Source organism: Bacillus sp. 37MA (assembly GCF_000372765.1).
Lineage (GTDB): Bacteria > Bacillota > Bacilli > Bacillales > Domibacillaceae > Domibacillus > Domibacillus aminovorans.
In genome coordinates this window covers 471,313-528,983 of sequence record NZ_KB889752.1, presented here as the reverse complement: position 1 = coordinate 528,983, position 57,671 = coordinate 471,313, and the positions used below count along the sequence as shown (strand labels likewise).

The following is a 57,671-nucleotide window of genomic DNA, read 5'->3' as shown; positions in this document are numbered from 1 at the left end:
AGAACAGCTTGTCTTTTTGTCAATGGCTCACTAACGCTGAAATCTTTTCTCCACTTCACAGTCATTAAGAAAAAGAGAACGGTTAAAAACAGAAGCACTACAATAAATAAAGGACTCCATAGAGCCTGAAAGCCAAATATTCCTATAGGCATCATTCTTATCACCTCAATGTTTTTTTGATGCTCTGTCCATTATAACTCGCTAAAAAGCTTCATACAACGCTATGTATTGACAAGTTCATGACAGAAAAAAAGTGTTTCCCTGAAAAGGGAAACACTTTCCTTTCTTACCACCAGATAATTGTCAAAAAGGTAAGGATCGTCAAGAATGCGACGAGTATACCAGAATACATAAAGAATTGTGGTACTGCATGACCTTTATGACTCATATGCATAAAGTAATAAAGCTGGAATACAACCTGTACAATAGCAAGAAGTAAAACAAATGGAAGGATAAACCATTTAGAGAATCCTGCTCCGACAGCTGCAAACGCGATAACCGTAAAGAAAATCATCATCGTGAATGTCACGACCTGCATTCTCATGTCTTCTGCACTTTTCTTACGACGGTATTCATAGTTAACTTTAGGCTCACCTGAATTCGATTGTAAATTCGCCATCCGTTATCCCACCATTCCCATTAAATATACGACCGTAAAGATAAACACCCATACGACATCAATGAAATGCCAGTAAAGACTTGCCAGGTAAAACTTCGGTGCATTATAAAGGTTCAATCCGCGCTTCGCATTGCGGACCATAAGAGTAATAATCCAGAAAAGACCGAACGTAACGTGCCCTCCGTGGAAACCGACTAACGTGTAAAACGCTGAACCGAATGCACTGCTTGTAAATGTATGTTCATACTCGTGAACATAATGATTGAATTCATAAATTTCGCATCCAAGGAACCCAAAACCAAGTACGACGGTAATGAACAGCCATGTCTGCATTTTTTTGAAGTTATAGTTCTTCATATGGTACATCGCAAAAACAGATGTTAATGAACTTGTCAAAAGAAGCATCGTCATCATGAACACGAGCGGAAGTTCAAATAAATCTTTCGCAAGTGCATGATCTGGACTTGGTACACTATCTTTTAATGCCAGATACGTGGCAAACAGAGAGGCAAATAACACCGTCTCACCGCCAAGGAAAAGCCAGAAACCTATAAACTTATTTTTCCCTTCCAGAGTTGCCTGTTCAGGCGATTCAGGCCACGTCTGCGGCGTGAATTTTTCTTCAGCTGCCATTATCGTGTCCCCCCCTTATCAGCATCATCAAGAAGTTCTTCTTTATGAATATGATAACCATGATCATCTTTAATTGAACGGTAAAGCATTGAAGCAAATGCTACAGCCAAACCGATAATTAATACTGGAAGTGCCCATCCTTTGTCATCCACGTGATACATCGCACCAAAAGCTGCAATAAATAAACCTAACGCAATCACGAATGGTGTAAATGAATTGTTCGGCATATGAATGTCACCAATTGGTTCTGCCGGCGTCATTTCTGTTTTGCCTTCCATTTTTTCAATCCAGAATGCATCCAGACCACGTACAAGTGGAAGCTGTTTAAAGTTGTAGAATGGTGTTGGTGATGGAAGTGCCCACTCAAGTGTGCGTCCATCTTTCCATGGATCTATTCCAACTTTTACATTTTTCACTTGTGTCACAACGACATTAATTAACAGTACAATGACACCGACAAACATAAACGCAGCACCTATCGAACTAATTAAGTTTCCAGTTTCTAATCCTTGCCCCGGTAAGAATGTCCAAACGCGGCGCGGCATCCCCATAAGTCCAAGGAAATGCTGGATAAAGAATGTTAAATGGAAACCTATCAGGAAGAATGCAAAGGTTACTTTTCCTAATTTTTCACTCAACATTGTGCCAAACATAAGCGGCCAGTAGAAATGAACACCTGCTAATAGTCCAAACACAACGCCACCAACGATAACGTAGTGGAAGTGAGCAACAATAAAGTAACTGTCATGGAACTGGTAATCAGCAGGAGCAGCAGCCTGCATAACCCCTGTTACACCACCCATAACGAATGATGGAATAAACGCAATGGCCCAAAGCATCGGCACGGTAAACTGAATGCTTCCGCCCCACATCGTTAAAATCCAGTTAAAGATTTTAATCCCTGTTGGAACAGCGATCGCCATTGTTGCTACTGCAAAAATCGCATTAGCGACCGGGCCTAGACCCGTTGTAAACATATGGTGAGCCCATACCATGAAGCCAAGGAACCCGATTAACACAGTCGCGAATACCATCGAAGAATAACCAAACAAACGTTTTCTTGAGAATGTCGGAATCACTTCAGAGAAAATACCGAACGCCGGCAAAATAAGAATGTATACTTCCGGGTGACCGAAAATCCAGAATAAATGCTCCCAGATAACTGTGTTACCGCCCATTGCTGCATCAAAGAAGCCAGATCCGAACATACGATCAAATAACATCATGAACAAACCTACAGTAAGTGGCGGGAATGCAAAAAGAATAAGCGCTGATGCGACAAATACTGTCCATGTGAAAAGCGGCATTCTCATGTATGTCATGCCCGGTGCGCGCATATTGATAATTGTAACGAGGAAGTTAATTCCCCCCATCAATGTACCGAAACCGGAAATTTGCAGCCCTAGCACGTAAAAGTCAATTCCGTGCCCTTCTGATGCTAGTGAAAGTGATGCGTAAGATGTCCATCCTGCATCCGGTGCACCGCCCATGAACCATGAAAGGTTCAAGAATACGCCGCCGAAAAAGAACAGCCAGAATCCTAAAGCATTAACAAATGGGAACGCAACGTCGCGCGCACCGATTTGAAGCGGCATAACCGCATTCATAAAACCTATTAAAAGTGGCATTGCTGCCAGGAATATCATTGTCGTACCGTGCATCGTAATAATTTCATTAAAAAGACCGGCACTGACAAAATCATTGTTTGGTACAGCCAGCTGAATACGAATCATCATCGCTTCAATACCACCGACTAGGAAGAAGAAACCTCCGGCCAGAAAATAAAGAATGGCGATTTTTTTATGGTCAACTGTTGTTAAGTAATCCCAAACTGTACCGGCAAATCCCCGTTTTTGCGTGTGTGCAATGGTACTCAACGGTTTTACCTCCTTTATGATGTTTTATTAATTATTGTTCTACTTTCAGACCCATCAAATACGTTGCCAGTTGATCAAGTTCTTGATCGGACAATTCGCCATATGTGCCTGTCATTTTGTTTCCTGGTTTGTAAGCCTCTGGATTGGAAATCCAGTTTTTCAATTCTTCTTCGTTGTGCTCTAAAATACCTGCAACGAGTTCACGATCACCAAAGCTTCCAAGGTTCGGTGCCATACGTGCTGCTTCCGGACGCTCATCTGCTGGTGATACAGCATGACAGCTTAAGCATTTTTGGTTGAATATTTCTTGCCCTGCAGCAGCTTGTGGATCTTCTGGTACAGCTTTTGCATCAACTGCTTGCATCGCTGTTGTCCACTGGTCAAACTCATCTTGTGGAATGGCACGCACTTTAAAGTCCATCAATGCATGAGACGGTCCGCAAAGTTCGGCACATTTTCCATAGAAAAGATTATCCGCTTCTATTGCTTTTTGATTATCAAATTCAAGCCACATTTTATTGACATTTTCTGTGTTCGCATCAATTTTCCCGCCCGCAGCCGGAATCCAGAATGAATGTTTAACATCTGATGCTTTTATATTAAAATACACTCTTTGATCCGTTGGAACGACAAGTTCCTGACTCGTAATGATTTTTTGATTCGGATACTCAAATTCCCACCAGTAAAGACTCGCGCGAACATTTACAACAAGAGCATCGGTTGTACCATCTTCTTTCTTTTTATCCATCGCTTTCGTATCCGCAAGTTCAAACGTAGTGATAACGGTTGGAACCGTAAGAATGATGAGTAAGAGAATCGGAATAACCGTCCAGACAATCTCTAAAACATGGCTTCCTTCCACTTGTTTCGGGATGGATTCATCGCCTTTTTTACGACGGAATTTAATGATGGCGACAGTAAACATAATCGTTACAACGATGACGACACCGACCATGATCACAGTACTCAAGATCATGAGATCATATGCAATTTGACCCGCTTCTCCGGCTGGAATCAACGTTGAAAGAAATGGTTCACCACAGCCAGACAGAACGAGCGTCAGCAAGCCAAAAATCGTCAAAAGACGCCATTTTGTTAACTTCTGTTTCATAGCTTATTACTACCCCTCTTTCCTATAAATTTCTAAAAACAGTGCGTATATATGGATTTCTTATAAAGAAAGAATTCCCTCATTTAAATAACGGTCACAATGACCATTGCAACAAACATAATAGTTAAATATTGAAGCGAATAAACAAACATACGTTTCGCCCATTTTAAATCGTCTTTTACTTTAAAACCGGTAATCGCAAGCGCTACCCAGCCGATATTTAATATCGTAGCCAGAGTGAAAAACGCAAGGCCAAGATCCATCATGAAGAACGGAAGCGGCAACAGTAATAACGTCCAGACGAACATATGGCGTTTTGTGACAGCAAACCCTTTCACTGTCGGCAGCATTGGAATGCCGGCTTTTCCGTATTCCTCGCTCCGTTTCATCGCCAGCGCATAAAAATGCGGCGGCTGCCAGATAAACATGATTAAAAACAGCATCCATGCAAGTACATCAAGTGTCGGGTCGACAGCTGCCCAGCCAATTAATGGTGGCACGGCACCTGATAGACTTCCGACAACTGTATTGCTGACATGGCGGCGTTTCGACCACATCGAATAGATTACGACATAGCTTAAAATACCGATAATGCCGATGACACCTGCTGTGAACGTTGTCAAAAATAAAAACGCTGATCCTATGATGACAAGCGCAAGTCCTAAGATCAATACTTTTGAATAACTGATTTTGCCTGTCACAGTCGGTCGTGATTTCGTCCGCTCCATAAGCGGATCAATGTCCCTGTCTATGTAATTGTTTAAACTAGCCGAGCCGGCGATAATGAATGCCGAGCCGAGCAATGTAAAGAACATGGTATCAAGGTTAGCCAGGAATGGGACATCATTCATAACAAATGCCAGCCACATACCAGTAAAAACCGTAATTAAATTGGAATTAACAATGCCAATTTTTATGAGTGCCATAAAATCTTTCATCGCTGTCGTTTCAGGCACATTTGTTTTATCCATCGTTGTTGCGGCACGCGACACATTTTTCTCCTCCTCTCTCGTACATCAGCTTCTCCCCCCTACTATAAAGGATACAGCCGCACTTTTCTACACTATTTAAAAACATTTCAAAACAATGGATCCTATATTCCATATTAAATCATATTCATTACTTTTTATGTGAACAGATGATGAACTAATTTTGTCGAATTTGTGACTCGTCAATGCGTTCTGTTTTCATTGTTTCATTTTTATAAGATAATATTAATTATGTGCAGAGTCTAGTTGCAGAATTGCGTCTTTCTCTGTATGATCATGTACGGATACGTTCATATACAGAAGAAGGTGAATCTATTGCAGAGTTGGCTTAAATGGCTCGGAGTGCTGACAACATTAGTCATGTTAGTCGTGTTGATCGGCGGCGCACTTGTGACAAAAACAGATTCCGGACTTGGCTGCGGAAATGAATGGCCGCTTTGCCACGGACAGATTATTCCGGAAGATATTACGATGGAAACATTTATTGAACTTTCTCATCGAGCTGCCTCAGGAGCAGCTGGATTGCTTGTTCTGAGTCTTTCAATCGGCTCATGGCGTGTAATTGGACATAAACGGGAAACGAAATTTTTAGCGTTACTTTCCTTTTTCTTTTTAATGGCACAGGCATTAATCGGTGCGGCCGCTGTATTGTGGGGACAAAACGACTTCGTTCTGGCGCTTCATTTTGGCATCTCACTCATTTCTTTTGCGTCTGTTCTTTTATTAACATTGCTTATTTTCGAAGTAGACAAGCGGTTTGATGCATCGAATATCGTGATTGATAAACGAATGAAATGGCATACAATCGGGGTAACCCTTTATAGCTATATGGTCGTTTATACAGGTGCACTCGTACGCCACACAGAAGCAAGCATGGTGTGCGGTTCCTGGCCAATTTGTGGAAATAATTCTTTTCTTCCATCAAATATGTATCAATGGATTCAAATGGGCCACCGAGCTGCGGCAGGGCTGATTTTTATTTGGATCGCTTACATTACCTACATTGCCGTTAAGCATTATAAACAGCAGCGCGTGCTATATTGGGGCTGGCTCATTGCATTCGGTCTGGTGTTATTACAGGTAATTGCTGGCGCGTTTATTATTTGGACAAATTTAAATTTATATGTAGCGCTTGCGCATGCGTTATTTATTTCTTGTTTATTCGGCCTTCTCTGCTACTTCATATTACTCATTTCAAGAAGCAATATAAACGGGCAGTAATGAAAAAAGAATACGCAAACGCAAAACGAGCCTTGATAGCGATTCTGAAGGCTCGTTTTATTTGAATTTTGAATGATTTAAAATTCAAAAAGATATGTTTTCAACTAAAATGAACATCACTCTATTAACATACTTTTTTCCTTTTACGCCATAGGATGACCTATTCAAACTCAATCGTATCTCCCCGCTGAATATGACCACCTTGAATGACTTTAGCGTAGACACCAATCCCACCGTTATTTTGCTTTATAGCCGTTCTCAGAACACTTGTATCTTTAGGCAGATCACCTTGAGGCAATGTTGTCATTACACAACGTACTGTTGGCTGTTCAATTTGCAGACGTACCTCTTTCCCAATACGAAGAGTCTTGCCAACCCACTCATTTTCGATAAAGCCTTCGCCATCAGGTACATCGACGACAAGATTCGGACGGAAGCGTCGTGCTTCAATCCTGCTCTCTGGATTCAACTTTCGCATGTGATCAATGGTAGATGTAGTAAGCAAGTGAACCATCGCCGCATCAAAAAAAGTACCTTGTGGAGATGCGCAGCTAATGACTGAATTACGGTTGTTCAGTTCCTCCATGTCTGGAATATATTCCTCAAACTGTACTTCATTAGATGTTGGTGTGACAAGGTGAACAGGGCGATTCAAATTCTCTGAAAGTCGATCATTTAGATTTTCTTCGGTGCTGATTCCCATAGAACCATCAGGAAAGGTAATCCGGATGTCTGAAATAGAGTTAGAATCAGTAGGTGGTTCAACAAATGAAGCACGGTAATCAAATATATTTGGCCACTTCCGTGGGTTTTTCGCGTTAGCAAGCTTTCCTGTTGACATATCCATCAAAGCATATGCACGGTCTCCTAGCAACCCATTTAATGTCACATTGCATGCATTCATCTCTTCTCCCATCATTGACTTTACAGGATACCGCCAGACTGAGACTACTTTTGGATTTTGCATGAAATTTCGCTCCTTTATAAAAGTTTACATTTTATTCTTTCACTTCAATTATAACTCTCCTACCACAGATCCGTTACCATTAATCCCAATATTCAAAAAATTATATACCTTTTGAATGGATTATTAGCTCTGGAGGCGACAAATTCATTATAAATGAGTTTTTGCATAAAAAACAAAAAGCCCCAAATAGAGGATTTTTAAGATTCCACTATTCGGGGTCATATTCATTCATTTATTTTTCAAGCTCAACAAGTAAATCGCCGGTAGCAATCGCTTCACCACTTTGAACGTAAACCGCTTTTACTATTCCATCAAATGGCGACTGCACTGTCGTTTCCATTTTCATTGCTTCTGTGATCATCAAGTGATCCCCGCGTTTTACTTTGTCGCCTTTTTCAAGGATGACTTTAATAACCGTACCTGGCATTGTCGCACCGATATGGCCTTCATTTTTGGGGTCTGCTTTTACTTTTGCATTTACAACCGATTTAATGCTTTCATCTTTAATGACTACATCACGAGGCTGACCGTTTAGTTCAAAGTTAACGATACGTGTTCCATCTGCCTGTGGATGGCCAATTGAAATCAATTTCACAATCAGCGTTTTACCTGTTTCGATTTCGATTTCTTTTTCTTCACCTAAACGCATACCATACAGGAATGTCGGCGTATCCAAAACCGAAATATCACCGAATTGAGCGACAACTTTTGTGTAATCCGTAAATACTTTAGGATACAATGCATACGCAATGACATCATGGTCTGTCGGATCTTCGTCGATTTCTTTCTTTAACTCTTCGCGTAATGCTTCAAAATCAACGTCTGCAAGCAGTTCGCCAGGACGCACTGTAATCGGTGCTTTTCCTTTCAAAATAACGTTTTGAAGCGCCTCAGGGAATCCACCGACCGGCTGGCCAAGATAACCTTCAAACAGTTCAATCACCGAATCCGGGAAGTCAATTTTATCGCCTCGGAGCAAGACTTCTTCTTCTGTCAAATCGTTCTGTACCATGAATAATGCCATATCACCAACGACCTTAGAAGATGGCGTTACTTTAACAATGTCACCGAACATTAAGTTCACGCGGCGGTACATATCTTTCACTTCATCCCAACGTTCGCCAAGACCGACTCCTTTTGCTTGCTGTTGAAGATTACTATACTGCCCCCCTGGCATTTCGTGCTCATAAATTTCTGTATGAGGTGCGAGCATGCCACTTTCAAATGGCGCATAGTATTTACGTATATCTTCCCAATAAGAAGACAATTTTTCAAGCGAATCGATGCTAACAGACGGTGCACGATCTGTTCCTTCAAGCGCATAGCGAAGTGTATTTGCACTTGGCTGCGACGTTAAACCAGCCATTGAGCTCAATGCTGTATCCACGATATCAACACCTGCTTCAATCGCTTTCGTATACATGTAAATGCCATTTCCGCTCGTATCATGTGTATGAAGATGGATCGGAATATCAATTGTCGCTTTTAATTCAGAAATAAGACGATAAGCGGCTTGTGGTTTTAATAAGCCTGCCATATCTTTAATGCCGAGAATATGAGCACCCTGCGCTTCGAGTTCTTTCGCCATTTGTTTATAATATTCGACGTTATATTTCGCGCGGGACGGATCATCAATGTCACCCGTATAGCAAATGGCTGCTTCGGCAATTTTGCCCGACTGGCGAACGGAATCAATCGTGACTTCCATTCCTTTTACCCAGTTTAAACTGTCAAAAATACGGAATACATCGACGCCAGATTCCGCTGACTGCTGAACGAATTCACGAATGACGTTATCTGAATAGTTTTTGTAACCGACCGCGTTCGCTGAACGAAGAAGCATCTGGAACAATACATTCGGTACTTGCTTGCGAAGTGTCTCAAGGCGTTTCCATGGATCTTCTTTCAAGAAACGATAAGCCACATCAAATGTCGCACCGCCCCACATTTCCATTGAGAATAATTCGGGAAGTAAACGCGCCGTTGCCGGTGCAATATTCATTAAATCATTTGTCCGCACACGTGTAGCGAGAAGCGATTGATGGGCATCACGGAATGTCGTATCGGTAAGCAATACTTCATTCTTTTCTTTTACCCAATTGACAAGACCTTCTGCCCCTTGCTCATCCAAAATTTGTTTCGTGCCGCGTGCTGGTTTTTCAGACAGTTTCACTTTTGGAATGCGCGGTGTGTCAAAGACTGGTTTTTTCTTCTGTTCTACACCAGGGACACCGTTGATTGTGACTGTCCCAATGTAGTTAAGCATTTTTGTTGCACGGTCTTTCTTTTTAGGAAAAATAAAAAGTTCCGGGGTTGTATCAATAAATGACGTATTGTAATTGCCCGCAATGAAATCTTCATGGCGCATGACGTTTTCAAGAAACGGAATATTTGTTTTAATGCCTCGAATACGAAATTCCTGCAAATTGCGCATCATTTTTGAGGCTGCTTGTTCAAATGTCATCGCAAATGTGGACACTTTCACAAGTAAAGAATCATAGTACGGTGTAATAACGGCACCTTGGAAGCTATTCCCTGCATCTAGACGTACACCGAATCCGCCGCCTGAACGATACGCCATAATGCGGCCTGTATCTGGCATAAAGTCATTTTCCGGATCTTCCGTCGTTACACGTGACTGAATGGCATAACCCATCGTACGAATGTTTTCCTGCACTGGAATGGCCACTTTCGTGCTATGCATAGAATGACCTTCCGCAACTAAAATTTGCGTTTGAACGATATCAATACCCGTAATCAATTCGGTAATTGTATGCTCTACCTGAATACGCGGATTCACTTCAATAAAGTAGAAGTCTTCACCCGCTGTTAAAAACTCAACCGTTCCGGCATTTAAATAGTTTACTTTTTTCATTAGCTTAACGGCTGCCTCACAAACACGGTCACGCAATTCTTCTGAAATGGATACAGCTGGTGCAACTTCGACAACTTTTTGATGACGGCGCTGTACAGAGCAGTCTCGTTCATACAAATGAACAACATTGCCTTCATGGTCACCGATAATCTGTACTTCAATATGCTTCGGATTTTGAACGAATTTCTCCACGTATACTTCGTCGTTTCCGAACGCCGCTTTCGCTTCGGATTTCGCACGATCATATGATTCACGTACTTCTCCAACGTTTTGTACAATCCGCATACCGCGGCCGCCGCCGCCGAGTGATGCTTTAATAATAATTGGGAATCCGTGCTGTTTACCAAACTCCACAACTTCTTCAAGGCTGTTAACAGGACCGTCTGTACCTGGGATTACTGGAATATCCGCATTGATTGCCTGTGTACGCGCTTTTACTTTATCTCCAAACATGTCGAGATGGCTTGATTTCGGCCCGATAAAGATAAGCCCTTCTTCTTCGCAACGTTTTGCAAAATCAATATTTTCAGATAAAAAGCCGTAGCCTGGGTGAATAGCATCAACATCTGCCTTCTTGGCAATTTCTATAATGCCTTCAATGTCAAGGTATGCATCAATCGGTTTTTTCCCTTCTCCGACAATGTATGCTTCGTCTGCTTTATAACGATGATATGATCCTGAATCTTCCTTTGAATAAATAGCAACCGTTCGGATATGTAATTCAGTGCAGGCCCGGAAAACACGAATTGCGATTTCTCCCCTGTTCGCCACCAGCACTTTGCTGATTTTTTTCATTTTCATCTCTCCCCTGGTATGTTGATAAAGTCTATATAAAAAAGTTCAGCAAATTGAACCTTTTTATTTTAGCGTTATGATTTGTAATTTTTTTCGTATTTCGTATGCATGGAAATATTCACTAAAATGCCCATTGATATCGAAAGCAAAACGAGTGATGAACCACCATAACTAATAAATGGAAGCGGTACACCTGTAATCGGAATCACGCCCGATACACCACCCAAATTAATAAACGACTGAATCCCAATCATGGATGAGATGCCAACTGCAAGCATAGCACCGAAAGGATCACTGCACTTAATGGATGTGAAAATCCCCCTTAATATGATAAAGGCTAGTCCGCCTATTGCAATGATTACACCAATTACGCCAAGTTCTTCAGCAATGACTGACATGATGAAATCTGTATGTGGTTCTGGTAAATAGCCCAGTTTTTGAACACTCTGGCCCAGTCCCCGACCAGTTAGTCCGCCGGAGCCGATAGCAATGTACGAATTGACGAGATGATAACCCGCGTCTTCTTCGAATCTAAATGGATCAAGGTAGCTTGTCACACGGCTCATTCTTTCTTCTGAAAAAATATTGTCTTTTTGCCATATAAAGAGCGGTGATATGGTAACTCCAAGTATGGCTAGAAGCAATGCAAATTTTGCAAGCTTTTTCATTTTTATACCGGATGATAGCAAGATTGTCAACCCAATTAACAGAATAATGAACGCTGTTCCGAAATCCGGTTCAATTGCGACTAAGAAGACGACACCCAGCAGTATAATAACCGGCGGCGCGATGCTGTCGTTCAATGAATTAATATTTTTTTGTTTTTTAGAAAATGCAGCTGCCATGTAAATGATAATGACAAGCTTTGAAAATTCGGAGGGTTGAATAGAACGCGCACCGATCTGAAACCAGCTTTGCGCATTATTCGAGACACTTCCGAATAAAAAAAGAAGAAAGAGAGTTAGAAACATGCCGCCCGTAATACAGAGCAAAAACCGCTTCGCTTTCAGCTTTTTATACGGAAAAATCGCCATCACACTAAAAGCTAAAAATGCGATAATAACATGAAACTTTTGCTTATCATAAAAAAAGCCACTTGATACTTCATATTTTTGAACAGCAATAACAGAGCTCGCACTGTAGATCATCATTAGTCCAAATAAGCAAAGAATCAGAAATGCGGCAATAAGCGAGTAATCATACGATTTTAACATTCTTTTCCACATATAAACCTTCCATTCGTGCGCTTACCGAAAAGCGGTACTCATTTTAAGTGTAAAAAAACTCAAACTGCCGTTTGAGTTTTCTGTCTGTTTACCGGTTGATGGACGCTTCATGTAGAACGGACAGTTCCTGTTCAAGCGAATCGATAAGCTTTTTACCGTCCGCTTCATCCACTAGACCAAGACGTATAGCGAAATCTATTTCACGGGATAAACCAAACATTCGAGTGTCAAGCACTTCTTCATAAAGAGGACACTGCGGCATCGTCAAGTTGTCCATTTGAACTTTGATGAGACGTAAAATCTTTTCCGCATCCTCCTGCAACAGAGAGTAGGCTTTTTCCCGATGATCTATTTGTAAATTAGATGCCATATTAAACTCCCCCCCTGTCCCAAGAATGAAATCACTTATATAATTAAAGATTTTATCGTTAATACTGGCAATTTGCAAGGAATTTTAATACGTACACTGACATTCGGAAAAATTCACTGTATACTTACATTTGTACATAGCAAAATTAAAGGAGACTTACTCATGGAGAAAATTATTCCATTTAAAGGGAAAGTCGCGTTTCCCATTACACTTGATCCGAGCGTATGGATTTTTGATGACCGTCGGATCGACCTTGATTCTTATTTCGCTGAACCTAATCAACCAGAAATAGATCCGAATGAAGAGTATACGAAAAGCGTGTCAAAGTTCTGGGAAAAAGAAATCCGTGAAGGTGCTACTTTTCCTCCGACGATTAAATCAGAAAAAAAATATGAAAAAGAAAAAGTGCTTACTGGCTCATTTGGCGTACCGCTGGCGCCGTTTTTAAAAAATGCAGAGCCTGCTGATGATGCATCTCAACTTGTAATCGAAACGAAAAATGGAGATCATTCTTTTTCTATTGAGAATGCAGATTCACTTATTATGGCTTTTTCAAATAAAGGAAAACCATTTCTCATAGATGGGCCTGTCCATATTTTATTAAAAGATGGCTCAAACCTCGATCACCCGATTACGCACGTGACGGCCATCCGTCTAGATTGAAAAAACCTTTCTAACGTGCGGAAGGTTTTTTCAATTGCCGGATAATGTTGTATCTGTTTCAGTAATAAACAGTGTTCGATCAACAGTCATATCGACTTCATATGGATCTCGAACACTGATTCCATTTTCTTCTAAAATCAGCAACGAAGGACGATCACTTATATGCTCATTTTGCCTGGAGACAACCCCTTTTCGCCCGTCGTTCAACCAGACCGTCAATCCTGTTGGGTACATAACGTAATATCGCGGACGACAGAATAAAATCGTTTTTCTATTTTGTGGAATGAAAATCGGGTAGATTCTGTTGTAAGATCCTGTTTCACCTGGTCAAAAGCTTCCGTCATAACCTGTATCGCTTCACGACGCGTTTCTTCTGTTAAAACAGGCTGGATCAAAATATCATCCGTACGCCCATCTTCAATATATACATACGTAATACCTAACGTCTGCAGCCGGTTATTAATAGACGTCGTCAAAGTGGCTCCCGTTTTCAACAAAACGTTCCCTTTATTGTTAAACACATTTTCTGCTAGTTTCACGTCTTCCTTTATAGATGATACAGCGACTAATCTCAACTTGCTCCCGTCTCCTTACATAGTCAACACGCATTCTTGTTAACTGGAAATTTCTCTTTTCAACGCACTCATGACTTGACGGTCTAGCTTAAGAGCGGCTTGCCTATCATACGTCTTCTCATAAACGGGCTCTTTTATAATTTTCGAACCGTAAAACATGACATCACGTACTTCTGTAACCGTAATTTCAATCATTGATGCTTTAAGGGGAACATCTTCTAAACGTTCTACTGCAATACGAGCTTTTCCACTGATCGTATAAGTCGATTCTGCTACAAAAATCGCAACGGAAACAAATGAGTTTTTATTAATATTTTCAATCATCTTTGACCGGCTGTCGATGGCAATTCGAATCGTTTTTTCGTCTGGTGCAAAGATCCAGGAAACTGTATTCATAAATGGTGCACCTGTATCCGCATTTACCGTTGAAAACAGTGCAAAACATTCCTTCTGCAACGCTCCAAATAAATCCGGGAGTAAGTACTCCTCATTTCGGTTAGCCAAAAATACCGCTCCTTTAGCTTTTTATTCCATTATACCGGCAAAGATATTCCTTTTCTATATAAAAAGTAATCTGCCAGCATTCATGTTATACTATAGAAAAATAGTATGGGGGTGTGTCATGCGAGTAAAATGCATTATTTGCGATAAAATTGAAACGATTGAAGATAGTCTTCCCGCTGCAAAGAAACTGAGAAACCGTCCTATTCATACATACATGTGTGATGAATGTCGGACGCGTATCACTGAGAATACGACAAAACGGGTCAACACTGGGCAGTTTTTCGTCTACCGATCAGGCAAACAAAAAGAATGGCTTCCATAAAATATACTTCATAAACGGTCACCTCGTCCCGGCTTCATTTGTATTTCTCTCTATCCATTAATGCTGTAAAGCTTGCTGCCAGCATTAATGATGCGTCTACTGATCTCTACCCGATACTAAGACACATCTTAACATCTTATATGCGCTCATATTGAGCTTTTATAACTCAAAAAAAATATAAGCGGAAGGCTTAAAAGCCTTCCGCTCTATTCATTGTATTGTATTTTCTTCTTTTTGATGCTTTTTAAGCCTAAATTTATACGTACCGAGGATGAGTGCCGCAACAATAAGACTTTCGACAACCGGCAATTGATAAGACAAAATTAAAAGAAGCAACGAACCAATGGCAAGTGAAATATAAATAATGACGTTCTGCCACATTTTTAATTTTTTCGCAAACCCGAGATTGTAAACGAGAATGGAAAGGGCAATTAATATACCCCAGTAAATGTAGACAGCTGCTTTAACACCGAACGCTTCAATAATTGCTCCCAGAAGCGGACTGATATGTTCAAGTCCTTCCACACCTATCCCTCCTGCTTATTTACTTATTATACTTTCTTTTTCGCTGCACGCTCGCGTTCACTCTTATCAAGTATTTTTTTGCGAAGACGAATGGATTCAGGTGTTAGTTCACAATACTCGTCATCATTTAAATACTCAAGTGCTTCTTCAAGCGACATAATACGAGGTTTTTTCATCGTGGCTGTTTGGTCTTTATTTGCTGAACGGACATTTGTCGCTTGCTTTGTTTTCGCAATGTTAACTGTTAAGTCATTATCACGTGTATGTTCGCCGACAATCATACCTGCATAAATCTCCGTTCCTGCTTCAACGAATATAATTCCACGGTCTTCAACACCCATGATACCATAAGTTGATGCTTTTCCCGTTTCCTGCGAAACAAGAACACCTTGGCGTCGTCCGCCGATCCGGCCTTTTTGCATGGGCTGATAAGAATCAAATGTATGGTTAATAATACCATACCCACGTGTCATTGTTAAGAATTCAGTTGTATACCCAATCAAACCGCGTGCCGGTACCATGAAAATTAAACGAACTTGACCATTTCCATTGTTCACCATATCTAACATTTCGCCTTTACGTGTACCAAATGATTCGATAATTGAACCCGTATATTCTTCCGGCACGTCAATTTGAACACGTTCTACCGGTTCGCATTTTACACCGTCTATTTCACGAACGATTACTTGAGGTTTTGATACTTGAAGTTCAAATCCTTCACGGCGCATGTTCTCGATTAAGATCGACAAATGAAGTTCGCCGCGGCCTGATACGATCCATTCATCAGGTGAAGTTGTATTTTCAACGCGCAGACTGACATCCGTTTCTAATTGCGCATGCAAACGCTCTTCAATTTTTCTAGACGTAACAAATTTTCCTTCGCGGCCTGCAAATGGACTATTGTTTACTAAGAAATTCATTTGAAGTGTTGGCTCGTCAATACGGAGAACTGGAAGTGCTTCCTGGTGTTCTGTTGGTGTTACCGTCTCACCCACATTAATATCTTCCATTCCAGATACCGCAACTAAGTCGCCTGCTTTTGCTTTTTCAATTTCAATTCGTTTCAACCCGAGGAAACCGAACATTTTTGTAACGCGGAATTGTTTTACCTTCCCGTCCAGTTTCATAAGTGCAACAGATTGACCCACTTCCATTTCACCACGGAAAATACGGCCAATTCCAATACGGCCTAAATAATCGCTGTAATCAAGAAGAGCAACCTGGAATTGAAGCGGCTCATCGCTGTTATCAATCGGTGCTGGAATGTGTTCAATAATTGCCTCGTAGAGAGCTTCCATGTTTTCATCTTGCTCATCCGGTGTTTTGCTTGCTGTACCATTAATACCGGAAGCATAAATAACAGGAAATTCAAGCTGCTCGTCATTTGCATCAAGCTCAATGAACAATTCGATTACTTCATCGACTACTTCCTCTGGACGGGCAAAATCACGGTCAATTTTATTGACAACGACGATTGGACGCAAATTTTGCTCCAACGCTTTTTTCAACACGAAACGGGTCTGCGGCATACAGCCTTCATACGCATCAACAACTAAGAGAACGCCGTCGACCATTTTCATGATCCGTTCTACTTCACCGCCGAAATCCGCATGTCCCGGTGTATCGAGAATATTGATTTTTGTGTCTTTATATTGAATCGCAGTATTTTTCGCCAAAATCGTAATGCCGCGCTCCCGTTCAATGTCATTTGAATCCATCGCGCGCTCTTCCACATGTTCGTTTGAACGAAAAATACCTGACTGCTTTAATAGCTGATCGACGAGTGTCGTTTTTCCGTGGTCAACATGGGCGATAATCGCGATGTTACGTAAATCGTTTCTTGTTTTCAAACTATTTCCTCCTGCTCTTTTCTAGAAACTTCTTCAAATACAGTTTCCATTAACTGCGTTATTATATCACACACTTTACAAGATGCCTATTTGAAAAAAAAACGATCATTGCAAAAAAAGAACGGCTTATACTACAATAAAGAAAAAAAAGGGGGGCTTGGCATAATGTCTAACATTCAATGGCCGTTTCTCGGTTTTGCTGTTCTTGCCGCTGCTTGTATGATAGGCATAGGCGTCGCAATCAGTGAACATAGCTGGATTGGTGCCGTTCTTTCGATTGTAATTCTTTTTGGTGTCATGGGTTTTGGATTTTCATACAAAGCAAAATTGCGCCGCTTAGGCAAACTATAAAAAAGCCGGAAAGACAAATTGCTGTCTTTCCGACTTTTTATTTTAAATAATCAGTTAATATTCGTTCATGAAGCCCCGGTGCACAAGCGAAGAGCGGATTGATCGCCAACATATTGACATCAGACCCGTCCAATGTGCTCACAATACCACCCGCTTCTTCTACAATTATTTTTCCGCCTGCAAAATCCCACGGTGCGTTTCTCATCGTTATGTAGGCGCTCAATCGTCCTGAAGCTACATATGCAAGCTCAAGTGCTGCCGAACCGTATGAACGTGTTCCGCGTACCTCTTTCGCCAGCGCAATCAATTTATTTTGATCGAAATAACGGTTATTAATTAGCCAAGTTGAACTGATGCCGACAATGGCTTCTTTTACAGGCACAGGTTTCAATTTTTCAAGGGGTATATCATTCATCCAAGCGCCTTCTCCACGCCGTGCATGATACAACTCATCATGCACAATATCATATATATAGCCAAGTACGCCTTTTCCGTTCTCATAAATACCAATTGAAATAGCAAAGTTGCGCTGCTGATGGACAAAATTCATCGTTCCATCAATCGGATCAATGATCCAGATGATACCGTCAAGCGACTGAATACGATCGCCCTGACCTTCTTCACCCAAAATAGCGTGATTGGGATAATTCATACGAATATTTTCAATAAAAAATCGTTCTGTTTCTTTATCCATATTTGTGACTAAATCATTTGGATTCGATTTCGACTGAATGCTCAATGAATGATGAAAGGATTCTCTAATTAACGCTCCTGCTTCTTGAATCCAGCATTTTACCTCTTCATCTATTTCTGTCCAATTTGTCATATTTTATCCCCCTGGCTCCACCCTGAATTCCGATTCAGTTTATTTTCACATTAAACTAATTTATAAAGCTTATCAAGTTTTTCCATTCAAAGTGCTGTGGTACTATGGATAATATAGATAAGTTGAAAGGAGTTTCACATGACAACACCGTTTTTCACCAAGGAAGATTTTCAAGTGTTTAAGATTGAGGGGCTTAACGAGAGAATGACCGCTATTCAAGAACGGATTCAACCGAAATTCAAAAAAGTCGGTGATCAACTGACAGATGATCTTTCAGCACTGCTTGGTCAGGAAATGTTTTTACATATTGCCAGGCACGCGCGGCGCAAAGTGAATCCGCCTAACGATACGTGGCTGGCGATCGCAGGCAACAAACGCGGGTACAAACAACACCCACATTTTCAAATCGGCTTATTTGACGATCATGTTTTTATTTGGTTAGCGTTTATTTACGAACTTCCTCAAAAAACAGGCATCGCGAAAACATTTTTGAACAACATGGACATGATCAAACAAACCATTCCAGGTGATTATGTCATTTCGCTAGATCATTTGAAAAAGGACGCTGTTTCATTGATAGAAATCAATTTAACGGAAGCCCTTGAACGTTTTCACGACGTAAAGAAAGCTGAATTATTAATCGGCCGGCACATTGCAGCAAATGACCCCGTCTTAAAAGACGATACAGAATTTTACAAACTGGCGAAAGAAACGTTCGAAACGCTGATTCCATTATATAAGCTGTCGTATAAATAAAAGTGTGCCCGCATCGCTCATATGCGATGCGGGCTTCTTCTACATACGGACACGCGCATTTTCGGGTGCCTGCTTCATTTTTTGAACAGCATGATAGGAAGAATAATTGCTCACCTCTTCAAATTCATCGCAAATTCGCTTTTCATCTGCTTTGCCCGGGACAATTGCTTTAAACCGGCGATAGCGATCCATAAACTCTTCCCGGTTCATTCCTTTCTCATATACATTTTCCACCGCTTCAAAAAAAGAAACGACATCAATGACTTCTTCCGTTGACCAATCCGCCCTAAATGGATACGAATATTCCATTACTCTCACCTCACTTTATTTTATTCGTTTCTCCTTCTATATATCCTTTGTTTTTCTGCATGATAAGCATGCGGATTTTTCTTTGCAACGACCTTCCAAAGTGCTATAATGCTTTATGTTTTGAATTATGTAGAAAGAGGTGGATAATGCGTTGTCACAACACAATACACCATTATTTGACGGGCTTCTCAAGCACGCAAAGAAGAACCCGGTTCAGTTTCATATACCAGGCCATAAAAAAGGAAAAGGGATGGACCCTGTCTTCAGAGAGTTCATCGGTGAAAATGCCTTATCAATCGATTTAATTAACATTGCACCACTTGATGATTTGCATCAGCCACATGGCATTATTAAAGAAGCACAGCAGCTCGCTGCAGAAGCATTTGGTGCCGATCACACCTTCTTCTCTGTACAAGGAACGAGCGGAGCAATTATGACGATGATCATGGCTGTATGTGGTCCCGGAGAAAAAATTATCGTCCCACGCAACGTTCATAAATCGATTATGACGGCGATTGTTTTTTCAGGCGCCGTGCCGATTTTTATCCATCCAGAGATTGATAAAGACCTAGGGATTTCACATGGAATGACGACAGAATCAGTCAATCGCGCATTAATAGAGCATCCTGATGCAAAAGGTGTCCTCGTCATCAACCCAACTTATTTCGGCATTGCCGGCGATTTGAAGCAGATTGTCGAGATAGCACATTCCTATTCCGTACCGGTGCTTGTTGACGAAGCTCACGGCGTCCATATTCACTTTCACGACGACCTGCCGATTTCGGCCATGCAAGCAGGGGCTGACATGGCCGCGACAAGTGTTCATAAGCTGGGTGGATCAATGACCCAGAGTTCTATTTTAAACGTTCGTGAAGGGCTCGTATCCGTCAATCGCGTACAGTCTATCCTTAGCATGTTAACGACGACATCGACGTCATACATCCTTCTCGCATCACTCGATACTGCACGAAAACATTTAGCCATAAATGGAAAGAAGATTATCGAAGAAGCCATTAAACTTGCTGAAAAAACACGTGAAAAGATTAACAAAATTGATCATTTTTATTGCGTAGGTTCTGAAATACTCGGTTCAAAAGCGACATATGACTACGATCCAACTAAACTGATTATTTCAGTGAAAAACCTTGGTATTAGCGGACATGATGCTGAAAAATGGCTTCGTGAGCACTACAACATTGAAGTAGAATTAAGCGATTTATATAATATTTTATGCCTTATAACTCCTGGGGATACAGAAACAGATTGTTCCCTGCTCGTCAAAGCATTAACGGAAATGGCTGATACATTCAGCGACACTGTCCAATCGCGATATGCGCATGTTATGCTGCCAGATATTCCTCTTCTCGCTTTGTCGCCTCGTGAAGCTTTTTACGCCGAGACGGAAAAAGTCCTGCTTGAAGAATCAGCCGGCCGGATTATAGCAGAATTTATGATGGTCTATCCGCCAGGTATCCCAATTTTCATTCCGGGCGAAATTATTACTGAAGAAAATTTGCGCTATGTGCATGAGAACGTGGCTGCAGGTCTTCCTGTACAGGGGCCTGAAGATGAAGAGTTAAAAACATTACGTGTTATTAGAGAGCGCAAACCCATTTATTAATAAAAAAAAGAGCTGACCCGTTACCTGGGTCCAGCTCTTTTTAAATATATTATTTATCGTTTTCCATTTCCGTTTCATGATCGCACCCACAGTGAGAGTAAAGAACTGTCACCTTCTCTTCTTCAAAGTACTCGATTGTTTTCAGGCAAGTTGTACAGATGATTGTTCCCATTTTTCATTACCTCCCATTGTTTGTTTTGAAAGCGCTTTATGTTTCTTAATTACATAATAATATAACATAATTAAGATTGCAAGCATAAATTGTATAGCATATTTAAAAACGGGACAAAAAGCCCCCTATTCACCATACACAGCAAATAGGGGGCTTCAGGCTGATTATTGTATTATTTTACGATATGAATTGGTGTTCCGAGCGCAACTTCTGCTGCTTCCATCGTCATTTCAGCGAGTGTTGGATGCGCATGAATGGTCATCGCAATATCTTCAAGTGTCATGCCTGCTTCAATGGCAAGACCAAGTTCAGATACTATGTCAGATGCACCTGTACCAGCAATTTGAGCACCGATTACAAGACCATCTTCTTTACGTGATACAATTTTAACAAAACCATCTGTACTGTTAAGAGCAAGCGCACGGCCATTCGCTGCAAACGGGAACTTAGCCGCTATTACATCGATTTTTTCTTCTTTTGCCTGCGCTTCTGTATAGCCGACAGTTGCTAATTCAGGTTCTGTGAAGCAGACAGCCGGAATCGCTAAATAATCGACTTCTGATTTTTCGCCGCTGATTGCTTCCGCAGCAATTTTACCTTCGTAAGATGCTTTGTGGGCAAGTGGAGGTCCCGTAATAATATCACCGATCGCGAAAATATTTTCAACGCTTGTACGACACTGTTTATCCACTTCGATTACACCACGGTCTGTCATTTTAATGCCGGCGCCTTCAATGCCAAGTTCATCCGTGTTAGGACGGCGGCCTACGGTGACAAGTACATAATCAGCTTCAATTGTTTCTTCTTTACCGCCTGCTTCATATGTTACTTTTACGCCATTTTCTGTTTCTTCCGATGATTTTGCCATCGCTTTCGTTACAATGGTCACACCTTTTTTCTTCATACTGCGCTTGACAATGGCAGACATCTGCTTTTCAAAGCCCCCTAGAATTTCAGGAGCACCTTCAAGAATGGTTACTTCAGAACCGAAATTTGCAAATGCCGTCGACAATTCTGATCCGATATAGCCGCCGCCAATAACGACCAACTTTTTCGGAATCTCTTGAAGAGCAAGAGCACCCGTTGAATCGAGAACACGTTTTGAAAATTTGAAGTTCGGAATTTCAATTGGTCTTGACCCTGTTGCAATGATCGCGTTTTTAAATGTGTACGTTTGAGCAGAGTTTTCCGTCATGACACGAAGTGTATTCGCATCGTTAAAATAAGCTTCACCGCGTACGATTTCTACTTTGTTCCCTTTCAGCAAGCCTTCAACGCCGCCTGTTAATTTCTTAACAACGCTGCCTTTCCACTTCTGAACTTTTTCAAAATTCACTGTCACGTTTTCAGCGACAATACCAATATCATCTGAATATTTTGCTTGATCGAAGCGATGAGCTGCAGTTAAAAGGGCTTTTGAAGGAATACAGCCTACGTTTAAACAAACGCCTCCAAGATTTTCTTTTTCAACGATGGTCACTTTTTGTCCAAGCTGTGCTGCACGAATTGCGGCAACATATCCACCAGGACCTGAACCAATAACTATAGTGTCTGTTTCAATTGGGAAATCTCCTACTACCATTTATTACGCCTCCATTAGTAAAAGTTCTGGGTCGTTCAACAACCGCTTAATATGATTCAATGCATGTTGTGCTGTCGCTCCATCAATCATACGATGATCAAAGCTCAATGATAATGCTAACACAGGTGCGGCTATAATTTCACCATTTTTCACAATTGCTTTCTCAGCAATTCGTCCAATTCCTAAGATCGCTACTTCCGGATGATTAATAACCGGTGTAAACCATTGGCCCCCAGCTGACCCGATATTGGTAATTGTGCAAGATGCACCTTTCATTTCTGCTGGTGCAAGTTTACCATCACGTGCTTTTACAGCAAGTTCATTAATTTCATTCGAAATCGTGAACATTGATTTACGGTCTGCGTTTTTCACGACTGGTACCATCAATCCTTTATCTGTATCTGCTGCAATCCCGATGTTGTAGTAATGTTTATGAACGATTTCACTTGTCACATCATCAATGGATGTGTTCAAAGCAGGATATTCACGAAGCGCGCTTGTCAAAGCTTTCACAACGTATGGAAGGAATGTTAATTTCACGCCTTTTTCCGCCGCCACTTCTTTGAACTTTTTACGATGAGCCCACAATTTTGTCACTTCAATTTCGTCCATTAATGTAACGTGTGGTGCTGTATGTTTTGAGTTAACCATCGCTTTGGCGATTGCTTTGCGGATTCCGCTCATTTTTTCACGTGTTTCCGGGAATTCGCCTTCAGGAATGGCGGTTGCTGCAGCTGGTTTTGATTCATTCGCTGCCGCTTCTTTCGTTTCTTCCTGTTTTTGTGCTGGCTGTTCAGCTGCTTCAGGACCGTTTTGAAGGAATTGATCGATATCTTCTTTTACGATACGGCCATTTTTGCCGCTGCCTGATACAAGTGTAATATTGATCTCTTTTTCACGTGCATACTTACGTACAGATGGCATAGCAATAATACGGCGGTTCGGATCTACTTCTGACGTGTCAGCTTGTGGCTGGCTGCCTGCACCTGTCGCTTCAGCCGGTGCTTGTTTTGTTTCGTCAGCAGGTACTTTATCTACATTTTGACCTGCTTCGGCTGTTGATTGAACTTGTTCTTCTGTTTGAACGGCACCTTCGTCTCCATGGTCGCCTTTAAACTTCAAGTCTTCGTAACCTGGAGCGTCAAGTTTAATCAATGTATCGCCAACGATTGCCGTGGCGCCTTCATTAACAAGTATATCTTCTACTGTTCCAGCAACTGGTGACGGAATTTCAACCACCGCTTTATCATTTTGAACTTCGCAAAGTACGTCATCTTCCTGTACTTTATCGCCTGGCTTTACGAACCACTTGACGATTTCGCCTTCATGAATTCCCTCGCCGATATCTGGTAGTTTAAATTCAAATGCCAATGTATTCATCCTCCTATATTGTCATTTTAGAAAGGAGGCGCAAGGCCCCCCGTTTCTAATGTGATCTATTCATTAAAATTCAAGTACTTTTTTTGCTGTTTCAATGACATCTTTATAGTTAGGCAGCCATACGGCCTCCGCTTGTGAAAATGGGAAGACTGTATCTGGTGCTGCTACGCGAAGAACTGGTGCTTCAAGACTCAAGATCGCACGGTCATTAATTTCAGCGACAACATTCGCTGCAATACCTGCCTGCTTTTGCGCTTCCTGCACGACGATTGCACGACCCGTTTTTTCAACAGACGCAATAATAGTTTCGATATCAAGCGGTTGAATCGTACGAAGATCAATGACTTCAACAGAGTAGCCTTCTTTTTCAAGTGCTTCTGCTGCTTTCAATGATTCATGAACCATTGCACCGTATGTGATGATCGACAAATCAGAACCTTCGCGTTTCACAGCCGCTTTACCTAAAGGAATTATGTATTCTTCTTCCGGCACGTCTTCACGGAACGAACGGTACAATTTCATGTGCTCAAGAAAAATAACTGGGTCGTTGTCGCGGATTGCAGAAATTAAAAGTCCTTTTGCATCGTACGGAGAGGAAGGTATAACGACTTTCAATCCTGGTTGCTGCGCCATTAAACCTTCTAAACTATCCGCATGAAGTTCAGGTGTATGAACGCCGCCGCCAAAAGGAGAACGGATTGTCACAGGAGCCGAGTAAACGCCGCCAGAGCGGTAGCGCATACGCGCAAGCTGTCCACTTACTGAATCCATTACTTCATATACGAAACCGAAAAATTGAATTTCTGGTACAGGACGGAATCCTTCAAGAGCAAGACCGACAGCTAGACCACCGATTCCTGATTCCGCAAGCGGTGTATCAAATACGCGCTCTTCTCCAAATTCTTTTTGAAGACCCTCTGTCGCGCGGAATACCCCGCCGTTAACGCCTACGTCTTCACCGAAGACAAGTACGTTTTCGTCGTTTTTTAATTCTACGCGTAAGGCATCAGTAATCGCTTGAATCATTGTCATTTGTGCCATGGCTTACTTCGACTCCTTTGCAGTATAAATTTCATATTGTTCTTTCAGATTAGCTGGCATTTCGTCATACATGTTTGCCATTAAATCTGTTACTTTTTGTTTTGGTGTTTCATCTGCTTTTTTAATCGCATCTTTAATTTCTTCTTTTGCGCGTTCAATTACTTCTGTTTCTTTCTCTTCATTCCATAAGCCTTTTTCTTCAAGGTATTTACGGAAGCGAACGAGCGGATCTTTTTTCTCCCATTCTGTATCAAGATCAGAAGTACGATAGCGTGTTGGATCATCACCAGCCATTGTATGCGGGCCATAACGGTAACACACTGTTTCAATCAATGTCGGGCCGCCGCCATTGATCGCGCGCTCGCGGGCTTCTTTCACGACTGTATATACAGCAAGTGGATCCATACCATCAACAAGAACAAATGGGATACCAGCAGCAATTCCTTTTTGAGCGATCGTTTTCGCTGCGGTTTGCTTTTCACGCGGTGTTGAGATCGCAAATTGGTTGTTTTGCACGATAAAAATCGCCGGTGCATTGAATGCTCCTGCAAAGTTAATTCCTTCATAGAAATCCCCTTGTGAAGAACCGCCATCACCTGTATACGTTACGGCGACTGCTTTTTTGCCGCGTTTTTTCAATCCAAGTGCCACGCCTGCATTTTGAACATACTGTGCACCGATAATAATTTGCGGTGACAATACATTTACGCCTTCAGGTGCCTGGTTACCGACGAAATGTCCACGTGAGAATAAGAACGCCTTCCAAAGCGGAAGTCCATGCCAGACGATTTGTGGCACATCACGGTAGCCTGGTAAAATCCAGTCCGCTTTTTCAAGCGCGTAATGAGAGGCGATTTGTGACGCTTCCTGCCCAGCTGTCGGCGCATAGAAACCTAATCGACCTTGACGATTAAGCGAAATAGAGCGCTGATCAAGAACACGTGTATACACCATACGCGCCATTAACTCTTGAAGCTCTTCATCCGACATCTTCGGCACAGCCTCTTCATTTACAATTTTCCCCTCTTCATTTAAAACTTGGATCATTTCAATTTGATTTTCAATGGATTCAAGTATTTGTTGTGGATCGAGCTGAGCAGTTTTCTTTGCACTCATGATCAACACCTATCCTTTCATTATTGGTTACACGATTATTTTTTTATTTATAATTCCCTGTATCAGTTGTTTCCATAAAGGCACTGATACAATATGAAGCTATGATTAATAGTTTATATCATCATGTTTAATCCGTCAATTTTAAATATTCCTCTTGTGTACTCCCCAAAAAACAAGGACTGTATTAGTTCAAAAACACAATCTGTATTATAAAAAGAAAGCGCTTTTAACATCTGTTATACATTACATTTCTCTAACCTGCCCTTCTCTATTTTCCCTTTCTTTCCTTTTCAAAACACACAATATGTGGCATTAACATTTTGCACACTTTTTGATAAGATAAGTACACCAATCGGAAAAAAAGGAAGGTATACAGATGATTAAAATGAATGATATCGTGCGTGAAGGAGAACCTGTCCTGCGTGAAAAAGCGAGCGACGTGATACTCCCTGCTTCACCGGAAGAGAAAGAAGTACTTGCTTCTTTAATGGAATATGTACAAAATAGCCAGAACCCGGATATCGCAGAAAAACACGGACTGCGCCCCGGCATCGGCCTTGCAGCTCCCCAAATCGGCGTGTCAAAACGAATGATTGCCATTCATGTAAAAGATGAAAAAGGCGTACTAATAAGTTATGCCCTTTTCAACCCGAAACTTGTCAGCCACTCGGTAGAAAAAGCATTTTTAACGAGTGGAGAAGGATGCTTGTCGGTTGACCGCGACGTACCTGGATACGTTCATCGCTATGCACGCGTCACAATCAAAGGCACGACACTTGCTGGTGATGAAGTTAAATTTCGTTTAAAAGGACTGCCTGCCATCTGTATTCAACATGAAATTGACCATTTAAACGGTGTCTTATTTTACGACTATATTGACCAAAATGACCCATTCCGTGTAGAAGATAACGCACACCCCATTGAACGATAATATGTATAAACATTATTAATACAACGCATACTACGCATACCCATTTTTCTTTTCATAAAGCCATGCGTGTGATAAAATGGCTTTAAGGAGTGATCCACGATGTTAAAAAAGCTAAAAAAAAAGCTTGTAAAACAGTGGAAAGACATGCTCAGAAGAAAAACAATTGCATAACATTGAATGGTTAAGCCCTTCCGAAACGAAGGGCTGTCTTTATGTAAGAGACCGAAGATGTTCATTTCGTGTAAAAACATCTTTTTTTCTATATAATTAAAAAACATTAACACCCTGAGAAGAACCGCTCACATGCGGTTTGTATATATTACTTCGGAAAAAGGAGAGAAGTTCATGATTTACAAAGTGTACTATCAAGAAGATTATTCAGAGGTACCCGTTCGCGAAAATACGAAATCGTTATACGCAGAAGCGGATTCAGAACGCGCCGTTCGTCACGCATTAAAAAACCGCCCATACAATATTGAATTTGTTCAATTGGTAAACGAATCTCACCTCGAATATGAGAAGCAGTCGCCAAACTATAAAGTGGAGCAGCTGTAAAACATGAAATTCGTAAAAAATGATCAAACAGCTGTTTTTGCCCTCGGCGGTTTGGGTGAAATCGGAAAAAACACGTACGCTGTCCAATTTCAGGACGAAATTATTTTAATTGATGCTGGGATAAAGTTTCCAGAAGATGAATTACTTGGAATCGATTACGTGATTCCGGACTATTCATATTTAGAAAAAAATGCAGATAAAATTAAAGGGTTGTTCGTCACGCACGGTCATGAAGACCATATCGGTGGTATCCCTTACTTGCTGCGTGTTGTCAATGTACCTGTGTATGGCGGAAAACTTGCTCTCGGTCTGCTTCGTAATAAGCTGGATGAGCATGGACTTCTGCGCCGTACCCGCCTTCATGAAGTCGTGGAAGATGATGTGATTAAATTTCGGAAAACGTCCGTTTCTTTTTTCCGAACAACACACAGTATTCCGGATTCATATGGTGTTGTCGTTAAAACACCTCAAGGAAGCATCGTTCACACAGGAGATTTTAAATTTGATTTCACGCCAGTCGGTGAACCTGCAAACTTAACGAGAATGGCTGAGATCGGTAAAGAAGGCGTACTCTGTCTTCTCTCTGATAGCACGAACAGTGAAGTACCTAACTTTACAATGTCAGAACGCAAAGTCGGCGAAAGTATCCGTAACATCTTTCGTAAAGTAGAAGGCCGGCTTATTTTCGCAACGTTCGCATCAAATATTCATCGATTGCAGCAAGTAGTCGAAGCAGCGGTTGAAGACGGCCGAAAAGTCGGTGTATTTGGACGAAGTATGGACAATGCCATTACGCTCGGTCAACAGTTAGGTTACATTCGCTGTCCTAAAGACACATTTGTCGATACACATCAATTAAATAAATTACCTGCCAACAAAGTCACGATTCTTTGTACAGGCAGCCAGGGAGAGCCTATGGCTGCTCTTTCCCGCATCGCGAACGGTTCCCATCGTCAGATTCAAATTCAGCCAAAAGATACTGTTGTCTTTTCATCCTCACCCATTCCAGGGAACACGGTGAGTGTAAATAGAATTATTAATTCATTGTCACGTGCCGGCGCGGATGTCATTCATGGACCTCTTAATAATATCCATACATCTGGCCATGGGAGTCAGGAAGAGCAGAAGTTAATGCTCAGTCTTATTAAACCTAAATTTTTCATGCCCATTCATGGTGAATACCGGATGCAAAAAACACACTCTCAGCATGCGATCGACTGCGGTGTACCGAAAGAAAACTGCTTTATTATGGACAATGGAGATGTACTTGCCCTCTCAAAAGAGGAAGCGCACGTTGCCGGCCGCATCCAATCTGGTTCTGTTTACATTGATGGAAGCGGTATTGGCGATATCGGCAACATCGTTTTGCGTGACCGCCGAATTTTATCGGAAGAAGGTCTTGTGATCGTTGTTGTGAGCATTAATAAAGCAACAAATAAAATTGAAGCGGGCCCTGATATTATTTCACGTGGATTCGTGTACATGCGTGAATCAGGCGATTTAATTTATGAAGCACAATCGGTGTTAAATCGTCATATTAAGCAATTACTCATTAGTAATACAACTCAATGGTCCGACATTAAAAATGAAATTACCGATACGCTTTCGCCATTTCTTTACGAAAGAACAAAACGCCGTCCAATGATTTTACCAATCATTATGGAAGTGTAACATAACAAAAGAGCTTTCCATTTCCTTTGGAAAGCTCTTTTTGATTGGGAGGCATAATTCATGATCCCCGTGAAAGGAAAATCGCAGTACGATGATGATATAAAACCGCAATTCCGTTCTTCAGCCTGTGGTCCAGTCACGGTTTCAGTTATATTAAACTACTGGTTTAGCGGGACTTATCCGATTCATGTGAACGAATTGTATACATCACTATCCACGACACCGATCGGTCTGTTTCGTTTTATGATGGTTTATAAGCTTCGCCGTCTTCTTGGTCCAGACTGGCTAGTGAAAAGCACGAATCGAATTGATGAAGTAATGGATGAACTGCAAAAAGGACACCCTGTCGCAGCAAAATTCGACAAATATTTTACACTTCGTTTTTTTTCAAAACCGATGTATGCGTATCATTGGGTTGTCATAACCGGCTATGAAATGAAAAATGGTGAAATCATTTTATTCTTTCACGATAACGGGGCACCTGGCCGGGAAAGTAAACGAAGACATGTATCCTATAGAAAGCAGTCTTCTATGCTTCGCTTCGTCCTTATTACACCACCTGATTCACAAAAAAACCCACTTTGAAGTGGGATTTTTCATTTAATCATTCATTTTTTTCTCAAAACGGTCAATATCTTTATCTGCTCCAATAATAATTAAAATGTCATTCACAACGATTGTTTCATCCGCCTGCGGTGAAACAATTATTTCTTTTCCCCGCTTAATAGCGACAATATTAATTCCATATCGAACACGAATATCAAGATCGATTATGGTGTTCCCTGCAAGAGCTTCATTCGCAATAATTTCTGTAATGGAATGCTCATCGGAAAGCTCTAAATAATCAAGTACATTATTTGACACAATATTGTTTGCAATACGCCGTCCCATGTCTCGTTCTGGATGAACGACTTGATCCGCGCCAATTTTTAATAATACTTTTTCATGGTAATCATTCTGTGCTTTTGCTGTTACTTTTTTGACGCCAACTTCTTTTAACATAAGCGTCGTCAAAATGCTTGATTGAATGTCATCACCTATCGCAACAATCACATGGTCAAAGTTGCGAATGCCTAGACTTTTCAATACGGATTCATCTGTCGTATCTGCGACAACAGCATGGGACGCAATCGATGCGAATTCATTCACTCGGTCTTCATCCCTATCGATCGCCATCACTTCCATTCCCTGCTCGCTCAACTCTCTGCAAATACTGCTGCCGAAGCGGCCGAGGCCTATAACGACAAATTCTTTTTTCATATTCATTTCCCCCCGCTCTCAACGCTAAAAAGTGGTTCTTGCTATGAGAGTTTACCACGAATCTATTAAAACTTCGCTTATTTCTTTTTCCCTTTCACATAATCTGCATCGAAAAGGAAAAGTCTCATCAATAAGATAAGTGACGGGATCAGCAAGAGCAGTCCTAGAATAAACGCAATAACGAGTGCCAACGCCATCGTTTCATTCGTTACATTTTCATGGACCGTAATATACGGATACAAAATGTATGGCAAATGAGATGCTCCATAGCCGAAAAAGGCGAAGAAAAACTGCAGCATCACCATAATAAAGGCCGTGCCGTATCTTTTCCCTGTATAAATAAACCAGGATGCAATACCGAAGCAGAGGAGCGATAACCCGAACATCCACCAATATTCTGTTATGGCTTTATTGTAATGTTCTGGATTGTGCATTTGCAGTGATATAAAGACGAGAAGGCTTGCCACAATTGTCGGCATGCTCCAGAACAGTGCAAACTGCCTGATCGTCCGGCGCGCTTGTCGGTCATCCGCACGATCTGCATAATACGTTAAAAACGTGGCGCTAATATACAAGACTGATACGATAGATAAAAAGACGACACTCCATGAAAATGGACTCGTAAACAACTCTTTAGCAAGGAATGTCACTTTACCATCCGTAACGGCCAAGAAGTCTCCTTCTGAGATCGTCAATACTGTTGATAACGAAGCAGGAATTAATAATCCTGTCGCTCCGTATAAGAAAAGGTAAAATATACTATCACGTGATCCATAATTATTAAACGCATAAAACGAACCACGAATCGCAAGCAAGATAATTGCGACACTCGCTGGAATAAGAAGCGCTGTTCCGAAATAGTACGCCGTAGCCGGAAAAAAACCGACAATGCCGACGAAAAAGAACACGAAAAACACGTTCGTTACTTCCCATACAGGTGATAAGTAACGTGAAATAAGATCATTCATAATATGGTCTTTTTTCTTCCACCTCGCATAGAAAGCGAAGAAACCAGCACCGAAATCAATAGACGATACAATTAAATAGCCATACAAAAATGTCCATAGAACCGTGATCCCGAGAAGTTCTAAATTCATGCTGATCCCTCCCCATTTGGAAAGCGTTTTTCAAGTTCCGCTTCCGCCGGCGAATTTTTAAACATTTTAATCAACACGACCACTGTCATCACACCGAGTACGAGGTAAAGCAGCGCAAACATGACAAACGTAATGCCTACATCATCATTTCTCGTCGCCGCTTCCGCCACTTTCATATAACCGTTTAAAATCCACGGCTGACGGCCCACTTCAGCTAAAATCCAGCCCGATTCATAGGCAATGAGAGAAAGCGGCCCTGATGCAACAACCGCCCATAAAAGCGGCTTATTCAGTTCATTCCACTTTTTCACTTTACTCATGATGACAAAGAGCGCCGTTATCGCCATGACGAACATACCAATGCTAACCATTATATCAAACATGTAGTGAATCCAAAGCGGCGGACGTTCATCTTCAGGCGTTTCATTTAAACCGATTACTTCCGTGTCAAATGAATTACCTGCAAGAAAGCTCAACAGTTTCGGAACACGAATTTCGTTTTCTATTTCGCCATCTTCATTAAGTGTTCCGTAGAAAATAATATCTGCTCCTTTTTCCGTTTCAAAATGCCACTCAGCCGCTGCTAATTTTTCCGGCTGCACTTCCGCTAAAAATTTCGCTGATACATCGCCCGCAATGGCTGTAAGGACCGAGAAAATTAACGTGCACGTAACAGTTAAACGAAGCGCTTTTTGCTCGTATTGACCGCGTTTTCCTTTTAAAATGGCAAACGCCACAATCGCTGCTAAAATGGCCGCTGACGTCATATATGATGTCGAAACGACGTGGAACACTTTTGATGGTGTTGCTGGATTTAACATCGCTGCTATCGGGTCAATGTTGATCGCCTGACCGCCTTTTAAATCAAATCCTTGCGGCGTATTCATAAATGCATTCACTGTCGTAATAAACAATGCAGACGCCGATGACCCAATCATAACTGGAATTGTTAAGAGCCAGTGTGTCCATTTTCCTTTAAACCGGTCCCACGTGTATAAATAAATGCCAAGGAAAATCGCTTCAAAGAAAAACGCAAATGTTTCCAGAAATAATGGCAAAGCAATAACCTGTCCCGCTACTTCCATAAAACTTGGCCATAACAGTGACAACTGTAAGCCAATTGCAGTTCCCGTTACAACACCTACAGCGACTGTAATCGTAAAGCCGCGTGCCCAGCGTCTTGCTAATAGTAAATAGTGCGGATCATTTTTCTTAATACCGATAAATTCAGCAATGGCAATCATAACCGGTACGCCGACACCGATCATCGCAAAAATAATATGAAACATTAATGTCATCGTTGTCAGCATCCGACTGAGCATGACGCTATCGAGTTCCATTCATATGACCTCCCGAGTGATTCAATTTAAATAAAATTATCACGCTACTCGTATTGTAAACCGAAAACAATAACAATGCTATAAAGGGGGTATGACTATTTTGTGACAAACTTCACAAACATGTATAAAAAAAATTGTCTTCTCCTTGTTTACCCTTCTTTCATGTATAGAGACTCATCGAGACCTAACTTAGATGTTAGGCCTCGATGAACATGTCTTCTATATAATTTACTTATGCCCAAGGGCGGTGAAATAGCGAGTAATAAACGAGATTGCCGTTTCAATGGCAGCTTCATCCGGGTTCAATTTTGCGTGGTGAAGGCCGTATTCAGAACCGACGCCCAGCCAGAACATCATGCCTGGTATTTCTTTTAGCATAAAGCCAAAATCTTCACCGGTCATCGCTTCACGTGAATGAACGAACTGAATATCCGTTTGCGCTTTGGCAAATTGAATAAATCGGTCCGTCACTGCTGGATCATTAAATACTTGATAGTAGCCGCTGCCATTATCAATTTCCGACTCGCATTCAAAGGATGCTTCAATGCCTTTTAATAGTGCTTGAACACGTGCTTTTGCCTTCATCATCGCTTCCGGTGACAACGTGCGGATCGTCCCTTCTAGACGCGCATGCTCTGCAATGACATTTTGCACAGTACCAGCTGTCATTTTACCAATTGTCACGACCGCGCTGTCGAGCGGATCGACGTTTCTAGACACGATCGATTGAAGCTGTGTAACGAAGTATGACGCTGCAACAACCATATCTTTCGTTTCATGCGGATAAGCTGCATGTCCGCCCTTCCCTTTAAAATCAATAAATAACTCTGACGTATTCGCGAACAAAAGACCTGGCTTTGTTGCAATAGTACCAGCGGGATGTTCCGGCGCAATGTGTAGTGCATAAATTTCATCGGGCATCCATGCTTTTAATTCTTTAGACGCCATGAGCGGCTCTGCGCCACCCGGTCCTTCTTCTGCCGGCTGAAAGATAAAAACAAGATCGTCATTGATTGGATTTTCGACGAAATGTGTAACAACACCGAGAGCAATGCTCATATGAAAGTCATGTCCACAGGCGTGCATCCGGCCTTCATGTATCGATGAAAACGGGAGATCTGTTTTTTCAGTAATCGGTAAACCATCAATATCCGTACGCCAGCCGATTGTTTTCGACGGTTTCAATCCTTTCATTTTAACAATAATGCCGGTACGCCACTTTTTTAGTTCGATCCGGTCCTGCGGCAATGTATGTAAATAGTTTAATAAATATTGTTGTGTTTTCTCCTCTTCAAAGCCAAGCTCCGGAATTTGATGGAGATCGCGGCGAATATCGACAAAACGGTTCATGTGCACAGTCCTCCTCTTTTTTAAAAAGAACGCGTAGGCAATTGCCCACGCGTTCTTCCCTCACCGCTCTTACAGTTTGCGGAGTTCTTGAATAATTTCTGTTTTTGATTTTGTTTTATCATCAATTTGTTTAATAACGCGTGCTGGTGCTCCAACAGCAACCGAGAATGGCGGAATATCTTCTGTTACGATAGCGCCTGCTGCGATAACGGAACCTTCACCAATACGGCAGCCTTCAAGAACGACAGCATTTGCACCGATTAATACGTTATCTTCAAGTACAACTGGTGAAGCGGATGGCGGCTCAATAACACCCGCTAGCACAGCTCCGGCACCAACATGGCAATTTTTACCAACTGTTGCCCGACCGCCAAGTATTGCATTCATGTCAATCATCGTGCCTTCACCAATAACAGCGCCGATGTTAATCGAAGCACCCATCATAATAACAGCATTGTCACCAATTTCAACTTGATCACGAATGATAGCACCCGGCTCAATACGCGCTGTAATATTTTTCATGTCGAGAAGCGGGATCGCTGAGTTGCGACGATCGTTTTCAACAACGTAATCCGTCACTTTGTCTTTATTTTGCTCAAGTGCCTCTGATACTTCAGCCCACTCGCCAAATACGACAACGGATTTACCTTCGCCAAACACTTTCGCAGAAGCGCCAAAGTTGATTCCTTCCACATCACCGTTTACATATACTTTGACTGGTGTTGATTTCGTGCTGTTACTAATAAATGAAATAATTTCATGTGCATCCATCATTTTCATAATTATGTATTCCTCCTCAGACTTTTTATATTAAATTTTTCTGCTTTTACTTTACCAAAGTAAAGCAATTTTCACAAGCAATTTTCATCCGATTTTTCCATAAACCGTTCAACCGTTTCAACAAATGCCTGCACTTGCCGCAGTTCAAACGCAGCATCATAGCCAAGCATCCACGTATCTCGCTGGATCGGTTCTCCGTCGCGGTCTAGAAGCGGCGTTTTATACAAATTATTTTCCTGATTTGAAAGCGTAATCGCCGGCAAAATCGCATAGCCGATTCCATTAAATGCCATTTGACGGCACGTTTCAATTTGATCAACAACAATAGAACGCTTTGGTGTCACCTGAAATCGATTATGCCACCATTCCTGAATTTCCTGATCGTAATTTGAATCACTTTTAAACTGAATGAACGGTTTTTCTGTCGTTAATACTTCTTCTACATCCTGAATGTCTTTATCAACTAAATAAAGCGGATCTTCAAACAAATGAATTTTTCGGCCTTTCCATTCAGGTGTTCCTCGAATGATCCCAATATGAACATCACCTTCATACAGCTCTTTTAAAATTTCACTGCTCCAGCCCGTCATAAGTTGAATTTTCGCATACGGATATCGCTCAACAAAGAGTTTTAATACTTTTGGCAGCCAATTTTGGCCGACAATGCTTGCGCAAGCAATTTTTAGCGTTCCATGTACGTTTGGTTCCAGTGATTGCAATTCTTCGAGCAGTCCTTCTTTTTTCTCAAGCGTTTCTTTTGCATAATCAACAATAAGTTCACCTGCAGGCGTTAAAGACAGTCCTTTTGTTGAACGGTTAAATATTTTGTGCGCCCACTCTTTTTCAATCGTTTGAAGCCGCTGGGAAAGTGCCGGTTGAGAGACAAAAAGACGCTCGGCTGCTTTTCTCATATTCATTTCTTCTGCAAGCACCGTTAACAAGCGGATTTCTGAAAAGGACATCTTTTTTATTCCCCTTTCTTCAAAAACAACAGCAGCATGAACGAAACCACTGCAAATAGAAATACGATCCAGTATACGACGTGAAGCGATGTCGTCAACCCTTCGCTTAAAATGAAACGGGCGGATTCGCTCATCTGAACGCCTTCTCCAAGAAGCTCATTAATGGAATCAACGGTTAAATCATCAGACGCATCCGGATTATTTTGCAAATAAGCAGTAAGACGAATATTCAATATACCACCAAGAAGTGCAGCACCGATCGTATTGCCAATATTGCGCATAAACATATTTGATGCCGTTGCCGCTCCCCGTTCATGCCAGTCGACGGCGTTTTGAATGGAGACAATAAAGGCTGTTGAAGTCAGCCCCATGCCAATACCTGTTACAAAAGATGAAGCCGCTGCCCACCAAGGTCCGTAAGACGGATCCATAGAGGCGAACATAAGTCCACCCGCAAGCAGCGCCGCACCACCAATCAATGTCGTCGTTCGATAGCCAGCAAACAAAATAAGCCTTCCAGACAACGATGAAGCAATCGGCCAACCAATAGACATAGCGGTTAATGTGAACCCTGCTATCGTTGCACTTTCCCCCATTACACTTTGCACATACATCGGTAAAAAGGTCGAAATGCCGATCAGCATAATCCCAGTCGTCAATGATACAAGATTAGCGATTAAAATCGGACGCATTTTCCATAAATGAAATGGCATCATCGGCACAGCAGTCCGCTGCTCATGAAAGACAAAGAAAACGAGTGAAATCATTCCGACAATGAGAAGCGGAATCATGAAATCGGTTTTCCCTGCCTCGACAAGAATATACATAAAAGATGAAATACTCATTAAAAACAAAACCGTTCCGATGTAATCAATATTTGGTTTCTTTTTCTCCACTTTTTCATGCAAAAAAAGAAATAGCATAATGATCGAAATAACGCCAAGCGGCACGTTCATCCAGAACACCCAGCGCCACGAAACAAATTCAACAAGCAATCCTCCCAGCGCTGGACCAGATACAGCAGAAATACCCCATACACTAGCTAAATAACCCTGTACTTTCGCCCGTTCTTCTTTCGTATAAATATCACCGACAATCGTTGTCACCACCGGCATGATCGCCCCAGCGCCTATTCCTTGTATAAACCTAAATAAAATCATTTGCTCCATCGATGCTGCAAAACCGCATAAAACAGAGCCAATTAAAAAGATCGTGATCCCGGTAAATAAAACCGGGCGGCGTCCAAAAATATCGGAAAGTTTTCCATATATTAAAACGGTCGCTGCGTTCATTAACAAATAGGCTGAAAATACCCAGCTATATAATGAAAAACTACCGAGGTCAGCTACAATATCCGGCATGGCCGTCGCCACAATTGTCGCTTCAATCGCGCTCATAAACATTGCCAGCATCACAGCAACTAGTACGAGGCGCTGGTTTGTTTGTCTTTCTTTCATAATTTGATCCTTCTTTCAACAAAAAAAGACCCGCCCCTTAGGCAGATCCCCGTTAATTCAGCTGATCGATGTAATGATTCAACTGTTTTAAAATGACCCGCCTCGTCAAAATCCCTTCAAAATAACCCTCTTCATCGGTCACACACAAAAAAGGATGATTAATTAACAGACCGAGTGCTTTTCGAAAATGATCATGAACCGTTAAACTCGGCTTATCCACTGCCATGACTTCTTTCACTTTCATATGTTCAAGCCGTTCGAATTCAACTCGTTCAAGACCCAGTATTGCTTCCGTGATCATTGGGATACTGATTAAGCCTTCAAGACGGTACTTTGTGTCCAGCACAGGAATCGCCGTATAGCCGCTTTTTGTCAAAATGAGAAGCGCATGCTCGAGGCTGTTACCGCGCTGAACGAATGCTACTTTCTCCCCTGGGATAATGTAATCCATAATATTTATCTGTAATACATCTTTGTTTGTGAAGGAAATCATCTTGATTCTCCTTTTTCCTTTTGTAAGCGCTTAACTTATCTTCTATTATAGCAAACCGTGTAAGCAATTCGCCAGGTAGACGAGCCGTTCTTTTAAATTAAAAAAGATTCGGCTCACAAATGGCAACTGTCTTATGCCTGTTCCTGCTGTTTCGCTTCTTGAAGCAGTTCGAAAATTTCAATCGCGGTCATGTCAATATCGTCAAACGGATATTTACTTCCTTTTCCATCTTTATCATACACTTCAAGCTCAAATGTATCTTTATTCGGGAAATATTTCACCTGACAAAGCATTTTTCCGTTCAACTCAAAAAGGCGTTGTTGCACTTCACCCTGCTCTCCGCCCTCCTGTAATGACTTTAAACGCTGTACAATTCCAACTAGTTGCGACATATATTGTCGACCCCTTTCGATTCGTAATCCATTAAGTAAGCACAAGAAATATACCATACATCTATTTGATAATCCAACATTTTTATCCCTTTTTTTCACCGATTTCGCTCAAAAAGAGACGCCAAAAAATTAGCGTCCCCTAAGCCAAACGATGAGAATAATACCTGCAAAGATCACTATTGCAGCCACGTACGTCCAGAAAATCGGATTGAGCGTATAAGGATGACTGCGTACGAGTACACCTAGGTTTTCATCCTTTACTTTTCCAGCTGATGCTCGTCTCATGGCGGCCACTGTACCGAAAATCGCAGCGGCAAGCAAAATGATTGAACCAATTAGAAAAAATGCGATGACAGCCACCTACTCATTCTTCGTGATATTTGCTAGTCTCCCCCGCTTTCCTTCTTCTTATACACTAATATAAAAGCCCTTCCTGATCGTACAAAAATTCATAAGGAATGTCGAAAAACAAATATTCATTATCTCTGATTGGGCATGAAAACGTACGAATCGTTTCTCCCGTTTCAATGTCGCTATATAAATCAGAAATAAGTCCACCACCATTTTTCCGCATTCTTAATATATTTTCTAGAAAATAAGGACGCCAGCTCCAGTTCTTATCGAAATACTCCGGCTGAAACACCCAATCGCCTTCTTTTTTAAAATAGTTAGGTGTCAGTTCAAAACCATTTTCATCGCATATATAAAGGCGAAAACACATGCCATCAAAATGCTGCCCGATTTCTTCCAATAGTTTTTCTTTAGAAGCTGATTTTGATTTGGACAAAATCGTATCGAGCTCCATTTCAATTTTATCTGCTAGTGTATATACGCTGTTTAGCGCCTGTTTTTCGTAAGAAATAAACTGACTGCATTTCTCTCGCAGCATAGCTTTTAACTGATCCGGATTTACAAATACAGGAGATGGTTCAGCAAGGTAAAATCCTTGATAATAGCGGCCGCCATTTTTCCATGCATATTGCAGTTGATATTCGACTTCTACTGTTTCAAATAAAAGGGATGCGCCAATTTTCCTTGCAAACATAGATAGAGAATAAACTATGTTTTTATATGTTTGATCTCCTGCATCTTTGCGGAGCGCCTGCAGACTTACTTTTAATATATCCGGGGAGTAACTAGCAAAGTGACGAATATCGCCTTCTGCTTCGCCAAGATGATCTACTGCCAGACGGATGCCAAGCGTCTTGTAATAGCGCAAAACGTTATCCAGCGAAGCGCTGTATTCTGCTGCCGAAATTTCAAGTACGATTTTATCAAGCGTCACCCCTTTATCTGTATAGCTTTCGATGATCGCAAGAAACGATTCACCATAGTCTTCGAGAAGTCCTGATACCTGCCGATTAATAAATAGAAACGACTTCTGTTTTTCAGCTGTATAATCATCAAGCGCTTTTTTTAAAATAACATCTTCCACTTCATGGCGGTATTCATCCGGCGTATCTTCATCATGAAAAAAGCCGCCAAGACTCTTTGCCTTCTCTCCATCCATATAACGGCCAAGTACTTCGTAGCCAGCAATTTTATGTTCATCAGCGCTAAAGATCGGCTGATAATATGGGATGACCCGGTCGAGATTACTCATTATTTCCAATGCATCCATTGAAGGACCCCCCTTTTTCCATCAAATCGCTTATTATTATACATGACTTTTCTCGAATATGCTTTCATCAGAAAACCCGGCCTGTTTAAGGGCCGGGTTCATTTCTTATGACGTCGGGCAAAATCAACAAATCGGAATTTATCCAATCGGTGTCTTGACTCTGTATATTGAAATAGGCTTGCATCATCCAATGTATATACAAGTCGTCAAGATAGAAAGAAAACGATTACGCAAAAAAAGACAGCGGAATTCACTGACCGTTTATTAACATGGAAATTGATTAATCCCTTGTACGATAAAAAAGCTCCGCATAACGACTCTACACGGAGTTTTTCTTTTCACTCTTCGTCTTCTCTTACTCGATACGCAGCCGTTAACGATTCCATCTGGCTGTTAATGTATATATCGCCTTTATTACGTTCCACATAACGGGAATTTCCTTCACTATCTTGGTAACGCGCTTTTGCATTATCTGATAATTGTAATTGAAGGAAATTTGTTAAACGGTCTTTTAATTCATCTTCTATAATGGGGAATAAAATCTCCACCCGTTTAATCATATTACGTGTCATCATATCAGCGGATGATAAATATACCTTCCGCTTCCCCGCATGATGGAAGTAATAAATGCGGCTATGCTCTAAGAAACGACCAATGATGCTAATGACGCGAATATTTTCACTCACGCCTTGTATCCCTGGCTTCATGCAGCATATACCACGGATAATGCAGTCTATTTGAACACCCGCATTTGACGCTTCATAAAACTTCATGATCAAACGTTTGTCTGTTAATGAGTTCATTTTCGCAATAATCCGGCCGTTACCGTGTTTTTTATGAATCTCAATTTCTTCTTCAATCAATTTAATAAATGCCTCTTGAATGTCATATGGTGCGACGACAAGATGATTATATTTTGGCTTATCCATATAGCCACTCAAATAGTTAAAGAAATTTGTTGCGTCAATGCCAAACTCTTTTTTCGACGTAATCAACCCATGATCTGTGTATATTTTCGCCGTAGCATCATTATAGTTCCCCGTGCCCAGGTGAACAAATCGTTCAATTCTTCCCGCAAGCTTACGGACGACGAGCGTGATTTTACTGTGTGTTTTCAAATTGTGCATGCCATAAATAACATGGCAGCCTGCCTTTTCGAGCTCTTTTGCCCACTGCACATTATTTTCTTCATCAAAACGTGCTTTCAATTCAACAAGTACCGTCACCTGTTTTCCTTTTTCTGCGGCCCGTTTCAGTGATTCAATAATCGGTGAATCGCCGCTGACGCGATACAACGTCATTTTAATCGCCAGTGCTGATGGGTCGTCTGCTGCCTGTGAAATAAAATCGACGACCGGTTCAAACGACTCGTACGGATGATAAAACAGAATATCTTGCTGCAATGTCTTTTCAAACACATCTTCACGCGATGATAAATCTTCCGGAAGCTGTGGAATAAACGTTTCGTACGTTAATCCTTCCCTCAATAAACTTAATTTTTTCGTAAATGGGAAGAATAAGGTTAAATCGACCGCACCTTCAATTTCATATACATCTTTATAGTGAATTTCGAGTTCATCCAATAAATAATCAAGCACATGCTGATCAAAATCCTGCGACTTAATCTCAAGGCGGACCGCAGCTCCCCATTTCCGCTTTTTCAACTCTTTTTCAATTTCAAGAAGCAAATCACGTGCGCCTTCTTCATGAATTTCCATATCCGCATTTCGCGTAATCCGGAACATGTTTACATTTTTCACTTTATATCCTTGGAAAATACGATCAATAAAATGAATAAGTACATTTTCTAAAAGGACATACGTTCCTCCCTTTGCATCAGAAGGTACTTCAATGACCCGTTCAAGGACACCTGGTACTTGAACGATTGCCACACGGTCTGCTTCTGCTTCAGGGTCATCATTTTCAAGCATAACAACTAAATTCAAACTTTTATTCAAAAGCATTGGAAACGGACGATACGCATCGATTGCCATCGGGGTCAGCACTGGAAACACTTCATTCTCAAAATAGTCTTGAAGGAACTTTTTTTGTTCAGCATTCAATTCGTTCGGTTTTACGAAATGAAACCCTTCTTCTTCAAGAGCCGGCAAAATTTCTTCTGTCAGGACACGGTTTTGTGTATGTACCAGTTCATGTGCTTTTTCACTAATCGCTTTTAGCTGCTGTTTTGGTGTTAATCCTGCTTTGTTTTCCGGTTTATTGAAACCGGCTTTCACCTGATCCTTCAGTCCGGCGACACGCACCATAAAAAATTCATCCAGGTTGGAGCTGAAAATAGCTAAAAATTTCATTCGCTCAAGAAGTGGATTATTTAAATCCGATGCTTCCTGCAATACACGCTGATTAAAATTAAGCCAGCTCAATTCACGATTATTATAATAACTTGGATTCGCTAGGTCCTTTTCCACCTGTCCATTCACTGGACATCCCCCATTTCAATCATTTTTGTTTAAACTGTAATGTAATCTCTTTATGCAGCGCTTTTTCAAGTTGTCTTTTTTGCTTAACACTCTGGTAACGCTCCGCCATTTCATTGCCTTCACAATAGACAGTAATGAGAATGCTATCTTGCTTCTCTTTGACATCAAGATCCTGTACGACGCTTCGTTTTGAGCTATTTAAGCTGTAGCATAGTTTCAACAGAGCACCGTATTCACGCATTTTTTGTATTTCTTCTTTAGTAAACCATCCATTAAATTCTTCTAAATACTGCTTTAATGTCGAATTATTTGTGAATGACGCAGTTAATGAAAGATACGCTTTTTCAGAATGTGTAAATCCATCAAATAATGAGTTAATTAACAAATAAAATGTATGCCTGCTTTTAGAACTTGATGAGATATATTCCCCTAGATAAAATAGCGCTGCTGATTGTTCAATTATAAATCGTTCTTGCTTTGTGACGTTTAGTAAACCTTCTTTTTCAAAACCATTCACCATTTTTTCCATCAACGCCATCATTTGATGATGATGCTCATCGTCATGTCCGTACACTTTTAAAAGCCGTTTAATTCCGTTTCGCTTCACGTCTGCCGCTGTTTTATACTGTCCGCCTTTTATACGTTCAAGCATAATGCCATCGCGGAGCCCGCGTGAACTGACGATTAAGCCGTTTGCATTCGTATGTACGGCCATCTGGTAAAATACTTCGAGCGCTGGCAAAATCAAATCGGCCCGCTCATTGGAAAGGCCATCCACCTTTTCCAGTTCTGAATACGATAATGATGACAGTTCTTCGCGTAGCCTATCAAGTGCATCTAACGTTAAATCATATCCATGAACACCGAGCGGCGGATAATTTTCTTTTAACTGCTGCACAATCGCAAGGTTCCGTGCACTTCCTCCAATGGCTGCAATAACGCCATCCGGTGCTTTTTGCAGCCACGGATACCTTGACAATTCACTTTGAATGTATTCCGCCATTTTTTTCTGTTCTTTCGGCTTCATCCGACCTTCTGCAATAAACATCTGTTTAAGTGAGACAACACCAAATGGAAAGCTATGTGAATATTTCAATTTTCTATTTTCAAACAGTGTAATTTCTGTACTCCCCCCGCCAATATCAATCGTCAAGCCATTGTCTACGGGCATCGTTTTTAATACAGCTGATAAACCGTATAGTGCTTCTTCTTCACCTGATAAAAGCCGGATTTGAAAAGCGGTTTCTTCTTTCACTTTCCGAATGATTTCATCCCTGTTTTTTGCCTGGCGGATCGCAGCAGTTGCCGCGCATTCCACTTCTGTTACATCATAATAATCAAGTACTTCACGAAAGTTTTTCAGTGCTTCAAGTAATAGTGCTATTCCTTCATCACTCATCACGCTCGATTCATCTAGAAAACGATTCAATCTGAGCGGCGCTTTTACGTTACGGAATTCCTCAATTCCTGCTCCTTGTTCTTTATATAAAACGAGACGAACTGTATTCGACCCGATATCAATAATTGCTGTTCTACTGTGCTCCATCGGTTTTCCTGCTTTCTTTTTTATTCATCTTTTCCACTTAAATATACCATGCAAACCATTATGATTGCTTTCAAATCCGCCTGAAAAAGTGTATAATAAGAAAAAATGAATGCGAAAGGAGTCTCAATTGTGAGTAAATTATCTGAACCTTTCACCGAACCTTCATCTGATGATATCCTCGCCAAAGCGATCTTTACAGTTAACCGTCATGCAAAGACGGCTACAAATCCAAAATATTTGTATCAGTTAAAGAAGCAAGCCCTCTTAAAAATGATTAAAGAAGGCAAAGCGAAAAAAAAAGGCCTTCACTTTTCCCGAAATCCAAAGCATAGCCGACAGCAATCAGACGTCCTCGTTGAATGTGGTCATTATACATTCCATATACCGCCATGCAAAGAAGACTTCAATCTACTTCCTCATCTAGGACGCCTCAATGAGGAATTTCGTAATCCGCGATGCTCGATGAGTTTGTCAAAAGCAAAAGGAGTGTTGGAAGCGTATACTGGGATGAAAGAAGACCAGTCAAAACGTAACCCTCCAGGCCGTAAACAGTATACAAAGCCCGTTTTTAAACCGCTTGGACAGTCATATTAGAACGAAAAAGGACGCAGCCCGCTTGGCAAGCGTCCTTTTCTCTTTTACAGTGCAAGTTCGTCAATATATTCAACAAGACGGGCAATTTCCGGTTTGCTCACCTGGGCATCTGCACCGACACCTTTTCCTTTATGACGCAGCTCATCTGTAATGAGAGATGAGAAAATGATCACGGGCAATTTATTTAATTGCGGATGCTCTTTAATACGTTTCGTTAAATGATGGCCATCCATTTTTGGCATTTCAATATCCGTCACGATGAGCTTCACTTTTTCAAAGGTATTTTCTTGTTCAATGGTGGATTCTAAATAGTCGTACGCTAACTGACCATTTTCAAAAAACTCAACTTGATCATACCCTGCTTCACTTAGCGTATCGTGAATTAGTTTACGCAGCAGCGGCGAATCTTCTGCAACAATAAGTTGTTTTTCAGACCGTTCTCGTTTGCCAAGGCTCTGAATTTGATCGATATGAATACCTGAATATGGATTAATATCGACAACAATTTTTTCAAAATCAATCAACAAAATCATCGTTTCACTCATTTTGATCACACCGATAATTTGATTGTCGATACCTTGGTACATTTCAGATGGTTTCTCGATATCAGTCCAGGAAATACGATGAATACGCGTTACATTTTGTACATGAAAAACGACTTTTTGCTGGTTAAATTCCGTCACGATATATTTATCTGTCGCTTGATTAACCGATGGAGGCATACCGAGCACTTTCGCCATATCGATGACCGGAAGCACTTCATCACGCAGTTGAATGATCCCTTCAATGTGATCATGTGCATGCGGAATAAATGTAATCGGCATCGGTTGAATAATCTCTTTTACTTTCATGACATTAATACCATATTTGTTATCCTGCACTTCAAATTCAACAATTTCCAATTCATTCGTGCCTGATTCAAGTAAAATACCATAATCATTTGTCATATGTCATTAGACCCCTTACGCATTTTTATTTTACTATATCACGAAATAAAAAAATGCGTATGGTTGAAAAATTTAGATTTTCTTAACAAAAATTTAGATTTTCTTAACATTGTAAACATTACGTTTACATTATAATAACAATAGTACTTAATAAAGGTGGCTTACAAAATGGAACATCGATTAAACGAACGTGTAAAAGAAATTGAAATATCCGGCATACGAAAGTTTTTCAATCTTGTCGGCACAACTGAAAACATGATTTCATTGACGATCGGGCAGCCTGACTTTCATACATCCGATCACGTAAAGGCAGCAGGTATACAAGCGATTGAACAAAATGCAACTGTCTACACACCAAATGCTGGACTGCCCGAGTTAAAAAAAGCAGCAGCTGAATTTTACAAACAAAAATATGATGTTTCGTACAATGCAGAATCAGAAGTCATTGTCACGGTCGGGGCGAGCCAAGCGATTGATATCGCTCTTCGTACCATTTTGCAACCTGGAGATGAAGTGATTGTACCCGGACCCGTTTATCCGGGATATGAGCCTATTATTCATTTATGTGAAGCGAAAACGATCATGGTAGATACGACTAAAAATGACTTTCGCATAACAGCAGCCCTCATTGAACAGTCATTGACGCGCCGAACGAAAGCGATCATTTTGCCTTATCCCTCTAATCCAACCGGCGTTAGTTTAACAGATCGTGAACTTCAGGACATCGCACAGCTTGCAAAAAAACATGAATTATTCATTCTGGCGGATGAAATTTATAGTGAAATTATTTATGAACGACCGCACGTATCAATCGCCTCTTACCTTCCCGAGCAGACGATTGTCATTAATGGTCTGTCGAAATCGCATGCGATGACCGGCTGGCGAATTGGTCTTTTATTTGCATCTGAAATTATTACCCGTCACATATTAAAAGTACATCAATACAATGTTTCATGCGCCTCATCTGTTTCACAAAAAGCGGCAATTGCGGCGTTAACAGCCGGCATCGATGATGCAATCCCGATGAGGGAAGAGTATAAAATCCGCCGTGATACAGCTTATGATAAAATCCAAACACTCGGATTGAAAACAGTAAAACCGGATGGTGCGTTTTATTTCTTTGTCAAATTACCGGATGATTTCAGCGGCTCATCCTTTGACTTTTGCCTCACACTTGCGAAAGAGTACAAAGTGGCTGTTGTACCCGGCAGCGCTTTTTCCCCTGCTGGTGAAGGGTGGTTCCGTCTTTCATACGCTTGCAGCATTGAAGACATCCAAGAAGGACTAGCACGAATTGAACAATACCTTAACCATTTAAAAAAGTAAAAAAACAGCAGGTTCTCTTCGACTGAGAACCTGCTTTTCTTTACTTGTTATATGCTTTAATAAGTGCCTGCGTACCATTTTCCGCTTCACCTTGCGCTGCCAGCTTTTCATACATGTCTTTCGCCATTGACAGTCCCGGCAATTTTAAGTCCATCTGTTCTGCTTCTTCAAGGGCAATTTTCATGTCTTTAATAAAGTGTTTAATAAAAAAGCCTGGTGCAAAGTCCTCTTTCATCATACGGGGTGCAAGATTTGACAATGAATAGCTGCCCGCTGCACCGAGCGCTATACTTTTTAGAACTGTTTCTGGATCCAGTCCAGCTGTTTTCGCATAAGTAATCGCCTCGCACACACCTATCATGTTCGATGCAATCGCAATCTGGTTTGACATTTTTGTATGCTGTCCAGCTCCTGCTCTTCCTTGATACACAATATTTTCACCAAATGTATCAAATAACGGTTTCATTTCAGTAAAAATATGTTCATCGCCGCCAACCATGATCGACAACTTTCCTGACTGTGCAAAAATATCTCCACCTGAAACAGGCGCATCGAGTACAGAAATGTCTCTCGCTTTGCCTTTCTCATATAGTTCTTGTGCAAGACTCGGCTTCGATGTTGTCATATCAATAAAGACTTGTCCTGCATGACTCCCTTCAAACAGACCGTTTTCTCCTATGTATACTTGCTCTACATCTTTCGGTTCACCGATAATCGTAAATACAACATCTGTTTTAGATGCCAGTTTAGACGGCGTTTCGCACCAAGTTGCACCTGTCTCGAGTAAATCAGCCGCTTTTGATTTTGTTCGTGTGTAGACAAACAACGGATAGCCTGCTTTTTGCAAATGAGAAGCCATATGTTTCCCCATTACACCTATACCAATAAACCCAACTTTTTGTTTGTTCATCATGTCGCCTCCTTTATATAGTCTTTTTATTGTCGCATATTTCAGAATTTTTTTGCACAAAAAAAAGTTCAGACAACGAGTTGTCTGAACAAAAGTGAGAGAAATGGAGAATAAAAACTGGTTACATTCGTACTATTCCCGCTCTCTCTTTTTTTACACCTATTTCTATATTATTTTTTGTGTACTCGCTTGAACACGTTCAACAACTTCTTCTGCTGTTGACAACGTAATGGCTTCAGCTGCCAAAGCTTCCATGTCTGATTTCGACAAATGCTTCAATTGCGCACGTGCTTTTAAAATAGATGTTGCACTCATCGAGAATTCATCAAGACCTAGACCTAAAAGAAGCGGTATGGCTAATTCATCTCCAGCCATTTCGCCGCACATACCCGCCCATTTTCCTTCTTTATGAGCCGCTTCAATCACCATTTTTACGAGACGCAAAATGGAAGGATTGTATGGCTGATACAAATAGGATACACGCTCGTTCATACGGTCAGCAGCCATCGTATATTGAATCAAGTCATTTGTGCCAATACTGAAGAAATCGACTTCTTTCGCAAATAAATCGGCAATAACAGCTGTTGATGGAATTTCAACCATAATCCCAAGCTCAATGTTTTCAGAAACGGCAGTACCTTCTGATTCAAGCTTTGCGCGTTCTTCAAGTAGTACGGCTTTCGCTTCACGGAATTCATTCACTGTTGCAATCATCGGAAACATAATTTTCAAATTGCCATGTACACTTGCCCTAAGCAATGCACGCAGCTGCGTACGGAAAATATCCTGTTCTTCAAGGCAAAGACGAATCGCCCGGAAGCCTAGAAATGGATTCATTTCATGCGGTAAATTCAAATATGGAAGTTCTTTGTCGCCGCCGATGTCAAGCGTACGAACGACAACTGGCTTGCCTTCCATTCCTTCAAGAACTGCTTTGTATGCTGTAAATTGCTCTTCTTCTGTTGGCAAAGAGTCACGGCCCATATACAAAAATTCTGTCCGGTAGAGACCGATTCCTTCACCGCCATTTGCTTTGACACCTTTTAAATCTTCAGGTGTACCGATGTTCGCGGCCAATTCTACATGATGACCATCAGCTGTCACCGTTTGTTCGTTTACAAGCTTTGCCCATTCTAAACGCTGCTGCTGATACGCTTCACTGCGCTTTTTATACTCTGAAGCCACTTCTTCTGTCGGATTAATATGCACTTCACCTTGAAGCCCATCAATAATGATTAAATCACCATTTTGAATATCAGAAGTCGCATTTTTCGTCCCAACCACCGCTGGAATTTCAAGTGAACGCGCCATAATGGCCGAGTGAGAAGTACGACCGCCAATATCTGTTGTAAATCCTTTCACGAATTCACGGTTTAACTGTGCCGTCATCGATGGCGTTAAGTCTTCAGCGACAACAACCACTTCTTCTGCAATAAGTGCCGGTGCCGGAAGTTCAACACCGAGAAGTGCCGCTAAAATGCGTTTCGTTACGTCTTTAATGTCTGCAGCACGCTCTTTCATGTATTCATTTTCCATCGCTTCAAACATACCAATAAACATATTCGCCGTTTCTTCAAGGGCAAATTCTGCATTGACAGAATCACTTTTAATTTTTTCTTCAATAGGCCCTGTCAATTCCGGATCGTTTAATACAAGCAAATGCGCTTCAAAAATAGCCGCCTTATCATCTCCAAGATCGCGGCGCGCTTTCTCTTTAATAACTTCAAGTTCTGTTTCTGATTTTTTTAACGCAGCACGGAAACGTTTTACTTCAGCTGCTGTATCAGATTCTGTCCGCTTTTCAACTGTGAGATCCGGTTCCAATAAACGATACGCTTTCGCAAAAGCAATACCGTCAGAAGCTGCAATCCCCTTTAATAGGCCCACCATCAGTTTGCAAGACCTTCGCTTTTCAATAGCGTTTCAATGGATTCAAGCGCCGCTGTTTCATCACTACCATCTACAGAAATCACAATTTCCGCGCCTTTACCGATTCCAAGAGACATAACACCCATAATGGATTTCAAGTTCACCGTTTTCCCTTTATACTGAAGATTGATATCGCTTGAAAATTTGCTTGCTGTTTGTACGAGAAGCGTTGCAGGACGTGCATGAATGCCTGTATCCGCTATTACAGTATATGATTTTTTAGACATTAGTCAGTCTCTCCTTTATCATTATTCTTCATTGAGGATAGCATGAATCTTTCCCCCACTCAATTATTGCGTTTTCTCTTATTGCTCTTCCTGTTAACATCTTCTAAAATAGACAATTATAAAGGAGGTATTTATCCATGTATTATAAAAGACAGGAAGCGTTTCGATATTCTTTTTCAGAAACCATTCCCACCATTTGCGAAGTGTATGTACATAAGGGCGGCGTAAAAGAAAAAGTACAGTCATTTCAATCATACATTCTGGATTTAAGCCCTAATGGAATGAAAGTCGCTTCAAAAACAGATATTGAATTACGCGATGAATACATTCTCACCTGTTCTTTCCAACTGTCCGAAACTCTTATTCATTTTACCGGAAAAATGATTCGAAAGCGATATGCAGGTACTTCATTTGAATATGGCATTCAAAGCGATGGCCATGAAGAACTGAAAAAACAAATTATTGCTTCTTTAAAAACATATTCAAAAGAACAATTGAAAAAACGGCGGACGTAAGAATGTTAAATCATCCTTTTTACCATACCGCCATTGATAATGATATTTTCCACCGTTATCAATGTATTAGCCATATCGGCAAGATTTAAATAATTTCGTATTCGGTTCGGACATGATTTTCCGTATCGAGCATCTATTCACAATAGCGGATCCCGAATACACATGTCTGATTGCTTTACGCGAACAGACAAAGACCTTTGCAGCACTATCGGTTACCATTTTGTCCCGGCATTTCTTTTTTATGTCCCGGATGGACATAAAAAAGAGACTTCTCCACTGTTAATGAGAACATCCACTTGTTCACGCTAATGACCGTTTTTTTAGTAAACAAAGGCGGTTACTTCTCTAACTTCGAGGTATCTCTGTATATTCATAGTCTATATGTCCGCCATGTTGGGCAATTCCTCGGAATTGCTTGAAATCCGGCTGTTTTATTAATTCAGAACGGAACGTTAAAAAGTCTTCCTTTTGAATGCGTATGCGTTTTAATTTTCCATTTCTAAGGAACGTTATATCATTTTCAATTTCATCAATCGTCAAGCACCCACCCCCTCATCAAAATAGTCAAAAAATTGTAATAACACAGTGTAAATCTCTTTACTATTTTCAAAAAATAAGGCAAACTTTACTTTAATACCTTATCTACTGATTATAGAAGATTACGTGAGAATATGGTATCGTCAATTGTCGAAAAGGAGCGTATTAGGATGACTAAAGCAGAAGTCGGCAACATTATTGAATTTAAAGACGGTCTTCGCGGGATCGTCGAAAAAGTAAATGAAAACTCTGTAATCGTTGATTTAACAATCATGGAAAATTTCGATGACCTAGAAGTGGAAGAAAAAACAGTCGTCAATCATAAAAATTATATCATTCTCCATGCATGAAAAAAAGAGCGGATTGCTATTCCGCTCTTTTTTTATTTATCATCGATTAAAATGGTCGTTTCACTTTATGCTGATACAATGACGATGCTGTCTTCCTGCAGTACAGCTTTTAATTTTGTTGTTTCCGGATGATCATAAATAAAATCAGCGATGCCGTCTTCAATTTGTTCTTGAATGACACGGCGAAGGGGTCTTGCACCGAATTGAGGGCTATATCCGAGCTCTACTGTTTTCTCTTTCACTTCATCCGTTACATCGATTGTCATATTTTGTTCATGAAGCATACCGTTTACTTCATCAATCATTAATTCTACGATTTTCTTCAAATCATCTTTTTCAAGTGCCTGAAACTCAATGATCGAATCAAATCGGTTTAAAAATTCAGGTTTAAAGTAGTCTGAGAGAGATTCAAGAACAGAAGCTGCACTCTCGGTCTGCACTTTTTCAAATCCGACTGTTACGTTCTTCTTGCCCACTCCTGCGTTACTCGTCATAATAATGACGGACTCTTTAAAACTCACCGTGCGTCCTTGGCTGTCTGTTAAACGTCCATCTTCCATAATTTGCAGGAATATGTGCTGTACATCAGGATGTGCTTTTTCAATTTCATCCAATAAAATAATGCTGTACGGATTACGGCGTACCTTTTCTGTCAGCTGCCCTGCTTCTTCAAAACCGACATAACCTGGGGGTGAGCCTATCAATTTTGATACACTATGCTTCTCCATAAATTCACTCATATCAAGACGAATGAGCGATTCTTTGGAGCCGAAAAGTTCTTCAGCCAATGTTTTCGTCAACTCTGTTTTCCCGACACCTGTTGGACCAACAAATAAAAAGGAACCAATTGGACGGCTTTTTGCTTTTAGCCCCGCCCGGCTGCGTCGAACAGCTTTTGCCACTTTTTTCACAGCTTCATCCTGTCCAATAACTTTTCCAGCAAGATTTTCTTCAATGTGCTTCATCTTCTGTTGTTCATCCTGCTGGAATTTCCCAACTGGAATACCTGTTTTACGCTCAATTAACGACTGAATCTGTTCCGCCGTTACGCTCAGTGCCGCATGTGCTGATTCCCCTTGTGCAAGCTTTGCTTCAAGCACGGCTTCTTCATCACGAAGTGTCGCTGCTTCTTCATATGCTTCTTTTTGCAGTGCAGCGTCTTTTCTTTTGGCAAGCGCCGTCAATTGCTCTTGAATCGTTTGGTTATCCGTTTCATCAATCGTCAAATTCAGTTTTGATCCTGCTTCATCGAGCAGATCAATTGCTTTGTCTGGTAAAAAGCGGTCCTGAATATAGCGATGTGAAAGAGAAGCACATGCATGAATGGCTTCATCCGTATAAGTAACACGATGGAAATCTTCATAGTACTTTTGAAGTCCTTTTAAAATCTGAACTGTTTCTTCTACATTCGGTTCTGTCACCTGTACCGGCTGAAAACGCCTTTCAAGCGCCGCATCCTTTTCAATTCGGCGGTATTCTTTCAATGTAGTTGCACCAATTATTTGCAGCTCACCCCGCGCTAATGCTGGTTTCAAAATATTCCCGGCGTCCATAAAACCTTCTACTGATCCTGCGCCGACGATTTGATGAATTTCATCAATGAACAGCAACACATTTTTACGTTGCTGCAATTCTGCAATCAACTGCTTCATTCGCTCTTCAAACTGACCACGGATACCTGTTCCAGCAATGAGCGAAGCAACATCAAGCACATATACTTCTTTCGATTGCAGTTTCACTGGTACACGTCCTTCTGCAATAAGAATCGCCAATCCTTCTGCAATGGCTGTTTTCCCGACACCCGGTTCACCGATTAATACAGGATTATTTTTATTTCGTCTATTTAAAATTTCAATGACACGCGCCACTTCTTTATCACGTCCAATAAGTGGATCAATGAGGCCCGCTCTTGCCATTTCTGAAAGATTGCGACCGAATTCGTCCAGCAACCCTCCTCCTCCATGACCCGCTGGCGGCGTTTGCGGCTGATTCATCTGCTGTTTTGGCACATTTCCATTGTTCATAAATTCATCAAATGGAAAACCGAATGATTGAAAATTCATATTCATTCCTCCAATAGCCTTTTTTTCTTCTTTATAACAACTATTGCATAAATAGTATTGATTTGATTGCCCATTGACACGGACAATCATTTGCACATTTACTTCGTTTTGCTGACACTTTTGGCATTTCATCCCTGTCATCCCCTTTTGTTTGACTTTGACTATCTTTGATTAATTATTAGTATACTTTGACCTTCTTTGACTTTCAAGCTTTTTGCTCAAAAAAAAAGCGTCCTAAATCGGACACTTTAGCCAAGTGGTAAAAAAACAATGAGTAATAAATCAAAAATAAGATGAGATATAATGAGCATTGGAATGCTTTTTTTCCATATGTATAGCCCTCCCCAGAAAAGACCTGCACAAAAGGCTGCTATCACCCAGATCCACTGACCTGAATAAAGAAAGACAGATCCAAATAAAGCTGATGCAATAAAAGCTGATGCCCACTCATTCATATAATAACTTAATCGTTTTTGAACAAACCCGCGCCAAAACAGCTCTTCTCCTGGGATGAAAATGAGGACGAGAACGATGTAATGCCAGACAAACTGAGGAGTAAATTGTGCATAAATCGCTGACACATGCGTCGATACAGACAATGGTAGCACACTCATCACCCAAAACCCTACCGCAAATAACGCATAAAGAATAGCACCTGATAATAGTCCGTACATCATAAAGCTGTTTGTTTTTTGTTGATCGTCAATCGGTTCACTAATAATCGAAATGCTCATAAAAAATAAATTAGCAGCTGTATAAATATACCAGAATATGTCTTGATCTGAAAACGTTACAAATAATAGTACATGTGCAGCCGCAATACTAGCAATAAGTCGCCAGTCTTTCACAAAGCCGATTCGCATCTAGAGCCCCCTTTCGTTACTGCCGCCGTCATTTTACCATACCAAATCAGAATGTACCAAATAGATTACGACAAATCTTTCACTGACAGCCCAAGCTTTCGTAATATTTTTGTAGCAGAATCTACTTCTTCTTCCGATAGAACGCTGATCAAGTCATGAATATTTTGTTCATGCTCCGGAAAGACACCCTCAATTAATTCGATGCCATCCTGCGTAATCGCTGCATGAGTAATGCGACGATCTTCCGGACAGGCCACTCGTCTAAGCAGCTGTTTTTTTTCTAATTTATCCACAACATACGTAATGCTTCCGCTTGCGAGCAATATTTTCCCGCCAATTTGCTGAAGCGGCTGTGGTCCTTTATGGTATAACAGTTCCAATACGGCAAACTCTGTCGGATTAAGTCCGGTTTGCTGTATATAACGATTCACCTGTTCGTTTACTACTTTATAAGCTCGTGAAAGCACGATAAATAACTTTAATGATTTTTTACTGTCTTCCATTTATAATCCCTGCCTGTCTATTCATCTTTTTGATCACTCATTAACGAGCAATAAGACCCATTAAATGAAGTTTCACTTTACTATACGTTACACATTTTTCACCTATTTTAAAAGGGGTTAAAGCTTAATTTTATGTTTTTACAAGAATTGATCAAATTTCTGCTATACTGTCGTGTATAATAACGTCATATATCTATCCTATCATACAGGTGATTATTACTTATGAAAAAACGTGATTATTATTTTGATAATGTCCGGTTTGTACTCATTTTCTTTGTTGTTTTCGGTCATTTGCTCCGGCCTTATATTTATGAAAGCCCACTTATTTACGCATTGTATATGAGCATTTATTTATTTCATATGCCCGCTTTTATTTTTGTGTCTGGATATTTTGCGAAAGGAATTATGCGCCCAGGCTATATAAAAAAAGTTACCCGCAAACTACTCATTCCACTACTTATTTTTCATGTTATTTATTCGGCCTTTTACTTCTGGATTGAGCACGAAGAAACGTTATCCATCAGTCTGCTTATTCCAGAATGGTCGCTCTGGTTTTTACTAAGCTTATTTTTCTGGAATATATTGTTGCGGATTACGGTAAAGTGGGTGAAACCCGCTCTCGCCATCGTACTTGCTATAGGGCTGGGGCTTTTAATTGGTATGGTTCCCGAATCACTTCATGTGCTCAGCATCGGCCGCACATTTGTCTTTTTTCCATTCTTTTTAATTGGTTATTATACAAAAAGAGAATGGTTTGCGCCACTTTTTGCGACACCTGCACGGATTGTTCTTCTTTTGATAGCAGCCATCTTGTTTTTATTTTTTTATAAAAACACAAGTATTCAAATTGAGTGGCTGTTTGGCTCGGGATCATATGACGACCTTGGAGCAAATTCTTTGTCCGGTGTTGCATGGCGTTCTCTTGTTTATGTCCTCAATGTGATCATGATTGCGTTTATTTTATCTATTGTGACACATAAGTCGTTTTTCTTTACAACATGGGGGCAAAATACACTTTATGTATACTTACTGCATGGATTTTTCATCCAAACGTCAAGACATTTGAATACACTTGAACGGCCGCCTTCCCTATTTGTTTTATTTTTAACAGCAGCGGCACTGACACTTCTTTTGTCATCACCGCTCGCTGCTGCTTTGTTCCGGCCATTTCTCGAACAAAAGCGGCCTGGCTTTTTAACTAAAAAAGGAGATTGAAAAACTTGAACATTACCGTATGTACATTAAATGCAAAATACATCCATACGAACCTCGCCATCCGTTATTTAAAATCGTATTGTGAAGATGCCTATAACATTCATATCGCGGAATATACGATTAAAGACCCCGCAATGAATATCGTGACGGATTTATACAGCAAAAAACCTGATGTAATCGGCTTCAGCTGCTACATCTGGAACATTGAAGAGACGATTCGTGTGGCGAGCATGATTAAAAAAGTATTGCCTGACTGTACCATTATATTCGGTGGTCCTGAAGTCACGTATGACGTGCCGTATTGGCTTGATCGTTTAACTGATGTCGATTTTATCGCCATCGGTGAAGGCGAAGAAACATTCCGGACCCTTTTAGACGAACTTTCAGGCAGCCGTGATTTTTCGAAAGTTGCTGGAATCGGTTATAAAAAGGACGGAAAGCATCATATCCAACCGCAAACGAATAAAATTGATTTGCGCAAGCTCCCGTCTCCGTTTCATTTTGAAGAGGATCTTCCGTTTCTTTCTAAACGAATTACATACATCGAAACGAGCCGTGGCTGTCCGTTCCGCTGTCAATTTTGTCTCTCTTCCATCGAAACGGGCGTCCGGTATTTTGACCGTGATAAAGTGAAAGAAGATATTCGCTTTTTGATGAAAAATGGGGCCAAGACGATTAAATTTGTGGACCGTACCTTTAATATTAGCCGCAGCTATGCGATGGAAATGTTTCAATTTTTAATTGATGAACATGTGCCAGGTACTGTTTTTCAATTTGAAATTACCGGTGATATTATGCGTCCAGAAGTCATCAATTTTTTAAATGAGCATGCACCTGCCGGACTTTTCCGTTTTGAAATTGGCGTCCAGTCAACAAATGATGATGTCAATGAACTCGTCATGCGGAAACAAAACTGGGAAAAACTTGTCCGTACGGTTACGATGGTCAAAGATGGCGGGAAAATCGACCAGCATCTCGATTTAATTGCTGGACTGCCCGAAGAAAATTATGATTCATTCCGTAACACATTTAACGATGTATTTGCGCTTCGTCCCGAAGAAATGCAGCTTGGCTTTTTGAAACTGCTGCGCGGAACGGGTCTACGTTTAAGTGCAAATCAATACGGCTATGAATACATGGATCAGTCGCCTTATGAAATGCTGTCGAACCGAGTATTGCCGTTTGATGATGTTATTCGTATTAAACAGACAGAAGATGTGTTGGAAAAATATTGGAACGATCATCGAACCGATGAAACAATTGAATTTATTATGGATCACTTAGTCAAGACACCGTTCGACTTTTTCCAAGGCTTTGGTGCGCACTGGGAAATGCAAGGCTGGGGAAGAATTGGCCATCAGCTGGAAGATTTATTTAATCGTCTCTCTTCTTTTTTACAGGCCGCCTATCCGGAAAAAGCAGCACAAGTTGAAAGTATAATGAAATATGATTATTTGAACAACCAACGCTATAAGCCGCGGAAGCCGTGGTGGGATGACCGTCTTGATAAAGCGGCTCGC

At 40.9% G+C, this 57,671-nt stretch carries 59 protein-coding genes and 1 pseudogene (2 of these 60 only partly in view); 16 read left to right on the top strand and 44 right to left on the bottom strand.

The window, feature by feature from the left end; translation table 11 throughout:
• The 6 genes from ctaG to cyoE all read right to left on the bottom strand — a co-directional run.
• Positions 1–152 carry the beginning of a cytochrome c oxidase assembly factor CtaG gene (gene ctaG / locus A3M5_RS0102820; RefSeq protein WP_018392239.1) on the bottom strand. It extends 757 nt beyond the left edge of the window, so the window shows 152 of its 909 coding nt (coding positions 1–152); the start codon lies at positions 150–152; the stop codon falls past the left edge of the window.
• A 134-nt stretch (positions 153–286) separates the two neighbouring features.
• Complete coding sequence (gene ctaF / locus A3M5_RS0102815; RefSeq protein ID WP_018392238.1) at positions 287–619, bottom strand: cytochrome c oxidase subunit IVB; 333 nt, start codon at positions 617–619, stop codon at positions 287–289.
• Between the two features lie 3 nt (positions 620–622).
• A complete protein-coding gene (locus A3M5_RS0102810) occupies positions 623–1,252 on the bottom strand; it encodes a cytochrome (ubi)quinol oxidase subunit III (RefSeq protein WP_018392237.1) in 630 nt (209 codons plus the stop codon).
• Positions 1,252–3,129 (bottom strand): cytochrome c oxidase subunit I, encoded by a 1,878-nt coding sequence (ctaD, locus tag A3M5_RS0102805; RefSeq protein ID WP_018392236.1) that lies wholly within the window; start codon positions 3,127–3,129, stop codon positions 1,252–1,254. Before ctaD ends, A3M5_RS0102810 begins: the two co-directional genes overlap by 1 nt.
• A gap of 31 nt (positions 3,130–3,160) precedes the next feature.
• A complete protein-coding gene (gene coxB / locus A3M5_RS0102800; protein WP_018392235.1) occupies positions 3,161–4,240 on the bottom strand; it encodes a cytochrome c oxidase subunit II in 1,080 nt (359 codons plus the stop codon).
• Positions 4,241–4,323: 83 nt separating this feature from the next.
• Complete coding sequence (gene cyoE, locus A3M5_RS0102795; protein WP_051080853.1) at positions 4,324–5,211, bottom strand: heme o synthase; 888 nt, start codon at positions 5,209–5,211, stop codon at positions 4,324–4,326.
• A 333-nt stretch (positions 5,212–5,544) separates the two neighbouring features.
• On the opposite strand from cyoE, the gene A3M5_RS0102790 reads away from it, so the two are divergent.
• Entirely contained in the window at positions 5,545–6,450 is a 906-nt protein-coding gene (locus tag A3M5_RS0102790) for a COX15/CtaA family protein (RefSeq protein WP_018392233.1), read from the top strand.
• A 160-nt stretch (positions 6,451–6,610) separates the two neighbouring features.
• Here the strand turns inward: A3M5_RS0102790 and A3M5_RS0102785 are convergent, their stop codons facing one another.
• The 4 genes from A3M5_RS0102785 to A3M5_RS0102770 form a co-directional block, all read right to left on the bottom strand.
• On the bottom strand, positions 6,611–7,417 hold the full coding sequence (locus A3M5_RS0102785) for an MOSC domain-containing protein (protein ID WP_018392232.1): 807 nt from the start codon (positions 7,415–7,417) through the stop codon (positions 6,611–6,613).
• Positions 7,418–7,649: 232 nt separating this feature from the next.
• Positions 7,650–11,087: a pyruvate carboxylase gene (pyc, locus tag A3M5_RS0102780; RefSeq protein WP_018392231.1), complete on the bottom strand. Its 3,438-nt coding sequence runs from the start codon at positions 11,085–11,087 to the stop codon at positions 7,650–7,652.
• A 74-nt stretch (positions 11,088–11,161) separates the two neighbouring features.
• Positions 11,162–12,301: an FtsW/RodA/SpoVE family cell cycle protein gene (locus A3M5_RS0102775; protein WP_231373212.1), complete on the bottom strand. Its 1,140-nt coding sequence runs from the start codon at positions 12,299–12,301 to the stop codon at positions 11,162–11,164.
• Positions 12,302–12,401: 100 nt separating this feature from the next.
• A complete protein-coding gene (locus A3M5_RS0102770; RefSeq protein WP_018392229.1) occupies positions 12,402–12,683 on the bottom strand; it encodes an Fpa/YlaN family protein in 282 nt (93 codons plus the stop codon).
• A gap of 162 nt (positions 12,684–12,845) precedes the next feature.
• Here A3M5_RS0102770 and A3M5_RS0102765 point away from each other — a divergent pair, with 162 nt between their 5' ends.
• On the top strand, positions 12,846–13,346 hold the full coding sequence (locus A3M5_RS0102765) for a hypothetical protein (protein WP_018392228.1): 501 nt from the start codon (positions 12,846–12,848) through the stop codon (positions 13,344–13,346).
• A 30-nt stretch (positions 13,347–13,376) separates the two neighbouring features.
• Here A3M5_RS0102765 and A3M5_RS25110 read toward each other — a convergent pair whose 3' ends face one another.
• The 3 genes from A3M5_RS25110 to A3M5_RS0102750 are packed head-to-tail and all read right to left on the bottom strand — an operon-like array spanning position 13,377 to position 14,425.
• The gene (locus A3M5_RS25110; RefSeq protein ID WP_018392227.1) at positions 13,377–13,553 is read right to left on the bottom strand and encodes a hypothetical protein; all 177 of its coding nucleotides are present in this window, start codon (positions 13,551–13,553) and stop codon (positions 13,377–13,379) included.
• Positions 13,554–13,561: 8 nt separating this feature from the next.
• Positions 13,562–13,921 carry a hypothetical protein gene (locus A3M5_RS0102755; RefSeq protein WP_018392226.1) on the bottom strand — a complete coding sequence of 120 codons (360 nt, stop codon included), beginning with the start codon at positions 13,919–13,921 and terminating at the stop codon, positions 13,562–13,564.
• 39 nt (positions 13,922–13,960) lie between these two features.
• Positions 13,961–14,425 carry a pyridoxamine 5'-phosphate oxidase family protein gene (locus tag A3M5_RS0102750; protein WP_018392225.1) on the bottom strand — a complete coding sequence of 155 codons (465 nt, stop codon included), beginning with the start codon at positions 14,423–14,425 and terminating at the stop codon, positions 13,961–13,963.
• Positions 14,426–14,543: 118 nt separating this feature from the next.
• Between A3M5_RS0102750 and A3M5_RS0102745 the strand changes: the two genes are divergently transcribed.
• Complete coding sequence (locus A3M5_RS0102745; RefSeq protein WP_018392224.1) at positions 14,544–14,747, top strand: YlaI family protein; 204 nt, start codon at positions 14,544–14,546, stop codon at positions 14,745–14,747.
• A gap of 210 nt (positions 14,748–14,957) precedes the next feature.
• Here the strand turns inward: A3M5_RS0102745 and A3M5_RS0102740 are convergent, their stop codons facing one another.
• Positions 14,958–15,272 carry a YlaH-like family protein gene (locus A3M5_RS0102740; RefSeq protein ID WP_018392223.1) on the bottom strand — a complete coding sequence of 105 codons (315 nt, stop codon included), beginning with the start codon at positions 15,270–15,272 and terminating at the stop codon, positions 14,958–14,960.
• 26 nt (positions 15,273–15,298) lie between these two features.
• Positions 15,299–17,122: a translational GTPase TypA gene (gene typA, locus A3M5_RS0102735; protein ID WP_018392222.1), complete on the bottom strand. Its 1,824-nt coding sequence runs from the start codon at positions 17,120–17,122 to the stop codon at positions 15,299–15,301.
• Between the two features lie 165 nt (positions 17,123–17,287).
• Here typA and A3M5_RS0102730 point away from each other — a divergent pair, with 165 nt between their 5' ends.
• Positions 17,288–17,473: a YlaF family protein gene (locus A3M5_RS0102730; RefSeq protein WP_026221560.1), complete on the top strand. Its 186-nt coding sequence runs from the start codon at positions 17,288–17,290 to the stop codon at positions 17,471–17,473.
• A gap of 37 nt (positions 17,474–17,510) precedes the next feature.
• Here the strand turns inward: A3M5_RS0102730 and A3M5_RS0102725 are convergent, their stop codons facing one another.
• Positions 17,511–18,299 (bottom strand): inositol monophosphatase family protein, encoded by a 789-nt coding sequence (locus A3M5_RS0102725; RefSeq protein WP_018392220.1) that lies wholly within the window; start codon positions 18,297–18,299, stop codon positions 17,511–17,513.
• A 138-nt stretch (positions 18,300–18,437) separates the two neighbouring features.
• Here A3M5_RS0102725 and A3M5_RS0102720 point away from each other — a divergent pair, with 138 nt between their 5' ends.
• Positions 18,438–19,055, top strand: a complete 618-nt coding sequence (locus A3M5_RS0102720; protein ID WP_018392219.1) for a YktB family protein — start codon at positions 18,438–18,440, stop codon at positions 19,053–19,055.
• A gap of 39 nt (positions 19,056–19,094) precedes the next feature.
• On the opposite strand, the gene A3M5_RS0102715 is transcribed toward A3M5_RS0102720, so the two are convergent.
• Positions 19,095–19,364: a UPF0223 family protein gene (locus tag A3M5_RS0102715; protein WP_018392218.1), complete on the bottom strand. Its 270-nt coding sequence runs from the start codon at positions 19,362–19,364 to the stop codon at positions 19,095–19,097.
• Between the two features lie 151 nt (positions 19,365–19,515).
• Here A3M5_RS0102715 and A3M5_RS0102710 point away from each other — a divergent pair, with 151 nt between their 5' ends.
• A complete protein-coding gene (locus A3M5_RS0102710) occupies positions 19,516–20,985 on the top strand; it encodes an aminotransferase class I/II-fold pyridoxal phosphate-dependent enzyme (RefSeq protein ID WP_018392217.1) in 1,470 nt (489 codons plus the stop codon).
• Between the two features lie 49 nt (positions 20,986–21,034).
• Here A3M5_RS0102710 and A3M5_RS24235 read toward each other — a convergent pair whose 3' ends face one another.
• The 5 genes from A3M5_RS24235 to pdhA form a co-directional block, all read right to left on the bottom strand.
• Positions 21,035–21,157 carry a GapA-binding peptide SR1P gene (locus tag A3M5_RS24235; protein ID WP_018392216.1) on the bottom strand — a complete coding sequence of 41 codons (123 nt, stop codon included), beginning with the start codon at positions 21,155–21,157 and terminating at the stop codon, positions 21,035–21,037.
• A gap of 172 nt (positions 21,158–21,329) precedes the next feature.
• Positions 21,330–22,739: a dihydrolipoyl dehydrogenase gene (lpdA, locus tag A3M5_RS0102700; protein ID WP_018392215.1), complete on the bottom strand. Its 1,410-nt coding sequence runs from the start codon at positions 22,737–22,739 to the stop codon at positions 21,330–21,332.
• 3 nt (positions 22,740–22,742) lie between these two features.
• The gene (locus A3M5_RS0102695; RefSeq protein WP_018392214.1) at positions 22,743–24,110 is read right to left on the bottom strand and encodes a dihydrolipoamide acetyltransferase family protein; all 1,368 of its coding nucleotides are present in this window, start codon (positions 24,108–24,110) and stop codon (positions 22,743–22,745) included.
• A 72-nt stretch (positions 24,111–24,182) separates the two neighbouring features.
• Entirely contained in the window at positions 24,183–25,160 is a 978-nt protein-coding gene (locus A3M5_RS0102690) for an alpha-ketoacid dehydrogenase subunit beta (protein WP_018392213.1), read from the bottom strand.
• A gap of 3 nt (positions 25,161–25,163) precedes the next feature.
• The gene (gene pdhA / locus A3M5_RS0102685; protein WP_018392212.1) at positions 25,164–26,276 is read right to left on the bottom strand and encodes a pyruvate dehydrogenase (acetyl-transferring) E1 component subunit alpha; all 1,113 of its coding nucleotides are present in this window, start codon (positions 26,274–26,276) and stop codon (positions 25,164–25,166) included.
• A 376-nt stretch (positions 26,277–26,652) separates the two neighbouring features.
• Between pdhA and def the strand changes: the two genes are divergently transcribed.
• The 4 genes from def to A3M5_RS0102665 all read left to right on the top strand — a co-directional run bounded on the left by def (position 26,653) and on the right by A3M5_RS0102665 (position 30,018).
• Positions 26,653–27,207, top strand: coding sequence for a peptide deformylase (gene def / locus A3M5_RS0102680; protein WP_018392211.1), 555 nt, complete (start codon positions 26,653–26,655; stop codon positions 27,205–27,207).
• Between the two features lie 345 nt (positions 27,208–27,552).
• Complete coding sequence (locus tag A3M5_RS0102675; protein ID WP_018392210.1) at positions 27,553–27,762, top strand: DNA-dependent RNA polymerase subunit epsilon; 210 nt, start codon at positions 27,553–27,555, stop codon at positions 27,760–27,762.
• Between the two features lie 3 nt (positions 27,763–27,765).
• Complete coding sequence (gene rnjA, locus A3M5_RS0102670; RefSeq protein WP_018392209.1) at positions 27,766–29,433, top strand: ribonuclease J1; 1,668 nt, start codon at positions 27,766–27,768, stop codon at positions 29,431–29,433.
• A gap of 60 nt (positions 29,434–29,493) precedes the next feature.
• Positions 29,494–30,018 carry a C39 family peptidase gene (locus tag A3M5_RS0102665; protein WP_018392208.1) on the top strand — a complete coding sequence of 175 codons (525 nt, stop codon included), beginning with the start codon at positions 29,494–29,496 and terminating at the stop codon, positions 30,016–30,018.
• 15 nt (positions 30,019–30,033) lie between these two features.
• Here A3M5_RS0102665 and A3M5_RS0102660 read toward each other — a convergent pair whose 3' ends face one another.
• From A3M5_RS0102660 to A3M5_RS0102600, 14 genes and pseudogenes are all read right to left on the bottom strand, one after another.
• Positions 30,034–30,693, bottom strand: coding sequence for a potassium channel family protein (locus tag A3M5_RS0102660; protein ID WP_018392207.1), 660 nt, complete (start codon positions 30,691–30,693; stop codon positions 30,034–30,036).
• Between the two features lie 77 nt (positions 30,694–30,770).
• Positions 30,771–31,790, bottom strand: coding sequence for a cytochrome d ubiquinol oxidase subunit II (locus tag A3M5_RS0102655; protein ID WP_018392206.1), 1,020 nt, complete (start codon positions 31,788–31,790; stop codon positions 30,771–30,773).
• Entirely contained in the window at positions 31,787–33,130 is a 1,344-nt protein-coding gene (locus tag A3M5_RS0102650) for a cytochrome ubiquinol oxidase subunit I (RefSeq protein WP_018392205.1), read from the bottom strand. Before A3M5_RS0102650 ends, A3M5_RS0102655 begins: the two co-directional genes overlap by 4 nt.
• 228 nt (positions 33,131–33,358) lie before the next feature.
• Entirely contained in the window at positions 33,359–34,480 is a 1,122-nt protein-coding gene (locus tag A3M5_RS0102645; RefSeq protein WP_018392204.1) for an N-acetyldiaminopimelate deacetylase, read from the bottom strand.
• 69 nt (positions 34,481–34,549) lie between these two features.
• A complete protein-coding gene (dapD, locus tag A3M5_RS0102640; protein ID WP_018392203.1) occupies positions 34,550–35,260 on the bottom strand; it encodes a 2,3,4,5-tetrahydropyridine-2,6-dicarboxylate N-acetyltransferase in 711 nt (236 codons plus the stop codon).
• Positions 35,261–35,331: 71 nt separating this feature from the next.
• Entirely contained in the window at positions 35,332–36,222 is an 891-nt protein-coding gene (gene ccpC, locus A3M5_RS0102635) for a transcriptional regulator CcpC (RefSeq protein WP_018392202.1), read from the bottom strand.
• A 5-nt stretch (positions 36,223–36,227) separates the two neighbouring features.
• Entirely contained in the window at positions 36,228–37,679 is a 1,452-nt protein-coding gene (locus A3M5_RS0102630) for an MDR family MFS transporter (protein WP_018392201.1), read from the bottom strand.
• Positions 37,680–37,731: 52 nt separating this feature from the next.
• Entirely contained in the window at positions 37,732–38,172 is a 441-nt protein-coding gene (gene cbpB / locus A3M5_RS0102625; protein ID WP_018392200.1) for a cyclic-di-AMP-binding protein CbpB, read from the bottom strand.
• A 131-nt stretch (positions 38,173–38,303) separates the two neighbouring features.
• Positions 38,304–38,564: a YkuJ family protein gene (locus A3M5_RS0102620; RefSeq protein ID WP_018392199.1), complete on the bottom strand. Its 261-nt coding sequence runs from the start codon at positions 38,562–38,564 to the stop codon at positions 38,304–38,306.
• Positions 38,565–38,693: 129 nt separating this feature from the next.
• On the bottom strand, positions 38,694–38,924 hold the full coding sequence (locus A3M5_RS0102615) for a hypothetical protein (protein ID WP_018392198.1): 231 nt from the start codon (positions 38,922–38,924) through the stop codon (positions 38,694–38,696).
• A gap of 55 nt (positions 38,925–38,979) precedes the next feature.
• Complete coding sequence (locus A3M5_RS0102610; protein ID WP_018392197.1) at positions 38,980–40,185, bottom strand: EAL domain-containing protein; 1,206 nt, start codon at positions 40,183–40,185, stop codon at positions 38,980–38,982.
• A gap of 98 nt (positions 40,186–40,283) precedes the next feature.
• Positions 40,284–40,376: pseudogene (locus A3M5_RS25105) on the bottom strand (trehalose operon repressor); the annotation flags it as partial.
• Positions 40,377–40,523: 147 nt separating this feature from the next.
• Positions 40,524–42,626: an RNA degradosome polyphosphate kinase gene (locus A3M5_RS0102605; protein ID WP_018392196.1), complete on the bottom strand. Its 2,103-nt coding sequence runs from the start codon at positions 42,624–42,626 to the stop codon at positions 40,524–40,526.
• Positions 42,627–42,645: 19 nt separating this feature from the next.
• A complete protein-coding gene (locus tag A3M5_RS0102600) occupies positions 42,646–44,172 on the bottom strand; it encodes a Ppx/GppA family phosphatase (protein WP_018392195.1) in 1,527 nt (508 codons plus the stop codon).
• A 105-nt stretch (positions 44,173–44,277) separates the two neighbouring features.
• Between A3M5_RS0102600 and A3M5_RS0102595 the strand changes: the two genes are divergently transcribed.
• Complete coding sequence (locus A3M5_RS0102595) at positions 44,278–44,766, top strand: YkyB family protein (protein ID WP_051080826.1); 489 nt, start codon at positions 44,278–44,280, stop codon at positions 44,764–44,766.
• A gap of 44 nt (positions 44,767–44,810) precedes the next feature.
• Here the strand turns inward: A3M5_RS0102595 and A3M5_RS0102590 are convergent, their stop codons facing one another.
• On the bottom strand, positions 44,811–45,713 hold the full coding sequence (locus tag A3M5_RS0102590) for a chemotaxis protein (RefSeq protein WP_018392193.1): 903 nt from the start codon (positions 45,711–45,713) through the stop codon (positions 44,811–44,813).
• Between the two features lie 168 nt (positions 45,714–45,881).
• On the opposite strand from A3M5_RS0102590, the gene A3M5_RS0102585 reads away from it, so the two are divergent.
• Positions 45,882–47,039 carry an aminotransferase A gene (locus A3M5_RS0102585; RefSeq protein ID WP_018392192.1) on the top strand — a complete coding sequence of 386 codons (1,158 nt, stop codon included), beginning with the start codon at positions 45,882–45,884 and terminating at the stop codon, positions 47,037–47,039.
• Positions 47,040–47,079: 40 nt separating this feature from the next.
• Here the strand turns inward: A3M5_RS0102585 and A3M5_RS0102580 are convergent, their stop codons facing one another.
• From A3M5_RS0102580 to A3M5_RS0102570, 3 genes are all read right to left on the bottom strand, one after another.
• Positions 47,080–47,949, bottom strand: coding sequence for an NAD(P)-dependent oxidoreductase (locus tag A3M5_RS0102580; protein WP_018392191.1), 870 nt, complete (start codon positions 47,947–47,949; stop codon positions 47,080–47,082).
• 165 nt (positions 47,950–48,114) lie between these two features.
• Positions 48,115–49,839 carry a phosphoenolpyruvate--protein phosphotransferase gene (gene ptsP / locus A3M5_RS0102575; RefSeq protein WP_018392190.1) on the bottom strand — a complete coding sequence of 575 codons (1,725 nt, stop codon included), beginning with the start codon at positions 49,837–49,839 and terminating at the stop codon, positions 48,115–48,117.
• Positions 49,839–50,105, bottom strand: a complete 267-nt coding sequence (locus A3M5_RS0102570) for a phosphocarrier protein HPr (protein WP_018392189.1) — start codon at positions 50,103–50,105, stop codon at positions 49,839–49,841. Before A3M5_RS0102570 ends, ptsP begins: the two co-directional genes overlap by 1 nt.
• A gap of 137 nt (positions 50,106–50,242) precedes the next feature.
• On the opposite strand from A3M5_RS0102570, the gene A3M5_RS0102565 reads away from it, so the two are divergent.
• A complete protein-coding gene (locus A3M5_RS0102565) occupies positions 50,243–50,620 on the top strand; it encodes a PilZ domain-containing protein (RefSeq protein ID WP_018392188.1) in 378 nt (125 codons plus the stop codon).
• 345 nt (positions 50,621–50,965) lie between these two features.
• Here the strand turns inward: A3M5_RS0102565 and ykzS are convergent, their stop codons facing one another.
• Positions 50,966–51,160: a protein YkzS gene (ykzS, locus tag A3M5_RS0102560; protein ID WP_018392187.1), complete on the bottom strand. Its 195-nt coding sequence runs from the start codon at positions 51,158–51,160 to the stop codon at positions 50,966–50,968.
• Between the two features lie 131 nt (positions 51,161–51,291).
• On the opposite strand from ykzS, the gene A3M5_RS0102555 reads away from it, so the two are divergent.
• A complete protein-coding gene (locus A3M5_RS0102555; RefSeq protein ID WP_094777147.1) occupies positions 51,292–51,507 on the top strand; it encodes a YkvS family protein in 216 nt (71 codons plus the stop codon).
• Between the two features lie 65 nt (positions 51,508–51,572).
• On the opposite strand, the gene A3M5_RS0102550 is transcribed toward A3M5_RS0102555, so the two are convergent.
• From A3M5_RS0102550 to A3M5_RS0102540, 3 genes are all read right to left on the bottom strand, one after another.
• Complete coding sequence (locus A3M5_RS0102550) at positions 51,573–53,702, bottom strand: ATP-dependent Clp protease ATP-binding subunit (RefSeq protein ID WP_018392185.1); 2,130 nt, start codon at positions 53,700–53,702, stop codon at positions 51,573–51,575.
• 116 nt (positions 53,703–53,818) lie between these two features.
• On the bottom strand, positions 53,819–54,433 hold the full coding sequence (locus tag A3M5_RS0102545; protein ID WP_018392184.1) for a CPBP family intramembrane glutamic endopeptidase: 615 nt from the start codon (positions 54,431–54,433) through the stop codon (positions 53,819–53,821).
• A gap of 65 nt (positions 54,434–54,498) precedes the next feature.
• Complete coding sequence (locus tag A3M5_RS0102540; RefSeq protein WP_018392183.1) at positions 54,499–54,936, bottom strand: MarR family winged helix-turn-helix transcriptional regulator; 438 nt, start codon at positions 54,934–54,936, stop codon at positions 54,499–54,501.
• Positions 54,937–55,158: 222 nt separating this feature from the next.
• Here A3M5_RS0102540 and A3M5_RS0102535 point away from each other — a divergent pair, with 222 nt between their 5' ends.
• A complete protein-coding gene (locus tag A3M5_RS0102535; protein ID WP_018392182.1) occupies positions 55,159–56,151 on the top strand; it encodes an acyltransferase family protein in 993 nt (330 codons plus the stop codon).
• 5 nt (positions 56,152–56,156) lie between these two features.
• Positions 56,157–57,671, top strand: partial view of a B12-binding domain-containing radical SAM protein gene (locus tag A3M5_RS0102530; RefSeq protein WP_018392181.1) — the 5' portion only. The gene runs 246 nt beyond the window's last position; the window shows 1,515 of its 1,761 coding nt (coding positions 1–1,515); the start codon lies at positions 56,157–56,159; its stop codon lies beyond the right edge, outside the window.

Excerpts from the sequence above, each read along its gene's own strand:
- ctaF (WP_018392238.1), bottom strand. The coding sequence starts at position 619 with ATGGCGAATTTACAATCGAATTCAGGTGAGCCTAAAGTTAACTATGAA.
- A3M5_RS0102810 (WP_018392237.1), bottom strand. The coding sequence starts at position 1,252 with ATGGCAGCTGAAGAAAAATTCACGCCGCAGACGTGGCCTGAATCGCCT.
- coxB (WP_018392235.1), bottom strand. The coding sequence starts at position 4,240 with ATGAAACAGAAGTTAACAAAATGGCGTCTTTTGACGATTTTTGGCTTG.
- cyoE (WP_051080853.1), bottom strand. The coding sequence starts at position 5,211 with ATGGATAAAACAAATGTGCCTGAAACGACAGCGATGAAAGATTTTATG.
- A3M5_RS0102785 (WP_018392232.1), bottom strand. The coding sequence starts at position 7,417 with ATGCAAAATCCAAAAGTAGTCTCAGTCTGGCGGTATCCTGTAAAGTCA.
- pyc (WP_018392231.1), bottom strand. The coding sequence starts at position 11,087 with ATGAAAAAAATCAGCAAAGTGCTGGTGGCGAACAGGGGAGAAATCGCA.
- A3M5_RS0102775 (WP_231373212.1), bottom strand. The coding sequence starts at position 12,301 with ATGTTAAAATCGTATGATTACTCGCTTATTGCCGCATTTCTGATTCTT.
- A3M5_RS0102770 (WP_018392229.1), bottom strand. The coding sequence starts at position 12,683 with ATGGCATCTAATTTACAAATAGATCATCGGGAAAAAGCCTACTCTCTG.
- A3M5_RS0102765 (WP_018392228.1), top strand. The coding sequence starts at position 12,846 with ATGGAGAAAATTATTCCATTTAAAGGGAAAGTCGCGTTTCCCATTACA.
- A3M5_RS0102745 (WP_018392224.1), top strand. The coding sequence starts at position 14,544 with ATGCGAGTAAAATGCATTATTTGCGATAAAATTGAAACGATTGAAGAT.
- A3M5_RS0102730 (WP_026221560.1), top strand. The coding sequence starts at position 17,288 with ATGTCTAACATTCAATGGCCGTTTCTCGGTTTTGCTGTTCTTGCCGCT.
- A3M5_RS0102725 (WP_018392220.1), bottom strand. The coding sequence starts at position 18,299 with ATGACAAATTGGACAGAAATAGATGAAGAGGTAAAATGCTGGATTCAA.
- A3M5_RS0102720 (WP_018392219.1), top strand. The coding sequence starts at position 18,438 with ATGACAACACCGTTTTTCACCAAGGAAGATTTTCAAGTGTTTAAGATT.
- A3M5_RS0102715 (WP_018392218.1), bottom strand. The coding sequence starts at position 19,364 with ATGGAATATTCGTATCCATTTAGGGCGGATTGGTCAACGGAAGAAGTC.
- A3M5_RS24235 (WP_018392216.1), bottom strand. The coding sequence starts at position 21,157 with ATGGGAACAATCATCTGTACAACTTGCCTGAAAACAATCGAGTACTTT.
- lpdA (WP_018392215.1), bottom strand. The coding sequence starts at position 22,739 with ATGGTAGTAGGAGATTTCCCAATTGAAACAGACACTATAGTTATTGGT.
- A3M5_RS0102690 (WP_018392213.1), bottom strand. The coding sequence starts at position 25,160 with ATGGCACAAATGACAATGATTCAAGCGATTACTGATGCCTTACGCGTA.
- pdhA (WP_018392212.1), bottom strand. The coding sequence starts at position 26,276 with ATGAGTGCAAAGAAAACTGCTCAGCTCGATCCACAACAAATACTTGAA.
- def (WP_018392211.1), top strand. The coding sequence starts at position 26,653 with ATGATTAAAATGAATGATATCGTGCGTGAAGGAGAACCTGTCCTGCGT.
- A3M5_RS0102675 (WP_018392210.1), top strand. The coding sequence starts at position 27,553 with ATGATTTACAAAGTGTACTATCAAGAAGATTATTCAGAGGTACCCGTT.
- rnjA (WP_018392209.1), top strand. The coding sequence starts at position 27,766 with ATGAAATTCGTAAAAAATGATCAAACAGCTGTTTTTGCCCTCGGCGGT.
- A3M5_RS0102665 (WP_018392208.1), top strand. The coding sequence starts at position 29,494 with ATGATCCCCGTGAAAGGAAAATCGCAGTACGATGATGATATAAAACCG.
- A3M5_RS0102660 (WP_018392207.1), bottom strand. The coding sequence starts at position 30,693 with ATGAAAAAAGAATTTGTCGTTATAGGCCTCGGCCGCTTCGGCAGCAGT.
- A3M5_RS0102655 (WP_018392206.1), bottom strand. The coding sequence starts at position 31,790 with ATGAATTTAGAACTTCTCGGGATCACGGTTCTATGGACATTTTTGTAT.
- A3M5_RS0102650 (WP_018392205.1), bottom strand. The coding sequence starts at position 33,130 with ATGGAACTCGATAGCGTCATGCTCAGTCGGATGCTGACAACGATGACA.
- A3M5_RS0102645 (WP_018392204.1), bottom strand. The coding sequence starts at position 34,480 with ATGAACCGTTTTGTCGATATTCGCCGCGATCTCCATCAAATTCCGGAG.
- dapD (WP_018392203.1), bottom strand. The coding sequence starts at position 35,260 with ATGAAAATGATGGATGCACATGAAATTATTTCATTTATTAGTAACAGC.
- ccpC (WP_018392202.1), bottom strand. The coding sequence starts at position 36,222 with ATGTCCTTTTCAGAAATCCGCTTGTTAACGGTGCTTGCAGAAGAAATG.
- A3M5_RS0102630 (WP_018392201.1), bottom strand. The coding sequence starts at position 37,679 with ATGAAAGAAAGACAAACAAACCAGCGCCTCGTACTAGTTGCTGTGATG.
- cbpB (WP_018392200.1), bottom strand. The coding sequence starts at position 38,172 with ATGATTTCCTTCACAAACAAAGATGTATTACAGATAAATATTATGGAT.
- A3M5_RS0102620 (WP_018392199.1), bottom strand. The coding sequence starts at position 38,564 with ATGTCGCAACTAGTTGGAATTGTACAGCGTTTAAAGTCATTACAGGAG.
- A3M5_RS0102610 (WP_018392197.1), bottom strand. The coding sequence starts at position 40,185 with ATGGATGCATTGGAAATAATGAGTAATCTCGACCGGGTCATCCCATAT.
- A3M5_RS0102600 (WP_018392195.1), bottom strand. The coding sequence starts at position 44,172 with ATGGAGCACAGTAGAACAGCAATTATTGATATCGGGTCGAATACAGTT.
- A3M5_RS0102595 (WP_051080826.1), top strand. The coding sequence starts at position 44,278 with ATGAATGCGAAAGGAGTCTCAATTGTGAGTAAATTATCTGAACCTTTC.
- A3M5_RS0102590 (WP_018392193.1), bottom strand. The coding sequence starts at position 45,713 with ATGACAAATGATTATGGTATTTTACTTGAATCAGGCACGAATGAATTG.
- A3M5_RS0102585 (WP_018392192.1), top strand. The coding sequence starts at position 45,882 with ATGGAACATCGATTAAACGAACGTGTAAAAGAAATTGAAATATCCGGC.
- A3M5_RS0102580 (WP_018392191.1), bottom strand. The coding sequence starts at position 47,949 with ATGAACAAACAAAAAGTTGGGTTTATTGGTATAGGTGTAATGGGGAAA.
- ptsP (WP_018392190.1), bottom strand. The coding sequence starts at position 49,839 with ATGGTGGGCCTATTAAAGGGGATTGCAGCTTCTGACGGTATTGCTTTT.
- A3M5_RS0102570 (WP_018392189.1), bottom strand. The coding sequence starts at position 50,105 with ATGTCTAAAAAATCATATACTGTAATAGCGGATACAGGCATTCATGCA.
- A3M5_RS0102565 (WP_018392188.1), top strand. The coding sequence starts at position 50,243 with ATGTATTATAAAAGACAGGAAGCGTTTCGATATTCTTTTTCAGAAACC.
- A3M5_RS0102555 (WP_094777147.1), top strand. The coding sequence starts at position 51,292 with ATGGTATCGTCAATTGTCGAAAAGGAGCGTATTAGGATGACTAAAGCA.
- A3M5_RS0102550 (WP_018392185.1), bottom strand. The coding sequence starts at position 53,702 with ATGAAATGCCAAAAGTGTCAGCAAAACGAAGTAAATGTGCAAATGATT.
- A3M5_RS0102545 (WP_018392184.1), bottom strand. The coding sequence starts at position 54,433 with ATGCGAATCGGCTTTGTGAAAGACTGGCGACTTATTGCTAGTATTGCG.
- A3M5_RS0102540 (WP_018392183.1), bottom strand. The coding sequence starts at position 54,936 with ATGGAAGACAGTAAAAAATCATTAAAGTTATTTATCGTGCTTTCACGA.
- A3M5_RS0102535 (WP_018392182.1), top strand. The coding sequence starts at position 55,159 with ATGAAAAAACGTGATTATTATTTTGATAATGTCCGGTTTGTACTCATT.